At 45.9% G+C, this 57,671-nt stretch carries 51 protein-coding genes and 1 pseudogene (2 of these 52 only partly in view); 14 read left to right on the forward strand and 38 right to left on the reverse strand.

Annotated features, from left to right (window positions below; translation table 11 throughout):
• The 4 genes from DESLBE_RS13245 to DESLBE_RS13260 form a co-directional block, all read right to left on the reverse strand.
• Nucleotides 1–338: the 5' portion of a hypothetical protein gene (locus DESLBE_RS13245; protein WP_144677201.1), read on the reverse strand. Its footprint begins 211 nt before the window's first position; only the first 338 of its 549 coding nucleotides appear in the window; the start codon lies at nucleotides 336–338; the stop codon falls past the left edge of the window.
• Nucleotides 339–482: 144 nt separating this feature from the next.
• Nucleotides 483–914: a flavodoxin gene (locus DESLBE_RS13250; RefSeq protein ID WP_011459277.1), complete on the reverse strand. Its 432-nt coding sequence runs from the start codon at nucleotides 912–914 to the stop codon at nucleotides 483–485.
• Between the two features lie 342 nt (nucleotides 915–1,256).
• Nucleotides 1,257–3,422 carry a M56 family metallopeptidase gene (locus DESLBE_RS13255; protein WP_144677203.1) on the reverse strand — a complete coding sequence of 722 codons (2,166 nt, stop codon included), beginning with the start codon at nucleotides 3,420–3,422 and terminating at the stop codon, nucleotides 1,257–1,259.
• 2 nt (nucleotides 3,423–3,424) lie between these two features.
• Complete coding sequence (locus DESLBE_RS13260; protein ID WP_144677205.1) at nucleotides 3,425–3,787, reverse strand: BlaI/MecI/CopY family transcriptional regulator; 363 nt, start codon at nucleotides 3,785–3,787, stop codon at nucleotides 3,425–3,427.
• Between the two features lie 319 nt (nucleotides 3,788–4,106).
• Between DESLBE_RS13260 and DESLBE_RS13265 the strand changes: the two genes are divergently transcribed.
• Nucleotides 4,107–4,994, forward strand: a complete 888-nt coding sequence (locus tag DESLBE_RS13265; protein ID WP_144677207.1) for a DMT family transporter — start codon at nucleotides 4,107–4,109, stop codon at nucleotides 4,992–4,994.
• A gap of 58 nt (nucleotides 4,995–5,052) precedes the next feature.
• On the opposite strand, the gene DESLBE_RS13270 is transcribed toward DESLBE_RS13265, so the two are convergent.
• From DESLBE_RS13270 to DESLBE_RS26575, 4 genes are all read right to left on the reverse strand, one after another.
• Nucleotides 5,053–5,670: a hypothetical protein gene (locus DESLBE_RS13270; protein WP_144677209.1), complete on the reverse strand. Its 618-nt coding sequence runs from the start codon at nucleotides 5,668–5,670 to the stop codon at nucleotides 5,053–5,055.
• A gap of 140 nt (nucleotides 5,671–5,810) precedes the next feature.
• Complete coding sequence (gene rpsI / locus DESLBE_RS13275; RefSeq protein ID WP_005814701.1) at nucleotides 5,811–6,206, reverse strand: 30S ribosomal protein S9; 396 nt, start codon at nucleotides 6,204–6,206, stop codon at nucleotides 5,811–5,813.
• A gap of 21 nt (nucleotides 6,207–6,227) precedes the next feature.
• Nucleotides 6,228–6,659 carry a 50S ribosomal protein L13 gene (gene rplM / locus DESLBE_RS13280; RefSeq protein ID WP_015942984.1) on the reverse strand — a complete coding sequence of 144 codons (432 nt, stop codon included), beginning with the start codon at nucleotides 6,657–6,659 and terminating at the stop codon, nucleotides 6,228–6,230.
• A gap of 189 nt (nucleotides 6,660–6,848) precedes the next feature.
• Entirely contained in the window at nucleotides 6,849–7,019 is a 171-nt protein-coding gene (locus DESLBE_RS26575) for a hypothetical protein (protein WP_005814704.1), read from the reverse strand.
• A gap of 245 nt (nucleotides 7,020–7,264) precedes the next feature.
• Between DESLBE_RS26575 and DESLBE_RS13285 the strand changes: the two genes are divergently transcribed.
• On the forward strand, nucleotides 7,265–8,578 hold the full coding sequence (locus DESLBE_RS13285; protein WP_144677211.1) for an Ig-like domain-containing protein: 1,314 nt from the start codon (nucleotides 7,265–7,267) through the stop codon (nucleotides 8,576–8,578).
• Between the two features lie 69 nt (nucleotides 8,579–8,647).
• Here the strand turns inward: DESLBE_RS13285 and DESLBE_RS13290 are convergent, their stop codons facing one another.
• The 3 genes from DESLBE_RS13290 to DESLBE_RS13300 all read right to left on the reverse strand — a co-directional run bounded on the left by DESLBE_RS13290 (nucleotide 8,648) and on the right by DESLBE_RS13300 (nucleotide 12,703).
• Nucleotides 8,648–9,679, reverse strand: coding sequence for a U32 family peptidase (locus tag DESLBE_RS13290; protein ID WP_144677213.1), 1,032 nt, complete (start codon nucleotides 9,677–9,679; stop codon nucleotides 8,648–8,650).
• A gap of 32 nt (nucleotides 9,680–9,711) precedes the next feature.
• Nucleotides 9,712–10,623: a hypothetical protein gene (locus DESLBE_RS13295; protein ID WP_144677215.1), complete on the reverse strand. Its 912-nt coding sequence runs from the start codon at nucleotides 10,621–10,623 to the stop codon at nucleotides 9,712–9,714.
• Between the two features lie 157 nt (nucleotides 10,624–10,780).
• Entirely contained in the window at nucleotides 10,781–12,703 is a 1,923-nt protein-coding gene (locus tag DESLBE_RS13300; protein ID WP_144677217.1) for an FAD-binding protein, read from the reverse strand.
• Nucleotides 12,704–12,829: 126 nt separating this feature from the next.
• Between DESLBE_RS13300 and DESLBE_RS13305 the strand changes: the two genes are divergently transcribed.
• The gene (locus DESLBE_RS13305) at nucleotides 12,830–13,705 is read left to right on the forward strand and encodes a LysR family transcriptional regulator (RefSeq protein ID WP_144677219.1); all 876 of its coding nucleotides are present in this window, start codon (nucleotides 12,830–12,832) and stop codon (nucleotides 13,703–13,705) included.
• 169 nt (nucleotides 13,706–13,874) lie between these two features.
• Here the strand turns inward: DESLBE_RS13305 and DESLBE_RS13310 are convergent, their stop codons facing one another.
• Together DESLBE_RS13310 and DESLBE_RS13315 are read right to left on the reverse strand one after the other, a co-directional pair.
• Nucleotides 13,875–14,156: a hypothetical protein gene (locus DESLBE_RS13310; RefSeq protein WP_005814718.1), complete on the reverse strand. Its 282-nt coding sequence runs from the start codon at nucleotides 14,154–14,156 to the stop codon at nucleotides 13,875–13,877.
• A 423-nt stretch (nucleotides 14,157–14,579) separates the two neighbouring features.
• Nucleotides 14,580–15,020 (reverse strand): UvrD-helicase domain-containing protein, encoded by a 441-nt coding sequence (locus DESLBE_RS13315; RefSeq protein WP_243131313.1) that lies wholly within the window; start codon nucleotides 15,018–15,020, stop codon nucleotides 14,580–14,582.
• A 232-nt stretch (nucleotides 15,021–15,252) separates the two neighbouring features.
• Between DESLBE_RS13315 and DESLBE_RS13320 the strand changes: the two genes are divergently transcribed.
• Nucleotides 15,253–15,594 (forward strand): nucleotidyltransferase domain-containing protein, encoded by a 342-nt coding sequence (locus DESLBE_RS13320; protein ID WP_144677221.1) that lies wholly within the window; start codon nucleotides 15,253–15,255, stop codon nucleotides 15,592–15,594.
• Nucleotides 15,582–15,992: a HEPN domain-containing protein gene (locus DESLBE_RS13325; RefSeq protein WP_172625430.1), complete on the forward strand. Its 411-nt coding sequence runs from the start codon at nucleotides 15,582–15,584 to the stop codon at nucleotides 15,990–15,992. The genes DESLBE_RS13320 and DESLBE_RS13325 overlap by 13 nt, the downstream gene beginning before the upstream one ends.
• A gap of 41 nt (nucleotides 15,993–16,033) precedes the next feature.
• On the opposite strand, the gene DESLBE_RS13330 is transcribed toward DESLBE_RS13325, so the two are convergent.
• Complete coding sequence (locus tag DESLBE_RS13330) at nucleotides 16,034–16,615, reverse strand: DUF3841 domain-containing protein (protein ID WP_144677223.1); 582 nt, start codon at nucleotides 16,613–16,615, stop codon at nucleotides 16,034–16,036.
• Nucleotides 16,616–16,663: 48 nt separating this feature from the next.
• Entirely contained in the window at nucleotides 16,664–17,281 is a 618-nt protein-coding gene (locus tag DESLBE_RS13335) for a DUF3137 domain-containing protein (RefSeq protein ID WP_144677225.1), read from the reverse strand.
• 233 nt (nucleotides 17,282–17,514) lie between these two features.
• On the opposite strand from DESLBE_RS13335, the gene DESLBE_RS13340 reads away from it, so the two are divergent.
• Nucleotides 17,515–18,252, forward strand: a complete 738-nt coding sequence (locus DESLBE_RS13340) for a 4Fe-4S dicluster domain-containing protein (protein ID WP_026184195.1) — start codon at nucleotides 17,515–17,517, stop codon at nucleotides 18,250–18,252.
• Between the two features lie 161 nt (nucleotides 18,253–18,413).
• Here DESLBE_RS13340 and DESLBE_RS13345 read toward each other — a convergent pair whose 3' ends face one another.
• Together DESLBE_RS13345 and DESLBE_RS13350 are read right to left on the reverse strand one after the other, a co-directional pair.
• Complete coding sequence (locus DESLBE_RS13345; protein ID WP_144677227.1) at nucleotides 18,414–19,367, reverse strand: Fic family protein; 954 nt, start codon at nucleotides 19,365–19,367, stop codon at nucleotides 18,414–18,416.
• Between the two features lie 137 nt (nucleotides 19,368–19,504).
• Nucleotides 19,505–20,368: a DUF3102 domain-containing protein gene (locus tag DESLBE_RS13350; protein ID WP_144677229.1), complete on the reverse strand. Its 864-nt coding sequence runs from the start codon at nucleotides 20,366–20,368 to the stop codon at nucleotides 19,505–19,507.
• A 359-nt stretch (nucleotides 20,369–20,727) separates the two neighbouring features.
• Here DESLBE_RS13350 and DESLBE_RS13360 point away from each other — a divergent pair, with 359 nt between their 5' ends.
• From DESLBE_RS13360 to DESLBE_RS13385, 6 genes are all read left to right on the forward strand, one after another.
• Complete coding sequence (locus DESLBE_RS13360) at nucleotides 20,728–21,819, forward strand: GerAB/ArcD/ProY family transporter (protein WP_243131314.1); 1,092 nt, start codon at nucleotides 20,728–20,730, stop codon at nucleotides 21,817–21,819.
• A gap of 30 nt (nucleotides 21,820–21,849) precedes the next feature.
• Complete coding sequence (locus DESLBE_RS13365; RefSeq protein WP_144677233.1) at nucleotides 21,850–22,950, forward strand: Ger(x)C family spore germination C-terminal domain-containing protein; 1,101 nt, start codon at nucleotides 21,850–21,852, stop codon at nucleotides 22,948–22,950.
• A 3-nt stretch (nucleotides 22,951–22,953) separates the two neighbouring features.
• Entirely contained in the window at nucleotides 22,954–24,414 is a 1,461-nt protein-coding gene (locus DESLBE_RS13370; RefSeq protein WP_144677235.1) for a spore germination protein, read from the forward strand.
• On the forward strand, nucleotides 24,411–25,529 hold the full coding sequence (locus DESLBE_RS13375; protein ID WP_144677237.1) for an NAD(P)/FAD-dependent oxidoreductase: 1,119 nt from the start codon (nucleotides 24,411–24,413) through the stop codon (nucleotides 25,527–25,529). The genes DESLBE_RS13370 and DESLBE_RS13375 overlap by 4 nt, the downstream gene beginning before the upstream one ends.
• 177 nt (nucleotides 25,530–25,706) lie before the next feature.
• Nucleotides 25,707–25,931, forward strand: coding sequence for a DUF1659 domain-containing protein (locus DESLBE_RS13380; protein WP_015942926.1), 225 nt, complete (start codon nucleotides 25,707–25,709; stop codon nucleotides 25,929–25,931).
• 36 nt (nucleotides 25,932–25,967) lie between these two features.
• On the forward strand, nucleotides 25,968–26,207 hold the full coding sequence (locus DESLBE_RS13385) for a DUF2922 domain-containing protein (protein ID WP_144677239.1): 240 nt from the start codon (nucleotides 25,968–25,970) through the stop codon (nucleotides 26,205–26,207).
• A gap of 202 nt (nucleotides 26,208–26,409) precedes the next feature.
• Here the strand turns inward: DESLBE_RS13385 and DESLBE_RS13390 are convergent, their stop codons facing one another.
• The 5 genes from DESLBE_RS13390 to DESLBE_RS13420 form a co-directional block, all read right to left on the reverse strand.
• Nucleotides 26,410–26,793, reverse strand: coding sequence for a hypothetical protein (locus DESLBE_RS13390; protein WP_243131315.1), 384 nt, complete (start codon nucleotides 26,791–26,793; stop codon nucleotides 26,410–26,412).
• Between the two features lie 613 nt (nucleotides 26,794–27,406).
• Nucleotides 27,407–28,849: a Na+/H+ antiporter NhaC family protein gene (locus DESLBE_RS13400; RefSeq protein WP_144677241.1), complete on the reverse strand. Its 1,443-nt coding sequence runs from the start codon at nucleotides 28,847–28,849 to the stop codon at nucleotides 27,407–27,409.
• 287 nt (nucleotides 28,850–29,136) lie between these two features.
• Nucleotides 29,137–30,354, reverse strand: a complete 1,218-nt coding sequence (locus tag DESLBE_RS13410) for a dicarboxylate/amino acid:cation symporter (protein WP_144677243.1) — start codon at nucleotides 30,352–30,354, stop codon at nucleotides 29,137–29,139.
• A 50-nt stretch (nucleotides 30,355–30,404) separates the two neighbouring features.
• Entirely contained in the window at nucleotides 30,405–31,115 is a 711-nt protein-coding gene (locus tag DESLBE_RS13415) for an amino acid racemase (protein ID WP_018306588.1), read from the reverse strand.
• 114 nt (nucleotides 31,116–31,229) lie between these two features.
• On the reverse strand, nucleotides 31,230–32,237 hold the full coding sequence (locus DESLBE_RS13420; protein WP_144677245.1) for a D-cysteine desulfhydrase: 1,008 nt from the start codon (nucleotides 32,235–32,237) through the stop codon (nucleotides 31,230–31,232).
• Between the two features lie 529 nt (nucleotides 32,238–32,766).
• Here DESLBE_RS13420 and DESLBE_RS13425 point away from each other — a divergent pair.
• Together DESLBE_RS13425 and DESLBE_RS27035 are read left to right on the forward strand one after the other, a co-directional pair.
• Complete coding sequence (locus tag DESLBE_RS13425; RefSeq protein WP_144677247.1) at nucleotides 32,767–33,423, forward strand: PAS domain-containing protein; 657 nt, start codon at nucleotides 32,767–32,769, stop codon at nucleotides 33,421–33,423.
• A 151-nt stretch (nucleotides 33,424–33,574) separates the two neighbouring features.
• A pseudogene (locus DESLBE_RS27035) lies at nucleotides 33,575–33,694 on the forward strand (XRE family transcriptional regulator); the annotation flags it as partial.
• Nucleotides 33,695–34,036: 342 nt separating this feature from the next.
• Here DESLBE_RS27035 and DESLBE_RS26580 read toward each other — a convergent pair.
• The 16 genes from DESLBE_RS26580 to DESLBE_RS13520 form a co-directional block, all read right to left on the reverse strand.
• The gene (locus DESLBE_RS26580) at nucleotides 34,037–34,204 is read right to left on the reverse strand and encodes a hypothetical protein (protein WP_015942922.1); all 168 of its coding nucleotides are present in this window, start codon (nucleotides 34,202–34,204) and stop codon (nucleotides 34,037–34,039) included.
• 662 nt (nucleotides 34,205–34,866) lie between these two features.
• Nucleotides 34,867–36,540, reverse strand: a complete 1,674-nt coding sequence (locus tag DESLBE_RS13440) for a hypothetical protein (protein ID WP_144677249.1) — start codon at nucleotides 36,538–36,540, stop codon at nucleotides 34,867–34,869.
• A 132-nt stretch (nucleotides 36,541–36,672) separates the two neighbouring features.
• The gene (locus tag DESLBE_RS13445; RefSeq protein WP_282433886.1) at nucleotides 36,673–37,299 is read right to left on the reverse strand and encodes a DUF5677 domain-containing protein; all 627 of its coding nucleotides are present in this window, start codon (nucleotides 37,297–37,299) and stop codon (nucleotides 36,673–36,675) included.
• A gap of 196 nt (nucleotides 37,300–37,495) precedes the next feature.
• Nucleotides 37,496–38,482 carry a very short patch repair endonuclease gene (locus DESLBE_RS27450; RefSeq protein ID WP_348981639.1) on the reverse strand — a complete coding sequence of 329 codons (987 nt, stop codon included), beginning with the start codon at nucleotides 38,480–38,482 and terminating at the stop codon, nucleotides 37,496–37,498.
• A complete protein-coding gene (locus tag DESLBE_RS13455; RefSeq protein WP_172625431.1) occupies nucleotides 38,445–40,127 on the reverse strand; it encodes a DNA cytosine methyltransferase in 1,683 nt (560 codons plus the stop codon). The genes DESLBE_RS27450 and DESLBE_RS13455 overlap by 38 nt, the downstream gene beginning before the upstream one ends.
• On the reverse strand, nucleotides 40,105–41,883 hold the full coding sequence (locus tag DESLBE_RS13460) for an AIPR family protein (RefSeq protein WP_144677255.1): 1,779 nt from the start codon (nucleotides 41,881–41,883) through the stop codon (nucleotides 40,105–40,107). Before DESLBE_RS13460 ends, DESLBE_RS13455 begins: the two co-directional genes overlap by 23 nt.
• A complete protein-coding gene (locus DESLBE_RS13465; protein ID WP_144677257.1) occupies nucleotides 41,880–42,923 on the reverse strand; it encodes a PD-(D/E)XK motif protein in 1,044 nt (347 codons plus the stop codon). The genes DESLBE_RS13460 and DESLBE_RS13465 overlap by 4 nt, the downstream gene beginning before the upstream one ends.
• Nucleotides 42,920–45,769 carry a Z1 domain-containing protein gene (locus tag DESLBE_RS13470; RefSeq protein WP_144677259.1) on the reverse strand — a complete coding sequence of 950 codons (2,850 nt, stop codon included), beginning with the start codon at nucleotides 45,767–45,769 and terminating at the stop codon, nucleotides 42,920–42,922. Before DESLBE_RS13470 ends, DESLBE_RS13465 begins: the two co-directional genes overlap by 4 nt.
• A gap of 12 nt (nucleotides 45,770–45,781) precedes the next feature.
• A complete protein-coding gene (locus DESLBE_RS13475) occupies nucleotides 45,782–47,275 on the reverse strand; it encodes an ATP-binding protein (protein ID WP_144677261.1) in 1,494 nt (497 codons plus the stop codon).
• A gap of 134 nt (nucleotides 47,276–47,409) precedes the next feature.
• Nucleotides 47,410–48,387, reverse strand: coding sequence for a hypothetical protein (locus DESLBE_RS13480; protein WP_144677263.1), 978 nt, complete (start codon nucleotides 48,385–48,387; stop codon nucleotides 47,410–47,412).
• Between the two features lie 23 nt (nucleotides 48,388–48,410).
• Complete coding sequence (locus DESLBE_RS13485) at nucleotides 48,411–49,598, reverse strand: hypothetical protein (RefSeq protein WP_144677265.1); 1,188 nt, start codon at nucleotides 49,596–49,598, stop codon at nucleotides 48,411–48,413.
• 343 nt (nucleotides 49,599–49,941) lie between these two features.
• Nucleotides 49,942–50,268 (reverse strand): thioredoxin family protein, encoded by a 327-nt coding sequence (locus DESLBE_RS13490; RefSeq protein WP_144677267.1) that lies wholly within the window; start codon nucleotides 50,266–50,268, stop codon nucleotides 49,942–49,944.
• Nucleotides 50,269–50,388: 120 nt separating this feature from the next.
• Entirely contained in the window at nucleotides 50,389–52,434 is a 2,046-nt protein-coding gene (locus DESLBE_RS13495) for an alkaline phosphatase family protein (protein WP_144677269.1), read from the reverse strand.
• Nucleotides 52,435–52,707: 273 nt separating this feature from the next.
• Nucleotides 52,708–54,441, reverse strand: a complete 1,734-nt coding sequence (locus tag DESLBE_RS13500) for a methyl-accepting chemotaxis protein (RefSeq protein WP_144677271.1) — start codon at nucleotides 54,439–54,441, stop codon at nucleotides 52,708–52,710.
• A gap of 334 nt (nucleotides 54,442–54,775) precedes the next feature.
• Nucleotides 54,776–56,185, reverse strand: a complete 1,410-nt coding sequence (gene ltrA / locus DESLBE_RS13505; RefSeq protein WP_144677272.1) for a group II intron reverse transcriptase/maturase — start codon at nucleotides 56,183–56,185, stop codon at nucleotides 54,776–54,778.
• 709 nt (nucleotides 56,186–56,894) lie between these two features.
• Nucleotides 56,895–57,671, reverse strand: the 3' portion of a protein-coding gene (locus DESLBE_RS13520) for a tripartite tricarboxylate transporter substrate binding protein (RefSeq protein WP_243131316.1). The gene runs 243 nt beyond the window's last position; 777 of the gene's 1,020 nt are visible here — the last part of the coding sequence; the start codon falls outside the window, past its right edge — the gene reads right to left on this strand; its stop codon occupies nucleotides 56,895–56,897.

Below are 57,671 nucleotides of genomic sequence, written 5' to 3' on the forward strand. Positions count from 1 at the left end.
TTCAGCCCTTTTAAAGCTGCACCTTTTTCTTTCACGATTTCCATACCGTCACTGGGATCATTCATATAGACCGGAGCAAGCATCTCGAACCGGACTTCTTTTTCCGAGCTGCTGCTGAGAATGTAACGGCTGACCGGCAGGCAGCCCCGCTGCGCCAGCTCCTGTATAAATACTGTTTCCTGAGGGTCGAGGACCGGCGGTTTGTGGGAACAACAACAGGCTGTTTCCTGCTCTGCAGTCTGGCTGCTGCAGCCGCAACCACCTGAGCTGCAGCCATGGGTATGGATATGCCCGTGGTGTTTATGGGCGGATTTCGTTACCTGATCATTATTATGCATAAATAAACGTTTCTCCTGTTCTTTCTGTACTCATTGTTTTCTTGTTTTATTCTCATCTTATTAAAGATTGATCTTTCTTGCAAGAAGTCCCCGGCCTATAACCAGGGACTTTCGTTAATATCTAATGTATCCGGCGGTGCCAGGCTATGCATCGGCCAGGGTTTTCCCCAGTTTCCGGCATTGTTCCATCCCATCGTTATCCGGTTCCAACTGCAGAATCAACCCATCCCCCGCTAAATTGGCACCGGCTTTTTTCATCCGCTCTTCCCAGTCCCGCATCCATTCTCCGTCACCCCAGTCATAAGAGCCGAAAAGGACAACCGGCACAGCGGACAGATTTTCTTGCTCTAATGAAGAAATGAATGGTTCCATTTCATCTTCTTCCAAAACCTCGGACCCCATGGCCGGGCAGCCCAGTGCCACCCCATCTGCAGATAGAACATCGGTGACAGAAGCCTCACCGACCGGGATAATCCGGACTTCCGCTTCCGCAGCCCGGGCACCTTCAGCCACTCCTGCGGCCATTTTCTCTGTATTGCCTGTTCCACTCCAATAGATGACGACAATTTTCTTCATGCAGCATGATCCCCTCTTCCTAATATGAATAGCTTGGTATTATTGATATTGATTATCAAAATCAATATCAATAATACCAAGCTAGCTTTTGTCTTGTCAAGGCTAATTTATATATTTCATACAAGTTTTGTGCATCAGAACTTGACAGCAGGCCAGTGTGCCTCCCTTCATGAACTCAAATCCATGGCTAGGCCCTGCAATCCCTGTGGTGATGCATAAGAGCGAACCTTCATCCAAGCTAATAAAAAGAGCCGGGGTTCTCCTGGAAGAACTCAGCTCTTTTCCGGCGGCGATAACTGCTTGGTTATATAGTGTTCTGCCTCATTGATACAGTCTATTGCTTTATGAAGGAACCGCCCAGTCCTTGATGCTGTCATACCAATCCTGGCCGGTGTTGTAGAGCATATCGTCAAAGGATGCACCCTTGGCCATCATAATATCCCGGCAGGCGGCGGCCATGATGTGACCCTCCAGTCCCCTCTGCCCGCCTTGGGCAAAGAGGTCAAAGCAATACTCCAGGGTATAGCTGCCATAGTAGACCAGAGTGCGGTACTCAAGGGGATGAGCATCTATATAGGCTCCGGGATTGGACATATGAGCCGGGGAGGAACAGATGGTCTCGATCAGTCCGGCGATCTCGCCGCCAACATCCACCTGGCCGTAGGCTATGGCCTGCTCATAACAGGCCATGGCGTGAGCCTGGATATATTTTTGGGTGTCCAGAGCGCCTCCGGCGATCTTCTCCGGAAACTTTTCACGGATGGAAGGCCCATAACCGGCGCCGTCCTGAGGCGTCCAGTATTCCATCAGCCTATAAGTATTCTTGTCTTCCACTTCAAAAGTAAGGGCAACCGGCATGTGGCTGCCTCCCGTTTCAGAGAGTCCACCTCCACGGTATCCAAACTCCATATAAAGGGCCATAGCATATACCGTGACCGTGCCGATGCCGCTGCCTGTCGCCGACTCCCCAGTCTCAGTAGCTAAAGTAGTGTGGGCTTGAGCGGAAAAATCTCCTCCTGTATACTCACTCCTATTATGCTGGAGAATCGCAGCGGAGACAGCCTTTTCCAGAGGGTCCTGCTCCTTCGCCATAGGCTCCGCCTCTGTGGTGCCGGCAGCCCTATCATCCTGGGGCTTCACCTGGCCGGCCTGCCCATTGGCATCAGGCTCAACCACCTTATCCAAATGAAACAGCCAGCGGACGCGGGGATTTCCGGGATGATCATAACCGTGAGCCAAGAGGACATGGCCGTTTTTTTGCTCCATCACCAGGATAAGGGTCTGGTTTTCATCCTTAAGATCCGCCCGGTAGATGGTTTTCACTTTGTCCAGATTTTCGTGGGCTTTGTTGTTGAGCGGATCAAAGAGTCCGTACTGCTCCTGACGGCTGAGGGGGTATTCATAGAGACTGCCCAGCATGACCCAGTCCTGATCGGAGACTTCCTTGCGAAACAGCACATAGTCGGAAGAAATATTGTACTGAGGGGCGCTGTCCGTTGTGTAAGCAAAAGAATACTGAGGGGCACTGTAGAGAATCTCATCCACACGGTAAACGGCAGCGGTGAAGTTCTCCCCCGCTTTGGGATTAGCCATCAGCCCCATACCCAGAATGAGCACAGCCAAAAAAGCGATCAGCAGGGCCCGGAAGCCAGGCTTTTTATAGTTGAGCACATTCGTAATCCTCCCTCTGGTCTCCCCTTCGCCAAAGGCCAGGGGGGTGCCGCCCACAATACGTCTGCCCGTGGCCAGGGAAAGGAGGGATGAGGAATAGTCCTTTTTCACCTCATGACCCAGCTTCCTGATCACTGCCTCGTCGCAGGACATTTCCATATCTCTGCCGGAAAGGAAAAAAGCCGCCCACACCAGGGGATTGAACCAATGGATGCAAAGCACAAAAAAGCTCAGGATCTTGACCACATGATCAAACCGGCGGATATGGGTTTGCTCATGGAGCAGAATATACTCCTTCTCTGCGCCGGAAAGGGAGGCAGGCAAGTAAATCCGGGGACGAAGCACCCCCATGACAAAGGGAGTATCCAGGCTATCACAGAGGTAGATGTTCTCCTTATCATGGACGGCATCCTTCAGCCGCCTTTTTAAACTCAGCAGTGAAAAAACGCTGTAGAGCAAAAGAACGGCAATACCCATTATCCACAGCAAGGACCCCAAAAAGACCCAGATCTGCAAAGGATTAACGCTGGCATAAGGCGTCGCTCCGGGCAGGGACGAGCTGACGACCCGATCCACCGCAGTGATCCCTGTCTGAATCTGAGGTACGGCGGCATAAACAATGCGGTCCGGAATCGGTTCAGGGTTCACCGGCAGCAGGCTTAAGGCACTCTCGAAAGAAAAAGGGCAAACCAGGCGAAACAGCACCACGCTCCAAAGGGCGTAGGAAAAAACCTTCGGTGCCCTTCTGAGCAGGAACCGCATGAGCACTACACACAGGATGACAGCGCTTCCAGTAATACTCATATTAAGTACCTTTAAGAATAGTTCCTCCTGCATGGTTATTCCTCCTTATGCTGGTCAATGAGCTGCTGCAGCTCACTAATTTCTTTGGCACTTAACTTGTTTCTACGGGTGAATGCCGCAAAAAACCGGGGCAGAGAACCGCCGAAGGTTTCACTCAAAAACTGCTCTCCCTGTGCCGCTGTGAAGTCCTCCCTGCTCATCAGAGCTATGACCCGGCCTTTTTGATTTTCAAATATCCCCCGGTCGCAGAGCCGCTTGAGCATGGTATAGGTGGTGGACTTCTTCCAGCTCAGTTCCTTTTCGCACAGCTTGACAAGCTCCCCGGAGGGAATCGGGGCATGATGCCAAATCAGGTCGGCAAATTTTTGCTCCATTTCCCCAAGTTTATATTGTTCCATAGACTGATCCTCCTTTGCCAACGGTCGAATATCATTAGACTAAGCAAAGTCTAACACGATTAGACCTTCAAGTCAATGTGTTATCTATGGGGTTAACTGACTTGACGTACGATCATAAAACAAAAACCCCAACCATGCTTGGTTGAGGCAACCATTCTTCAAAGTACAGGTTTTGGCTGAACTATTCTATAGAGCGAGATTATATCCAGTATAGGCAATAGGTATTATATGTACAGATTGGTTTTCTTTTATAATTAAGAAAAGCACAAGGTTTTATCTATCGAAAAGCCTATTTCAGACTAGTTGGAGGATAAAAATAATGAAAAATGGTTATGTACTCATTGTATTAGCAGCTTTAGGCTTTGCGGCCTTACCCATATTCATAAAATATGGGTATAATGTAGGTTTAACTACAGAGGTCATGTTGTTTTTGCGGTTTTTAATCGCCAGTGTCCTACTGAGTTTTATAATGCTCGTAAACAAAAAAGGACTCCATATGAATAAATCTGATCTGCCTAAACTAGTCGTTCAAGGGTTAGTGTTTTTTGGAAGTTCCTATTGCTATACACTGGCTATAAAGCATATGTCTGCCTCAGTTACAAATATATTGCTTTATACATACCCATTAATGGTTGTGCTTATGGCCACCATGATTTTTAAAGAAAAAGTATCGCTGGTTAAGGCGTTAACGTTACTCCTTTCGTTTTTAGGTTGCTTAATGGTTATAGATGTCATACATACATCTACGCATCAAATCAGTATGTTAGGTATTTTATATGGTATCGGATCAGCGATATTTTATGCAATATATAATATAAACGGGCAGTATCTTTCTAAAACCCTGGAACCGGTGACCATTTCAACCTATACATCGGTTGTTTGCTTATTTGCTACAATGGTAATTTATCCACCGGTTAATATATTCGCGGGTCATTCATTCCAGGCTATGTGGATAGTTGGTCTTGGAACAGCTATATTAAGTACAATCATACCTCTTTTTTGCTATCAAAAAGGGCTATCACTTTTAGGGGCAAGCCAGGCTTCAATTTTAAGCAACATAGAACCCGTCATAGCAACAGTCTTGGCTTTTTTAATTTTAGGAGAAACACTATCAATCATACAATTATCCGGTGCATTTCTTATTATTTCGGGAGGGTTGCTGCTTAAATTAGATAAGGGTAAACAACCAAGCACTCTGAGCAGTTAAGTGAAGATTTCGCATTGTTCACTTATCTCCATAGCTGTCTTAGCCGCGGCATGGCCCGCTAAAAAACAGATAGTTCTGTATACAAAATAATCGAACTGATGATAAAACCCCAAACATATATATTCTTCATAAGCTTAACCCAATTTAATTCACAATGGTGGTCCTTGTATTTAGCAAGGGAGTAAAATATGCCAATGAAGCTCGCAACGAATAAACATAGTACAAAGAGCACTGACATAAAATATACATAAACCGCTCCCTGGCCATCCTTGAATGCCTGAAAAATTTTAAATACAATAACCCCTAAGCAGATGATCACTCCCCAGGCATAACCGTTCAAAGGTTTATATTTTTCTATACACGTATCTGCAGGGATATCAGACTCTACGGTATAAAAGCCGGCGGGCAGTGATTCAGCCTCTGTTTCATAATTCAGCAGTGAGTCGCAAAAATCACACTTGCCGACAGAATGGGCGACTAAATTCTTGGCCCCGCAACCGGGGCATTCAATTGCTTTCGGTTCTCTAGTCAGGTTTTGTCTGGTCTGTCCTTGATATTCCGGCCTTTCCTTTCCATAATAGTTGATATGCTTCCTGCGTGTTTCTATCCATGCCATACTCAATATAAAACACATAAGAATCAAAAATACAAGTAGGCCTACATCATCCTCTTTCACTCTGCATCCCCCCGCTTTTCTAAACCTACACCAGCATAGATAAATACCTTCATCAAAATAATCTTATCAGGCTTCCTGCAATTGTAAAGCAGAAAAAAATCCCCAAACCACACTGGTTTGAGGATTTTTGTACTTCGCGATTAACGCTTGGAGAATTGGGGAGCTTTACGGGCTTTCTTCAAGCCGTATTTACGACGCTCTTTCATACGTGGGTCACGGGTGAGGAACCCTGCACGCTTGAGAGCTGGACGCAAGCTGGGATCCGCTTTCAGAAGTGCACGGGCAATTCCGAGGCGGAGAGCTCCGGCCTGTCCTGTAGTACCGCCGCCATGAGCGAGAGCAACTACATCATATTTGCCAGCAGTATCGGTTACCCCGAACGGTTGTTGAACGATCATTTCCAGAGTTTTCTTGCCGAAGTACTCAGCAAGCTCTCTCTTGTTGATTGTAACTTTTCCTTCTCCAGGAATTAAACGTACACGAGCCACCGCGTTTTTACGGCGTCCGGTACCTTGGTATTGTAATTGTGCAGCCATGTTTTACTTCCTCCTTCCCGTTTATTGAATGGTCCAAACTTCGGGTTGTTGCGCTTGATGCGGATGATTTTCGTCACGATATACTTTCAGCTTCGTATACATCTGAGCACCCAGCTTGTTATGAGGAAGCATTCCTTTTACGGCATGCTCAACAGCTCTTTCAGGCATGTTTTGCATCAGCTTTCTGTAAGGGGTTTCTTTCAAACCACCAGGATAGCCGGAGTGACGGCGATACATTTTTTGATCCAATTTATTACCGGTTAAAACAACTTTCTCTGCATTAATGATGATCACATGATCTCCTGTGTCAACATTAGGAGTAAAAGTTGGTTTATGTTTACCTCTAAGGATGCGAGCAGCTTCAGTAGCTAAACGACCCAAAGGAAGGCCTGCAGCGTCAATGACATACCATTTACGCTCCACCGCATTCGCTTTCGCAAAGAACGTGGACATAAGTTTCCCTCCATCAATTATCCGTATTTCAGTCCGATCTGCTTTGTGGGGCTCAGACACTGGCAGTTATGCAGCTTTATGGGGCTCAGGCATAAATAACAGCATAAAGACTCATATTGGTATTTTATAAAACGTGTCAGTAAATGTCAAGAAGATCAAAAGAAATAGATGAAATAAATGCAAGTTCTCTTACTCATCTTCGTCTTTTCCTTTTTTGATATCGAAAAGTTTGACTATTGTATTCTCTTTTTCATCACTCATGAAATCATCTTCCCCCTGCTCCAGGGCTTCCTGAAGCAAATCAATCGCATCGGCGACTTTAGCCGCCAATTGAAAATACATCTTCATATAGTCGGGCATGGTAAAGCACTCCTTTGCACCATCAGTGTTATACCACAATAATAACCAGAAAAAAGGCGTTTTGTTAGTGATATTTAACTAATAAGGTGAAAGAAGTTGTAATGGAGCGGATTATTGGAGGCAGCGGCTTGGGATTCACCATTAGACGAATAAGGGTTTGAATAAAAAATATGGAAGCCTCCCCACAAAATACCGTTGAATTTTCGTATTAAAACAGTGAATACGATTAAGGGAGGTACAATCTAGTGAAACGAAAGTTTAAAGCTCTATTCGCAACGGTCTGTATAGTGGGTTTATTCCTGTCTTCCTCATTACCTGTGCTGGCGGCACCCCCATCCTGGGCTCAGTCCCATGAAAAATCCATCCAAAGCAGCTCCCAAGATTGCAAAACTCATAAAGCATCCGCAATAATTTTGAAGAAACGAATGTTCCTTAGGGTCGGAGATAGTGCCACTCTGGCCGTGAAAATCGCTCCCTCCAAAGCGAATCAAAAGGTCACCTGGAAATCCAGCAACACAGACGTGGCAACAGTGGACACCAACGGAAAGGTCACCGGTGTCAAGGCAGGAAAAGCCTATGTGACTGTGACAACGGAGGATGGACGCAAGTCGGCAAAATGTAAGGTGACTGTAGCTGATCCCCGGGGAACCGGGAAAATCAGTGTAACGGGCATCACCTTGAATCAATCCGCCATGAATCTGTCGGCAGGGGGAGCAACAGGGACTTTAAAAGCCACTATATCCCCCAGCAACGCCACGAACAAGAAGGTAACCTGGACATCCAGCAACTCAAACGTAGCCACGGTTAACAGCAAGGGTGTGGTGACTCCCTTGACCCCAGGTGTGACAACGATTACGGTCACAACAGCGGAGGGCTCAAAGACCGCTCACTGTACGGTCAATGTCACAGCCCAACCCATCATCAGCAATGTAAAGATTTCCTCCAATAACGCAGATACGACAAAAGCCATGCATGGCGATACCATTGTTCTGACCTTTACTGCCAGTGTGCCTGTGACACAATTAAACAACTTCAAGATCAATGGAAGCAACCCGGATCGGTTCACACATACCGGCAATGTCTATACCGCAACCCATTTAGTGGATTCCGGCGATCCGATTACAGGTGTCCCGGCAACCTTCCAAATCAATGTCAGGGACGCCGCAGGGATCTACTCTCAGACTATTGAAGCCACATCTGACGGAAGTACAGTCACGATCATTCCTAAGTACGCCAGAATCTCCAAGGTAGCGATTTCTTCTGATAATACAGATCCCACCAAAGCTACTATCGGCGATGTCATTACTCTAAAATTCACTACGGATGAAGCTGTGGCCAAACTCAGCAACTTCAAGATTAACGGCAGCAATCCTGATAGTTTTGTGGAAGTCAATAATAACGACGGAACCTACACTTATATTGCCAAGCATTTAGTTGATTCCGGAGATCAGGTGACCGGTGACCCTGCAACCTTCCAAATCAATATCAAAAACTCTGCCGGGATTTACTCGCCAACGATTGAAAAAACATCGGATGGCAGCCGGGTGACGATTCGGTAGTTTCTCAGCAAGACCGCAAACAAGACCCCGGAGAGAGCAAACATCTCTCCGGGGTCTTGTGGTCCGCAGTCAGCGTTCATAACACATATACCCGCTCCCGCAAAGCAGCCTGGCTCCCTTAGTCCTCCTGGCATAATCCCGCACTTCATCGGGCAGATGCTCTTCCCTTTGATAGTCCAAGACCTTCTTTAGCAGTTGGACGCTCTTGATTTTCTTGCTCAGAGGGGCCTCTCTGCCCACAATTTTCAAGGAGGTTATCCCCATATCCCGATATTCGGGCAAGGTGCACAGACCGCACATGCCCAGCGGATATTTTGCGCCGATATAGCCGCCGCCGTTCTTAATTCCGAGCCATTGCCACCTTTTCAATTCCTCCACATTGTCCTCAAAGGTCTCCCAGGCAATTTTTAAGTTTCTTAACTTCCAGGTCTCCAGAATCCCGCCCTCTTCCGGCGGGATCAGCTTATACCGCCAGGCCGGATTATGACAGAAGGCACCGCCGAACTGATGACTGACATGGCAGTGGGATTCCTCAAACATACACCCGTCGTTAAGGATAAAGACTTCATATTCCAGATCCTCCCCCGCCCTGTCCATGATCTTCTTAAGGGTCTCCGCCTCCAGATAACGGGGAAAAACGATGCGTTTGACGCCCAGCTTCTTAAAAAACAGGACGGCGGAGCTGTTTAAAACCCCGGCCAGGCTGCTGACATGAATCACCATATCCGGTTCCTTCCCGATCAGCATCCGGATCAGCCCCGGATCGGCAACGATAAAAGCATCCACCTGGCAGCTCTTTTTGACCTCTCTGACAAAAGCCAGAATCTCCCCATAGAGATCCTGAGCATAGCCCGGTTGATTCAAGGTCAGGTAGACCTTTTTCCCTTGGGCATGGGCGTGATCAACCAGCAGCGACAAGCTTTCCAGGTCGGGGATGTTGGCGTTGCCTGATTCACGGCGGTTGATCCAGATTTCCCGGTCCGTGTTCCCCGGCCTATTCTTCAATGCCCCCAGCCCTATTCCGCAATAAAGTTCGTCGGCGCCATGGGCGATTAATTGTTCCGCTTCCTTTACGGAACTTACCGGTGCCAGGATGTTCATGGTACACCTCCCTGAGCGATTAACGGCTCCGTTTAGATTGGCTCCGGCTGGAAGATCATCCGGCTGACCCCGGTTTTTTCCGCCTCGGTCAAAATCTCAGCCAGGAATTCTTTGTTCTGGCGATAAAAGACGGTATTTCCCTTCTGGATGATCTGCCAATCCTTATCTTTCTTAACCCGGCCACTGGGGTCGGACAGTTCCAGCCAGCCTAACCGGCATCTCCGGGGGCACGGCCCGGTGGTTCTGAACTTTTCCCCGGCAGCCAATCCCCAGGATTGCATCAGACAAATCCGGCCTGTCATAATCACGCCATAAGGGATAGATAAGGAGATGTCATAACCCCAGGCGGGCAGATTCGGGTCCAGTCCCTGAGGGGGATAATCCAGTTCCATCCGTTTTACCTGATACTGGTCAAGCAGGTCCTTCATCTCTCCCCCGGCCAGATTGCAGGTCCGGAACTTGTGCATCACCGCTTGGTCCGGCGAATTCCGCAGGGAATCCGGCATCCGGGGGTCCCGGATAATTTTATTCATCAGCCGGCCCAGAACAGGGGTAAAGGTGGGGTGATGCTCCGTCACCCAATCCAGCACACCCCAGTCATTGATCACCACCTCAGCCTCAGGGTTTATCTGGGCCAGGATGTCCAGCAGCCGCTGGACTTTAGTCAGCCCGGTCTCAGTCAGATAGGGGGTGACGTAAGTAAATCCCCAGCCACGTTCTTCGGCCGCAGCAACTGCCTCTTCCAAAGCTTTTCCCGTGGATAACGCCCTTTCGCAGAATTCCTCGCCAAAATAAAGCCTCGTAAAATGTATCGGGCCGTAGTTTGCTTCCAGAGTCTCTTTGATCCCTGTCAGGTAACTTGTTTTTGCCCCGCCCCAAGGTTCCTCCATTCTTTTGAACGCCTGTTCATGGGGAATAGCCAGGACCCATTCCAGATCACTCACCTCCGGTAGAGTTACTTGATTGATACCCTACTATAGTATGATTTTCGGCAGTAATCTGAGCCCATTCGTCTTGAGAATTGTTTCTTAAACAGGCATGAGCAGAGGAGAAAACTTCTCGGAGAGCATCGCTCTCCGGGAAGCTTTTGTTGTTCTATGCTTACCGCGCCGCCAGGGTTTTGGCCACATTATAGCCGAAGGTAACGCAGCGGCTGTGGCTGAGGCAATTCTGATTGTGGGGATAGGTCCCGGAAAACATACTGCCCGAAACATTGCCGATGGCATAGAGGCCGGGGATGGCTTGACCGTCGGTAGCCATCACTTCGCTCCGGGGAGTGATCTGCAGGCCGCCGGCGGTGCACAGGGCCTCCGCCATTTCCTTGGTTGCGTAGAAGGGGGCCGTATCTATTTTATGCATCATCTTGCCGGGGAAGTGGAAGTCGGTGTCTTCGCCGGCCTCGCACATGGTGTTCCAACGCTTGATGGTGGCTACAAAAGCATCCGCGTCCACGCCCATTTTCCCGGCCAGCTCTTCCAGGGTATTGGCCACCAAAGCTTTGTCGCTGGTAGCGGCGGCGATCCAGACTTCTTTGGGAGCGTAGCAGCCGGAGGACGGGGTCCAGATTTTGTCAACTATGGCTGAACAATTGGCGTCCACAATATAGTAGTCGTAGGCTCCCGGCTGGGATTGGATGGCATTGGACAGATGGTTGTAGGCTTCATATTCGGCGGTAAAGCGTTTGCCTGACCTGTTGACGCGCAGAAAGGGCATCAGCTGTTGGGGGTCCAGCATCAGAGGATGGGGGTATTCATCCTCCATGGCCCCAACGGCTTTGGCCATTTCATGACCGTCACCGGTATTGGTCTTGGTGCCGTTCATCCAACCGCTGAGGGCAAGGTCCCGGGGACGGCAGCAGGCATTCAGCTTCACCGGGTTGAACTCGTAACCGCCTGTGGCCAGGACGACTCCTTTGGCGGTCTGATACTTGACATAGCCCTGCTCGGTCTTGACCACAGCGCCGGTAACCTTGCCTCCTTCCCTGACCAGCTGAACCACCGGTGTATTGAAGAGAACTTCCACTCCCGCATCAGCAATTCGCTGCTGCATGGTGGCGATGATTTCAGGAGCGGGGATGGGGATGTTGATGGAGGTATTCCAGCTGCGGCTCAGGCTCAGCTCATCATAAGCGGCGTTGAAATCCCGGAAATCCCCGGCATTGAAGGTCAGGAAGTAATCTTCATCCTTAAGGGCCAGTTTGTCCAGAAACCAGTTTACAGCCTCGTCGCAGGTATTAATATACTGCTGGTAGATTTCCTGGCTGCCCCGGTAAGAACAATTGATCATGGCGTCATCCAGCCATTGTTTCATATCGAAAGTGACGCCAAACTTCTTATGGATGCGGTCGTTAAAGGCGCCCATGGTGGCGCTGCGCCAGGTGGGATTCTTGCCCTTCTCCACAGCGGCCACCTTCAGGCCTTTTTCGGCGCAGGCCAGAGCGGAAGCCATGCCTGCCGGACCTTGTCCGCACACCAACACGTCCACGTTCACCGTCCTGACAAAGTCGGTAATGGGAGCGGAAACGAAAGCCACTTCCCCGCTGTTGGTGGCCGCGTTGACAGCGCTGAGATCTTCGCAGGAAGGATAGGGATTATCGATATCGGCCGGTTGGGCTGCTTCCACGGCAATGCCGAGGGCTTGGTTGATGCAGCTGGCGGCAGCCTCCTTCACGGCATCGGAGGTCATGGTTGCGCCGGAAACGCCGTCGATTTCGGCGCTCTGGGCAGCCATCAAGGCCTCCTGCAACCCGTTTGCTGCCGCGCCGCCAATCTCGGCGGTCTCATTGGCACAATCCACCTTAACATCGGTGATGGCCGTTTCACTGAAGGTCATGGTAACCGTGACCTGGCCCATCCCTTTAGCTGTGCCGGTATAGGTACCGGGCTTATACACTGCTGCTCCGGGATTAGTGCTTCCCGCATCGCTGGAGCAGCCTCCCAAAAAGCCGGCAGCGGCAACTCCTACGGCGCCGATGGCCGTATTTCTCAGAAACTGACGGCGGGATACCTTTTCTTTTTCCACCATAGCTCTCCCTCTTTCTTTTATTGAACTTGGATTTTGCCCATAGTATACTAAACTAGTAAGTGAAATCACAAACAAACTTTTTGCACAGGGGAACAACTCATTGTTGTGCCCTTAAGGGAGGGTGACATGGAATACAAGCAGCTGCAGGTTTTCCTGAAAGTATGTGAGACGAAAAGCATAACGAAAGCGGCGGAACGGCTGTTTATCAGCCAGCAGGCAGTCAGCCGGATCATCGCCAATTTAGAAAATGAGCTGAATGCCCGGCTTTTTATACGTACTCCTCAGGGAGTTGAACTGACGGACTGCGGAGGAGAGCTGGAACAGCAGGCCTTTGAGTTTTTGCATCACCATGACTCGATTGTCACGCGGCTTGGCAACCTGAATCGAGAGGGCAGGAAAGAATATAAAATCGGCTTTTTTATGGGCATGCTGCAGATGCTGCCTGCCCATTTTCTTCCTGATTTAATGGATGCCCATCCCAGGCTGCAATTCCGTCTGCAAAGTTATCCGGATAATGAACGCAGCCGCTCCTTTCAGAATTATGGCTGCGATCTGGTTATGACCACATCCCCTCTGACTTCGGGAAATTTTGTGCAGATTTTTCACTACGAAAGCCCCATCGGGGTCATTCTGCAGCGCAGCCATCCCCTTGCCCAAAAGAGGGAACTGACCATGGCGGATTTAAAGGGGCAGCGGCTCATTACCCTAAACTCGGACAACCGGTCCCAGTCACGGCTGATGAACCGGCTGGGGGAATGGGGCCTGGATGCGCATTCGGTTGTGGGGGATACGGAATGGGGCCTGACCTGGGATCTGCTGCGCCGGGGCTATATTTCCTTTTATGCCGGCAAGCTCAGTGTCCTGCCCGATGACATGCTGGGCCTGCCCCTTACGGACTTGAATCTGGCTTGGGAGTTTTTCGTTTATAAGCGGCAGAGCAAAAAGCTGTCTGCTCTGGAAAAGGAGATCCTGGCCAAAATCCGCGAGAATATCTCGGATTGAGCTGTACAGATGCACAGCAGCAGACAAAAAATTGAACACAAAAAAGCTTCCCTAAGAGTGCAACCTCCTGGGAAGCCTTTGTGATGCGTAAAATGTAAAGCTCGGCGAACCGGGTTTTCTTTATAGGCAGGGAACTGTTGTATGGTTCAGATGGAGTAAGTGCAGCGTTCTAGTTGCAGCCGCCAAAAGAGAACCCACTCACTTTTTTCCTGAATCCAGGGCCATCCTCGGGAAAAGAAATATAGAGATTCTGCACCTTGGCACTTTGACAAGCGGGGCAGACAGCCTTTTCTATGTCCTCTTCAGAGGCTTCAAGCTTGAATTCATGGCGGCAGCTCTCACAGAGCATGGTATACTCCGGGAAGCGATTGGAAGGCACTTCATCCAGTTCTTCCATTTCTCTCGGCATATTGACCTCGTTGCAGCCAGTGCATCCATTACATTCTTTCATCTTCTTCCTCCCGTCAGCTTTGTTTTTCGTATAAAATGGTCTTCGCTCAGAGTTCAGTTGTTTCTGCAGTTATGTGAAGGTAACGAGCAGACCTTTGCCCTAATTCTATTTGCAAATAGTGTGCCAAGGCCATTAGAGCGCTTGATGCTCATGACTGCCGGGTTGAGCACTCAATGGGCGGCAATGTAAGGGGTCAAAATGAGATTTCTGTCGCAAAATAATCTAAACTACTGCGGGCAAATTTTTCTTTGAGCTTGCCCTTGGCCGCGGTCCAGGTCTCAGGGCTGATGGTGAATACCCCCCTCGGCCAAACCAAGGGAGCTCAGAAAAAAGCAGATTATACAGGTTAAACCCGTCATTGATTGAATAAGCTTCGCCTGGAGACCGTTCTTCACCAGCAGTCCGGTGATCCGCAAGGCTTCGTCATTCTTTTTGGTCAAGACACAGGTGGTGCCCGCCGGCCCTTCCCTGAGCATATCCTTCACCAGCGGGGTAAAAAGATGATTGATTGCTATGATAGCGTACCAGCTTGATTTTCCCCAGATCCGTTTGCTTGGGGATAATCGGCGTATCCTTCAAACGGAGAGGAATCCTGGCGGCGAATTGATTGCTGAACTGTACAAGATTGCTTTTACTACGGTAGTTTTCCACCAGCTCGTACAGGGTTGCCTGCTTCTCCAGGATCAGATTCACCATATATTCCGAACTGGCCCCTCTGAATTCATAGATATTCTGATCGTCATCCCCCACGGCAATGACCCGCATCTCCTCGTTGTGCTCCATCAAGGCCTGGATTAAGGCGTACTCATGAGCATCCATATCCTGGGCTTCATCGATAGCAACCCATCTCCTGGGCCTGTTCATTCAGCTCTTTAATATGAAAGATCCTTTCCTGATTTTCGATCACCGTTAAAAGACAGACTTGCTTTATCCGTCTCTTTTAGGTATCTTTCCGTTTTCGATAATATTCTCCTGATTTTTGTCAATTCCTGCTTGAGGAAGGGAATGAGGAATATGGGGTTTAGTAAGGAATTGAGCTAAGTGATATTGCATGATATAATTCAGATAGATTTAACTCTGAGTCGGGAGTGATTCTATGGCATCCCTAACTAAAACAGAACAAACGGCCTTAGACAAAACAATTCAACATATACGCGATGTTTGTGGAGATAATTTAATTTCTGTCATTCTATACGGTTCCAAAGCCCGAGGGGATTCTTTGCCTGAATCCGATATTGATATTATGATTCTGGTCCGCAATCGCAATAAAGTAGACAGAGATAAACTTTATGATTTTCTTTTACTTGACGATGTGGGTTATGACATAAATATTTCGCTCAATATTTATGAAGGGGAATATTTTAACCAGCTGTCAACAATGCACGTACCTTTTGTTGAAAATGTTCTTAAAGAAGGAGAAACACTGTGGACTGTGTAGAAACCAAAGATTTGGCCTTTTACCGATTGCAATCGGCTAAAGAACGGTTAGCAGTTGCCGAGGATCTTTTTAAGCTGGAACATTACCGGGATTGTTTATCCAAGGCATACTACTCCCTTTTTCAGGCGGCTAGAGCGGCTTTAGCTACATTAGGACTTGATTCGCGGAAGCATTCTGGAATTATTAGTGCGTTTAATACTAATTTTGTGAAGACCGGAATATTTCCAAAAGAATACCGAAAGATTATCGCAAGCTCTCAGGACCTGAGATTAGCCAGTGATTATGATGATTTCTATCTCGCTAGTAAACAAGACGCTGAAAAAACTCTTAAAGATGTCCAAATGGTGATAAAGGGTGTCGAAGACTATTTAAATTCTCACTACGCCGACCTTCAATGAAACAAAGGCTTCCCCGAGAGAAATAACTCTTGGGGAAGCCTTTAAAGTTCAATTGGTTTTGCCTTGCCGTAAAACTTTCTCACGCTTACAATCTGCTCTTTTCGCAGTTCCCAAAAAGTCGCTTGTACAAAAGTCCACGGACAGCAGGCTTTATCGAATACCTTCTTCCAAGATTCTCGTTTAACCTGCTCCTGCTCTCGTGATGGCAGGCCGGCAAACCATTTGTCCGCAAGTTCCTCAGCTTCATCATCATCTTCCGGCGCATCAGAAAAATAGCTGTCGTTCAGCACCAAGTGCCAGTATTCCTCATCACTCAGCAAGATCTTTTCGTCGGGTATTTCGGCTTCGATGACATAGTGTTCGCCGACATAATTTCTGAACTCAACTCTCCGCAAATCGGGTTTTACATTTTTACCAAGCAGGAGATACCAAGCCCATACCGGATACTCAACGCCTTGGGGCGGCTCTCCGACACGCCCTTTCATTTCCCCAACAAGCCAGTCGTAGGATTTCCTGAACAAGTCGTCTTTCAACCACCCGGCTAATGCGGCATCGCAATGCAGAACGCCCTTTTCACAAAGGTCGTCATATGCCGCTTTATCTTGAATCGTCCATAAGCGCATATCAGCACACCTCCGCTATCAAGTTCGCCTTAGGCATGGTGTTGCCAACTATAGCTGAGCCGTTACATCCGGACTATCTTCATAAGCCGAATCGATAAGGCATAACTGATTCAACACTTCGGCAAAAAGAAAATAGAGCGTCTTCAGTCTATCCATATCTTTAATTATTCCGGGAACTTGAAAGTACAGTTCATCAACGCCCTCCGGGAATTCGCTGCCAAACCACCCCTCATCATCTTTGACTTCCAAGGAGATATCCGGCTGTATTTCGATAAGCTTGCGTATTCTTGAGTTTGAGAATAGACTCACTAACTTATCCCTATCGTTTCCCTTAATGATGAACTGATCATCAAACTCCGGGTAACCCACTTCTATATCCTGTAATCCGAGAAGCTTCCCGATATTACTGAAAATCCCCTTGCGATATATCCTGAATTTAAACCCATCTTTGTTTAGGTAAGGCGCCCTCATTCGGGTATAGGTTGTGGATGTTTTCCCGGTCGACACGGTATAGGTATCTAAAGTAATGACCCATTCTTTGATTTCAGCAACAACTTTCGTTCCTTTAAAAAAGCCTCCGTCAATAAAGTCCGCACCAATTTCCTGACATAATGCTTCCCAAACCTCATGCTGACTTGGACCAAATAATTCCCGAAGCAACCCCATATTGATTCCTCCCTCCCCTAATATAGATAGTACATGCTGATACGAATCATTCCCCCGAAATCAAACAAATGTTCTAGTGGCATTTTACACCATAGATATCCCTTTGGCAATAACGCGTTAGTCCATTGCCATCGGCAAGGGATGTATGAACTGTGACAACGTGATTTTACGCACATCGCCCCTTCCTGCATCATGTTAGAATGAAAGTAAAAATCCCCGAGGAGGAGCCAACAATGATCAGAAAAATTATTAAAATCGATGAGCAGTCGTGCGACGGCTGCGGATTATGCCTTACCGCCTGTCACGAAGGGGCGCTGGTGCTGGTAAATGGCAAAGCCAGCCTGCTTCGCGATGATTATTGCGACGGGCTTGGCAACTGTCTTCCTGCCTGCCCGCAGGATGCGATCTCTTTTGAAGAAAGAGAAGCGGTGGAATTTGATGAAGAAGCCGTCAAAAAACATCTGGAAGGCCACCACCAGCATGACGACAATGAACATCATGAACACCAAGGGCATACCCTGGCTTGCGGCTGTCCAGGCAATCATGCCGAGCTGCTGAGCCGTCCCGAATCCACCTATAAACCGGAAACCCAGCAGGAGAATAAATCTCAGCTGAAGCAATGGCCGGTGCAAATAAAGCTGGTTCCCCCAAATGCCCCTTATTTCGATAATGCCCATCTCCTGATCGCCGCCGACTGTACTGCTTACGCTTATGGGAATTTCCACAACGAGTTTATGCGTAACAGAGTCACCCTGATCGGCTGTCCGAAACTTGATTCTGTGGACTACAGCGAAAAACTGACGGCCATTCTGCAGCAAAACTCACTTAAATCCCTGACCCTTGTCCGGATGGAAGTTCCCTGCTGCGGTGGTTTGGAAAGCGCGGTGAAAACCGCCCTCAAAAGCAGCGGTCAAATCATACCCTGGCAGGTCGTCACGATCACAACCAATGGCCGGATTCTGGAAAATTAGATTCATAAGGGCAATGTCTGAGGCAAAACGTATAAGCATCTCTGCGCAGACAAATACAGCTGAGCAAAGAAAGGCTTCCTGAAGAGTGCATACTCCCGGGAAGCCTGGTTTTCTTTATGGGCAGTAGCGCTCTTTCAGCTTGTCAAAAGAACATTTTCAGGCTACTTTGTTTTCTTAATTGCCCGGTATTTCTGCCTGCTGCTGTTTGGCTTATCCGGCACAGTCATTTCGATCAACCCAAGTTCCAAGGCCGGACGCAAATAGTTCATGCTGAACGTAGGACGGTGTTTGAGCGCGAGCCGTTCTAAAAGCTCTTTTGCCGATAGGGTTTCATTTCCTAAGACCATCATCAGGCGCTCAACTTGTTCGGTTACTTGCTCGCGTACTTGTTCGGTTTGAATAAGCTCCCGCAAAGCATCGCGAATTACCCTAAGCATGAATTCAATAAAGGCAGTGGAATCCGCGGTTTTGTCGGCAAGAGCCAGTACCTTATAATATTCGTTTTGCCGTTCGCGAATCAGGGTTTCTACCGGAAGCCAATGAAACACCGGCTTCCAGCGGCTTAACAGCAAGGTTTGCCACATCCGGCCCATACGCCCGTTACCATCCGCAAAGGGATGTATGAACTCAAATTCATAATGAAATAGACAACTTTTGATGAGAGGATGTGTATCGGCATTTTTTACCCAATGAAGTAAATCACTGATCAGTTTTGGCACAAGTTCAGCCGGCGGAGCCATATGTACCAGTTCGCTCCCGGCAAAAACACCAACCCCCCCGGAACGGAAGCGACCGGATTCATGGGTCAATTCCAGCATGAGGATTTTATGTGCTTTTAAAAGATCGTCGATATGACACGGATCAAAGGATAGCAGGAGATTATATGCCTCGTAGGCATTTTTTACTTCACGAATTTCCTTTGGTGCGCCAAGAACACGTTTGCCATTGATCACATCCGTCATTTGCTCCAGGGACAGAGAATTGTTTTCAATCGCCAAGGAGGAATGAATCGTTCGTATTTGATTATCCCTGCGTAAATGGGGGTTAACAGCACTCTCATTTTTTACGGTAACAATACCCACTTGTTCGCTGATTTCGGCAACTAAGTGAATCATGGCGTCCGTGACGCTGTATGGCGGGGTGTAAGGCTTTTCGGCACAGGCTCACCACCTAATTTTATCTTATACGTTATTGTACCGTACAAGTTCTATTGACACAAGATTCTACTAAATTTTTCTACAGGCAGCACTTTTCACAGCTTCTCCCGCAAGGCATTGTGGAGGAAATCATGGATCTTCTCCTTATATATGGCATGGAGCTCCGGGTTTTTGCCGGCAAACTTGGTCATTCCATAGGCCAATTCCTTAAAGGTCTTGAAGAAGCTGTCATATAAGAAGGCGATTTTATTGGCCTCAGCCTTGCCATAGGCTTCATCCAGGGATGCCTCCATCTTTTTGATGGCTTTATAACCTGAGCGCTCTTTCAGCTTGTCATAGGAGGCCTTCTTATTCTCGATCTCCTGCTCCAGCTCACCCTTTACCCTCTCCAAATCATGGATTGCGGCTTTCAGTCCGTCCCGTTCTGCGGCCAACCGGGCATTCTTATCCTTTTCCTTGTCCAGATCATCACGAAGAGCTGCGCTCTCCTGCTTGGCCTGATCCCGCTCGGTCACGGCCTGCTCTGCTTCCTGCCGGGCCTCTTGCCGCTGCTCAACGGCCTGTTTCAGCTGCCGGGTACTCATGCCTTCCACATCCATCTCCATCAGGAACCCAGCCCGCTCTTCCTCGGGAAGCTCCAAGAGAGTCAAGGCCTGAACAAAGGTCAGATTGGGCAGCGTCCGGTTCTGAGAAGATTCCCCGGCCGGGGACAAGGGAAAATATTCACCATAAGCGTCAAAAAGGGCTATAAGACGCTGGGCGGTTCTTTGGGAGTAGTTGACGGACACCTTCAGCCACTGCCCCCATTCCCCATTGGGAAGCATGGCTCTGACTTCTTTGAGCCTGCGCCCGATTTCGATGGCATGAACAAGGAGAATTTTCTCCATCTGCCCCTTCATGGTATTGATCTCCGAGGCAATCACAACGGGGGTCCGGTTGGTCGCCAATTCATCCGTCATCTAATCCACCCTTTCCTGCACCTGGCAAAATCTACTGCATTTCTATCTATAGCATATGATCTGCCTGCTAAGAGTGACAGCCGGCATAAACTATGTCCAGGAACGCGACAACGTTGTCGCGTTCCTGGACAACTCTATTGCTGTTTTTTCTAACCGACAAATTGAACTTCGCAGGTTTCAATGTCTTTGCGATAACTATTTCCAGCCACGATGTACCAAGCGACAGTACATAAACAGCAAATTTATCCTTTACCATAGACTCTCTTCAGCTGCTAATGTGCGCTGAACTACCCCGCCTCATGAGTAGATAGCCGATAAATGGGAATGATTAATAAAAATGCGAATTGCGGGATGAGTCCTTGACAAACAGTGTGACAAACAGACAGTTGTTTTTTATTATCATTATTTCAACAGTTGGCCTGAGCGCGGTGGTCATGCCGAAAATCATGAGCGAGGCCGCCGGAACAGGGGCGTGGCTGAGCCTGCTCATCGCCGCCGTCTTTTTCGTGGCCGACGTTCTGCTGATCATCCACTTGGGCTGCCTCTACCGGGGGAAAGGGCTGGCGGAATACAGCGAGCTGCTGGTGGGGAAAGCCGTATCCCGTATTTTCTGCGGTATATATCTTATCTACTTTTTTATTTTTCTTGCCTTCTTCGTCCGGTGCGCGGCCGATATCATCCAGGCGGAGATTTTATATAAAACCCCCGTTTGGGCCACCATGCTGCTGATTATGAGCGTCTCCCTATACGCCGCGTCGAAAGGGCTTACCAATTTGGGCAGGATTCTTGAATACCTGGGCCTGATCGTGCTGATAACAGGCTTTATTTTGCAGATTATTGCCTTTACACAGGGAAACCCACTGAATAACCTGCCCCTGATCGACCCGGCGGAGATAAGCCGCTATATCCGGGCGGTTCCGTCTGCTATCTTTGTTTTTTTGGGCTTCGAGGTCATCACTGTCATCCCCCTTTCCAGACGCAACGGTTCCCAAGCGCTGCTCACGGCGGGGATTGCGGTTCTGGTGGCGTGCACTTTTTTTATTGTTCAGTTGGAAGGCTGCTATTCTATTCTGAGCATCAATGATATGGTCAATTACGATTATCCGGTTCTGACCGCGATTCGAAGACTGGACATCGCCGCCCTGCAATTTGCTAAGCGGCTGGATCTGTTTTTCATCATGGGGTGGCTCACCTCCATCTTTTGCACCACTTCCCTGATCATGTTTGCATCGGCGGCCTATGCGAAAAAGCTGATTTCTAAGCTGACCGGGATTACGCCGATGCTCGCCATCGGCGCGGCGGCTTACGCTACAGGCCTGCTGATTCCCAACGCGGAGGATGTGCTGCTGGTGTTCAACCGCTTCACGACGTATACCGGGCTGCTGCCGGCCTTTGTCATCCCCTTTGTTTTGTGGGTGGCCCATCTGTTCCGGTCCCGTGGCAGTACGTAAAGAGGGTGGTGATGAAGCCTGAATAAGCTCATAAAGTTAACCGCTCTTGCCCTCTGCCTGCCGCTGCTGTGGGGCTGCTGGGATTCGACGGATATCCAGCAGGAGAATATTCACATCGCGGAAGTGATCGATTATCAGGATGGAGAGTATCATTTCTATGGGGAAGTCGCCGATCTGGGCGGCCAGTCACGAAGAGGCGGCGCCGGCGGACAGGGCAACCTGAACTTTTCGATCATCAAGGCCAGCGGGGAAACGTATACCCAAGCCCGTGACGATCTGAACCGTAAAAGCAGCAGGCCGGTTTATCTGGGCGCCTTAAAAATGCTGATTTTTACCGACAGGCTGGCATTCCAGGGTGTGGAGGAATATCTGAACCGGAGCCGGACCCAGCGCAACACCAGAAAATCACTCAAAATCATCACCTCCGCCGAAGAGCCGGAGGATTTGCTGAACGCCGCGCTGGACAACGCGTCGTCGGTGGGGCTGGCCATTGATAACATACAGGAAAACCTGATGAGGGAGGGCTCCTCATTTTTTGTGGATATCGGCGATCTTTTGGAGGCGCTGGCGGTAAAAAAGGTGGGGTTTCTGATCCCCGCCATGGGCGTCGCGGACTCCCATATCACGCTGACCGGGTATACAGTTTTTGAAAACGCCCAAAAGGTTGGCTTTATTCCACAGGACGAACGGCGGGGCGTGGTATTTTTCCTCAATCCCCACGGCAGTTTTCATTACGAAGTCATTTTGAATTCGAACCGGTATGAGCTGGATGTTACCCTGAACAACAAAAAAATCACCACGGTGTATGCCGATGAACAGCTCATGCTCCAAGTTCAAATGGGGTTTAAGGCCGTGCTGAACTATGGGGCCACGGCGCAGCCCCTCACTATAGCGGACCGGGAGGCCTTGGAGGACCTTCTTGAGGAGGCGGTCCTTGAGGATATCCTACAGGCCCTGGATACCTCGCAAAAGGAGTACGCTTTGGATTATCTGGGGATTTACCGGCATTTTCGGGCGCAGCATAACAGCGCCTTCCAAACTATCGACTGGAAGCAGGCCTATAGTGACGCGGCGACGGAGGTCACGACCGACGTCACACTCGTCCAGAGCGAGCTTCCCCAGGAGCTATAAGCCATGACAAAATCATCAATCCATCCTATGGACATCGACAAAATCAGCGCGCGGCTCAGCGGCGTTTCGGCGCGGGTCGTTCCGTGTACGGGCGGGGATGCCATCACGGTTTTGTTTATCCGGCAGCTCACCGACCGGGCGCAGCTGTCCGAGTGTATACTCAAGCCGCTGATTGCCCGCGCCGCCGCCGGGGAAACGCCCCCGGCGGAAGAGCTCCGGGATCGCATCCTGTATGTGGATCATTGCGCCCTGGACGACAATCCGGAGGCCATAGACGCTTATCTGCTGGATGGATATACTGTGCTGCTGGGCCCCTGGGACGGGCGCTATCTGGTGTCAAACATCAAAAAGATTGAAAGCAAAAGCATTGACAGCCCGGAACTGCAATACACCCTGCGCGGGGCGCGGGATTGCTTCATTGAGAATCTCGACACCAATCTGTCCCTGATCCGGTACAGAATCAAAGATCCCCGGCTGAAAATCGCCATGCTGGAAACGGGAAAACGAACCAGAACATCGGTTGCCGTGGTCTATATTGAAGATATAGCCAATCCCGGCCTTGTGAAGGATATCCTACAGAGGATTGCCAGGATAAGGGTAGACGGCATCGTCGAATCCGGCGCGCTGCAAAAGCGGATCCTCAACAGTAAATGGAGCCTCTTCCCGCAAACGGGCATTGTGGAACGGTCGGACATGGCCTGCAACGCGCTGCTGGAGGGAAAGGCCATTATCCTGGTGGAGGGCAGCGGGCTGGGGCTGATCGCCCCCAAGGTTTTCCATGAGTTTCTCGTCTCCTGCGACGACATCTACGACAACAAATACCTGGCCCTGCTCACCAAGGGCCTGCGGTTTATCGCCCTGTTTACTTCCATCACTCTGGGTGCCCTGTATATCGCCATCATTTCCTTTCACCATGACACCCTTCCCTCGGAATATATCCTGACTCTGGCGGCTATGCGGGCCAACGTGCCCTTTAACGCGTTTACAGGCATCGTTCAGCTGGAAGTCATCGTGGAAATCATCCGGGAGTCCTTGCTGCGCATTCCCAAGAAGATCGGCGGGGCCATCGGCATTCTGGGGGCGATTATCATCGGACAGGCCGCCATCGCCTCCGGCATGTACAGTCCACTGCTGCTGATCATTGTTTCCACCGAATTGCTCGCCTCGTTCATGATCCCGGATTATACTCTGATGAATCCCTTCCGGATCTTGAAGGTTCTCATGATTCTGCTTTCTGCGGTCTTCGGCTTGATCGGCTTTACCCTGGGCCTGTGCCTGATCGTGACCATCATCGTTTCGTCCAACAGCTTTGGCGTTGCCTACGCCGCACCCAGCGCGCCTTTCAACCGCGAAGATTTTTTGGGAAAGCTTTTTCCGGACAAAAGTATTTCACCTAAGCGCCCTAATTTTCTAAAAACCACCGATCAAACCCGCACTGAATCGGATGAAAGGAAACCATCATGAAAGTTGCTATCATCGGAGCGGGAATGGCGGGGTTATCCTGCGCCATCACCCTGGAAAAGCACGGCATTACGCCGTTCATCTTTGAGAAAAGAGCCAGCGTCGGAGATCGCTTTGTCAACGCGGAGAGCATGTTCCACATTCTCAACCGGCCGGTAAGAAACTGCCTCCCCTATCTGCGGGAAAAATTCGGCATCCGGCTGGACCCACTGACAAAGGTCTCCCGAATCGAGATCCACTCCCAACACGAGACAGGCGTCATCAGCGGGGATATCGGCTACCTGAACATACGGGGAAGGCACGAGGATTCCTACGACAGGCAACTCAGGGACCAGGTCTCAGCCCCCATCGCATACCATTCGCAGCAGGAATATGAGACGCTGTGCAAGGATTTCGACGCGGTGGTGCTGGCGACGGGGGATGCCGAATATGCCTGCCGCCTGGGCAATTTTCGGGCCGACTTCACCGGCTCCGTCCGGGGCGCTACCGTAACGGGCAGTTTCCAGGCGGATACGCCCCATGTCTGGTTTGACTGCGATGTGCTCCCCAAGGGCTACGGCTGGGTCATCCCCTATTCGGATCAGGAAGCCAATGTGGTGATGTTCAGTCCGGATTATCCCAGCAATATCAAGCGGGATGACGAGGAGATGTGGAATCAATTCTACGGCATGGTCAGCCAGGATTTGCATCAGCAATTCCGCATGACCGATCAATTCTCATTCAAACACTATATCGTCGGCATCTGCAATCAAGCGAAGCTGGAAAACACTTATTTCACAGGCAATTGCTTCGGCGCGGTATCCCCTGGATTCGGCTTCGGGCAATTCACTTCCATTCTGAGCGGGGTTTACAGCGCTTATGACATCTGCGGTCGCGGGGACTACGCCGAGCTTACCAAGCCGCTGCGGGCTAATTATGAGAATTCACTGATTCTCAGGCGGTTTTTGGAGAATATGACTAACGAGGATTTTGATTTTGTGGCCAAAAATATGAATATGAAGCTGATCAGCCGTTTTGTGAACAACCTCTGCGACACCGAGGGACGTATGGACCTGCTCAAGGACGTGACGCCGCTCATGAAGCTGCTCAACCGGCTGCAGGAGGGCAAGAACAGGTAGCCGGAGTGGCCGCCGCCTAAACAATGTCCAGGAACACGACAACGTTGTCGCGGTCCTGGACAAGCTTTTTTTCCATATTTTTTTACTCCGGCTGTAACCTCCGGGGGAACCAGAGCATAGAGTATAGAGACAGGCCGGATATCCGGTCTGCCAATGAAAAAAGAGGAGTTGAATTGAATGGCCATTGTATCGGAACCACTCAATTCCGCACTGGTAGTGGTCTATCAGGACGGCTACACACCTGCCGGAGCGCCGGTGAGCCGTCAGAAGAGTATAAGCTATGTACGTCCCGATGCTTCCGAGGAAGCACTTTATGAGATCGCACAGGCCCTGTTCAGCCTCTCCCTTCATCCGGTTCTGGATGTGCAGTTGAAAAAGAATTTCCGGCTGAAGGAAGAATAATGGGCGGAAAAATCAAAAACGAAAGGATGGAGCTTAATGGCGATTTCAACGAATAAAATCCTCCGGCTCAGTTTCAGTACTGCCGGGGGAAAGACATTCACCCTGTCGATTCTCAATCCCCGGGAGGATCTGAGCCAGGCTGAAATTCTGGCCGTCATGGATCGGATGATAGAGGAAGATATTTTAATGACGACCAGCGGCGCCCTCACGGGAGTCAAGGACATCAAGGTCGTCAACACCGTCGTCAATGATTTGTTCGATCCAGTTCAGCCTTAGAGAGGGCTGCGTGGAGTCTGAGCCTTAAATAAATGCCTTGAGATTGCCGGCTAAGGTCACTTGGCCGGCGGTCCATTGTCTTTTTCTTATTCAGAATCAGGTCAGGGTTCCTTGTTCATAAGAAGCCCGCTCAGAGTAACGGCCGGCACGAAACATGTCCAGGAACGCGACAACGTTGTCGCGTTCCTGGATAAGCCTCTTGTCAAATGGTCACCGCAATTTCTTTAAGCAGAACCCTCTGAAATTCCGGCTCCGGCAAGGGGGGTGTCACCACGAAGGAATGCTGCCTTGTTTTACCTGAACCGCCCCCTCCATTTGGGGTGCACAGGTATTCCGGTGCAATAGACAGTTCAAACATGGCATGCCCCAGATGGACAAAGGGTTCAGAGGTGATCATTTCAGTTTCGATATGCACAATACTGGCATTGCTGTATTGTTTTAGATAGGTTACAGTATGAGACAATTTGTCAACGGTCACTGATCTTAACACAGGAATAAATTTCAGAAACCCGGTCGGCTCTACGAGTGCGTGGATACGCTCTTCACTCAGCAAATCAGCAAAAACAATGCGCAACCCTTCCACCATGATCTGCTTTTTCCTGCCTGCCCATGGGGGCTTACAGCCGGCATAAATTTGTCCCCAAACACGACAACGTTGTCGCGTTTGGGGACAAACCCGATTTTCGTTAGTTTTTCCAACCCAAAATCGTTTTGACGCCGTCTTGCAGGTTCATGAACAGAGGCAGACAGAACCACTTGAGTCGAGAACCGGCCAGAATACCGATTGCACCGAACAAATGGACGAAGATGTACTCGCCTTTGGACGAATTCTCGGATTCCTGGGTGCAGCTTCTTCACCCCCGGCATGCGCCGCCCTTCCTTGGCCTGTTTCATACCGTCGCCGACAAGGACCACCTGTCCGCGTACGTAGAGTAGTGGAGCCAGGCGGCCAACGATGGTGACCGAAGGCAAGCCGAAGGGAGTCCACAGACCAAGCGGAGGAACGAAAGAAATGAATCATCGACTCGAACCATGAGGCCGACGACGATGACAACGAACCATTCATAAACGAGTTTTCTGACTGTACAAAAATCATATCACTCCAACTCAAAACTTTGAAATTGACCATAATGACAAACGAGTTTCGATAATCAAAACTCGTTTGTCGATTAGAGTGTTCCTTCTGTGCTGAAGCGGGATTAAGCTTGAACAGAATTCTTGGAAGCGGCTGGGGTTTCGTATTTACGATTCCATCCAGTAAATACTGAGAAAAACAGAACCGCTAATAAAGTCCAGTTATATGGATTCATTAAAGCCGTCCAAATCGATGGCAATGGAAGATTAAATGCCTGAGCAGCGGAAGACATAGCCCCATACCAAACAATAACACAAATATGCCAGGGCAAGGTAAAGAACATCGAACATACTGCGCAATCCATGAGATTAGCCCGCCTTGCAGGGGCTAGGTTAAATTTTTTGCCAATTGGTTTTACGAAACTTGGACCAACGAGTAATTCTGCTGGTGCATTTGCTGCAATTGGAATCGATGCTATGATTGTTACAAAAATAATTGATAATTCCGCTTGCCTAACGGTTTTAGCGATTGTCTTTTCAGCCCATTTTAATATGCTATTCATAACTCCACTTTCTACTAATATCTGAGTTACGGCTAACACGAGAAGGGCAAATATTATCGCTCCGGTTACACCAGAAATCCCTTTTTCAATTAATCCTGTTGATTCCCCTCTTTGAGCGGGAATGTGAAATAATACTGAAGGTACCATTTTGCCCGTTAACATGGCTATAATTGCTGCGCAAATGTTTCCCCAAATCAAAGACTCTACAATATGCCTTCCTTTTAGAGCCAAGACGACAACGACTGCAAAGCTAGCCAACATAAGGAGTCCACGTGGGTCAACCGTTGCTGTTATTTCAGGTAAATTCGATACTGTGCCGCCACCGCCAAGTATCATTATTGGTATTACGGCCAATGCGGCAGCTGTCAATGAGAGAGGGGCACGACTACGAACAACATCCTTCATTGTTGCTTCTTGGGTGAACGCCGATACAATCGTAGTATCAGATACTGGTGCTAAATTATCGCCAAAGGCGGCACCTGCTAAAATCGTGGCACCTAACATAGCTGGATTAGCGCCAAGAAATATACCGGCTGGGTATAATACTGGCATAATGGCAAGTACTGTTCCCGTGCTCGTACCCGTTCCCAGTGAAAACATCATTGCAGCTAAGAAGGAAACCAAGACAAAAATTGCACCTGTTGCTCCGGCTTCCATTCCAAACCATAGCAAACCTTCAACTAGACCTCCCGCAACCATTAACTGGCCAAAAACACCAGCAAACAACCAAGCCGTAACAATTACTATACCATTCTTATCACCTAGTCCTCGGAGAACCGCTTGACAATATTCAAATTTATTTTTAGCAAATAACAATCCTGCCACGATAGCAAGCCAACCGCCCGCCCAAAAAGCCTGTGTTCCTCCACGCTCAGCAACCGAAAGCCAGACTAATATCCCAATTAGTACAAACAATGGAATTAGTCCACCTAATATTCCGCCATACATATCAAGTTTTTTACTCGCATCGAATTCATAGCTGTTCTCTACTTCTTGATTAGCCATCTTGCTACCTCCTAATAAAAATTATTAAATTTTAAATTCATATTAAGCCAACGATGTTTTGTTTCCACCTGACATAAGTCTCAAAAGCTCATCTCTTTTAATGTAAATATTGGGACCGCCCCAGTGCTTTGCTGAAGTTGGGCAGGAATTCCAAGGAGGTTTTACCCTTCCGTGTAATGTCTGCGCTTAAATTGTGCTAGATTCATAATAATAGCCCCCACCTTGTAATAATTATTTCTTGCACAAGCCTTACTAAGTCTTCGCCCTAATTGGCTGTGTTAAAATACTCAGACTGAAAAATTAGCAGAAGGCACAGGGTCATTTTCAGAATTGCCAACAATCATGGCAGCGGAAGCATCGCCGGCAACATTTAAAGTGGTACGCGCCATATCTAAAATACGGTCAACACCTGCTACCAGAGCTATACCTTCTAAAGGTAGACCAACTGAGGAGAGAACCATTGTCAGCATGATTAAGGCTGCACCAGGAACGCCGGCAGCTCCAAGGGAGGCCAGTGTGCCTGTTAATACGATGGTGAATTGTTGGGCTATTGTCAAATCCAACCCATATACTTGTGCTACAAATAGGGCTGCCACACCTTGATAAATTGCTGCGCCATCGCTGTTAATGGTTGATCCTAGAGAAAGCACGAAACTGGATACATCTTTAGAAACACCCAGGCCGTCTTCCACAGATCTAAAAGTAGAAGGTAAAGCTGCTGCACTTGAGCAGGTAGAAAAGGCTACTAAAAGCGCTGGGAACATAGCTTTATAAAACTTGATAGGACTAGCTTTTCCTATAAATTTAATAGCTGCCGAATAAATAAATGCTGCGTGGATGAAGCAGGCCAAAAATACAACGAGGATGATCTTAGCCATGGGCGCTAAAACAGCAAGACCATGAACAGCAACAACTGGGACCATTAAACCAAAGACACCAATAGGAGCTAATGCCATGACAAAATTGGTAATTACAAACACTATTTCGGAGAATCCTTCAAAGAAATTGCGTACCGGTTCCGCCTTTTTGCCAACAAAGGTGATCGCGACACCTACAAAAAGAGCAAAGACAACGATCTGTAACATGTTTCCTTTTACTAAATCCTCTAAAGGATTAGCAGGAATAATTTGCAAAATCATAGCTATGATCCCTGGAGATTCAGTTGCTTGATAGTTTGTATCAACTGGTATTTGAATGCCAGCACCAGGCTGAATCATATTAGCTAGTGTCATACCGATAGCAATGGCGATAGCCGTCGTACTAATATAATAGGCTACAGTTTTTCCGCCCATTCGGCCAAGCTTTTTTACATCACCAACACTTGAAGCTCCTACAACAAGGGTAGAAAAGATCAAAGGAACAATAACCATTTTAATTAAGCGCATAAACAATTCACCAAGGGGCTGAATATAACTCTTCGCGAAGTCAGCAGGAACAACAAGACCGACGAGGACTCCTAGGATTAAACCGATGAAAATTTTTGTGGCCAAATTTATTCTTTTCATTAGTTTCCCTCCATCATCATTTTTAGTTGTCAATAAGAACAAGCGCAAAGCTAGTTTGAGGATTCGCGCACTTTTCCTCCGGCGTATCGAATCGCGGAGCAAGCGAGTACCCTTGTCGGATCGATATACTTTTCATTGATATTAAACTTCTCAAAGGCAATAGGTAATTCAGTGCAGCCCAAAACCAGAATTTCGGCATTTTTCTTTTTTAATTGAGCTATTACGCGATAGATACTTGTCAAGTCAAAGGTGTCTTGGCCTACTTTGATGGCTAGAATCAAATCCGCTATAGCTTGCCGTCCCTCTTCATCGGGTTTAATAACCTCCATATCATAGGAAGCAAATGTCTTATCATAGACTCCTGTATTATAAGTCCCTCTTGTAGCAAGCAGCCCTATTTTCTTACAGCGAGTGCTCTCTTTTTTAATCTCTTTCGCTGTTTCTTCAATCATATTAATAAAATCAATACGGAGATGCTTTTCTATAGCATCATAAAAGTAATGGGCAGTATTGCAGGGCATTATAATTGCATCAGCGCCCATGCTTTGAAGTTTAAGAGCTGATTCAACCATTGCTTTCTCCGGACTTTCCCCGTCACCTAAGAGGAAGTCAAGACGATTCGGAATTCCTGGATAATTATCAATAATAAGATGAATATGGTCTTGATCTCGAGTAGCCTCTGTTAACGTGACAATTTTATTAAACATGTCCACCGTAGCTAAAGGGCCCATTCCGCCTAAAATTCCAATAACCTTATTCATAAATTACACTCTTCACTCCTGTTAAGGAACTGTGCAAGATCCCCTAATTTGATTTGAGTGAGATGACCATACCCTGATGGTCATCTCAATTAGTTGCTTATTATTTTTCTTAAATTATTTATCCTTACCAAGAATTGTTGGCATATAAGCATACAATGCCGGAGATCCGCCGGTATGTACAAACACCACATTCTCACCTTTTTTCAATTGGCCTTGACGAATCAATCCGATAAGCCCTGCCATTGTCTTACCAGTATAAACTGGGTCAAGCAAGATTCCTTCAGTTCTTGCAAGTAGTTGTACTGCTTCTACCATCGTTTCGGTAGGAAGAGAATATCCCGGTCCGACATATTCATCAACAACTTTTACTGCTTCACGGGAAATTGCTATTTTAAGTCCTATTTTCTCTGCAGTTTTATTGGCAAGATCGAAAATTAGGTTTTCCTGAGCTTTAGTTGAACGGTTAACACTGATGCCTGTAACAGGAATATTCATGTTGTTGCCTTGGAATCCAACAAGTAATCCACTGTGTGTTCCGCCACTGCCGCTGGCACAGACAAGATGGTCAAAATTGATGCCTTTTTCAAACATTTGCTCAGAAATTTCTTGAGCACATGCGACATAGCCCAGGGTGCCAATAGGGTTGGAACCGCCGCCGGGAACTATATATCCTTTTCTGCCTTCAGCAGCAAGTTCATTAGCTACCTTTTGCATAGCTTCCAGCATATTGGAACCGCCTGCAACAACAGAAACCTTTTCTACACCCAGTACATGGAAGAGGAAGTTGTTACCGCTGGCCTCAGGGTTGTAGCTGTCTTTTACTCTTTCTTCAAGGACAAGTCTGCATTTTAACCCTTCTTTCACTGCAGCGGCTAACGTAAGACGGCAGTGGTTGGATTGGACTGCTCCACAAGTAATAATGGTATCGGCACCTTGATCCAGAGCATCCTGCATCAAAAATTCCAATTTTCTCGTTTTGTTGCCACCTGATGTAAGCCCCAAAAGATCATCTCTTTTAATGTAAATATTAGGGCCACCCAGTGCTTTGCTGAAGTTGGGCAGGAATTCCAAGGGAGTTTTACCTTCTGTGTAACGTCTGCGCTTAAATTGTGCTAGATTCATAATAATGTCCTCCATCTTGTTATAATTATTTTTTGCACAAGCTTGCTGGAAGCTTGTGCCTCTACGATGTTCCCATGGGTACGCAGGCATCTGTTTGAATAATCTCCTTTCAAAGTTATCACCTCCTTCATTTGATCATCTTATTTTTTTCACAAGATTAAGCAAAAAAATGATCCCTTCACTATTCTTTAAAGCATTCGCTTCCATAATTGCCCGATATTCAGGCAGGTAGTTGTATACCGTATATAAGATGACCTTTATGTTGTTTTCAAATTTATCTTACAATATTTTTTAGGACCTTACAACAATTTTTTTATATTTATTAAAAAATTTTAGTAAAATCGAAGAAGGATGACTCCTGTGTAGGTTGAATCTCAAAGCAAATTCCCCTTTCCTAAGTGAAGAGGTGGAATTGAGTTTGAAAATTAAGTGCATTGATCAAACTATAATTATGGATCCAGATAGCGCTTGTTAAAATCATCAACTTATCTTAAACTATTTGAAGAACTAATTTTATTGAGGTGATCCAATGAGTCAAGCTCTTAACTCCATCCATCCCAAACTTGCACAATATGTTCCTTTTGCTGATGCTTTGGCGGAAACACTTGGTGCCAGTTGCGAAATAGCTATCCATGAATTCTCTCACCCTGAAAGTTCGGTCGTATATTTGGCGGGCAATGTGGTTGGCCGTCAGATTGGCTCTTCCATTACTGAACCATTGCAATTGCAACTTCAGTTATATGGTGATAATGTTCCCAATATATGCAACTTTACGCGCAGGTTAAAAGATGGCCGAAATACGAAATGTTCCAACATATTTATTCGGGATGAACAAGGTAAAGTAATTGGCTGCTTTTGCATCAATTATGATCTATCATTAATAGAGGCAATGAAAAAGTTTACGGAGGAGTGGCTACCTCACGAGGATAAAACCGAAAATGTATCCGAAGAAAAGTATGGTGGCATTTCCCATATCCTGGAGCAAATCATCAGCGATACATTATCCAGGTATTCCAAACCTGTTTCACTAATGCAAAAGGAGGATAAACTGAAAATCGTTGAGGCTTTAGATGAAAAGGGTGTTTTCTTAATTAAAGGAGCTGTCGATGATGTGGCCAATGCGATTGGGGTGTCCCGTTATTCTGTCTATAACTATTTGGATGAAATTCGCGCCGCCAAAAAGTAGATTTTCGAAAGACCAAACCGCTTCCAAGTCTTATTTGAAAACGGTTTGGTCTTTCTTTGTTTATTACTTTTAGTTCACGGCATTCTTAATGGCTGCGCAAGTGACGGCTGGACCTACCGACGCGCGGCGTTGCGGCCTGCCAGCCAGTCAAAGGTATGAAAGCGGGGCACTCGATATTCCCAGCACTTCGCTGATAAAGCTTGCGCGGTTTTATAAAACCAGTGTTGATTATTTGCTGGGGTTGACGAATGATAGGAAGCCCTCCCGTTGAATTGGATCTTGCTTCGTTTCATAATAATGTTCATTACAGATGGCGGCAGACTTAAACGATAAGCCTCAATACTATAAATAATACATTAGGGGCCAAAGGCACGGTTTAATAGGGAAACTTATTGAACTATACCCCAAACTGGTACGGAAAGGCAAGAGATAGGCGTTGTCCCAAAAGGGATGACGCCTATCTCTTTTATGTTGATGACCGCTCGAGCAATGCTGCATAGGTATTCCGGTGCAATAGACAGTTCAAACATGACATGTCCCCAAACACGACAACGTTGTCGCGTTTGGGGACAAACCCGATTTCCGCGGTTTTCTAATTAAGTCCATAACTTTCTTAGTCATAATCACAGCCTTCATCTTGAATGACTACGGCTTTGCTCTCCGGAAACGGCTCTCCATCCATGAATTCGGTTTCGCCCTCCTGCTGTGCCTTTAAAAGGAGATCCATGGCATCAGCAACTTTAGCCGCCAGTTGAAAATACATTTTTTTGTAATCCGTCATTCCAGTCTCTACCCCCTATTTCAAGCAGCGGCAAGGCTCCGGGCCTTGACCCGGTCCTGCCGTCTGCTTTGATAGGGGAAATTAAAAAGCACATGCGAGGTTTTTTTCACCCTACACATGTGCCATGCTTCGTTATCTGCTGAATCCTAACACCCAACCCCACTCAACCGGAAATAAACCGGCTGTGAACAGAAAAGCGGTCCGCATAACCGGTATGCGAACAATTCCTTTCCGCTGCCTGGGTCAGGAATAGGCTGAATCTCCTGCTGCGTGAAGCCGCACAGTCTGCTCTGTTCCTTGCCGACACCTTACCTTATTACAGTCGCTTCACCCGGAGCACAGGCGCTTTGCTTGTGCGGAAAGGGGCGGCATTGTATAATAAGGATGTCGTCGTGGACAGCTGGACTGTTACGTGTAGGTGCGGATACCACCTGCTCGTGCCTGAGGGTGCTGCAACACTCTTAGGTCACGGCGACTTTTTAATTTCCACCTAATGTTAATTATAGCTTTTTTGGGGGGAAATGCAAGGTGCGGAGAGCGGGGAATTTGGGGTGGGAGAGTAGAAATCTATAGCAAACATTTTTTAAGCGTATCTAATTCAAATTGCTTAAGTTGTGATTTAATATGGTAAAAGTCCTAAGTCTGATACAATAAGTTTTAAATTACCCAAATTTCAGAGTACGGTCCCCAATCCTATAAATAACAGGTTGCGTTACTATAGGTATGTTGTATGGATTACTTTTTTTCAAATACTCATATAAAGTTGTTATATTGCGATCCTTATTTCTCAATTGCCCCATAAAAAGCAAAACCTGATACCACTGCCCCCAGACTACATTATTATCTGGGATATCGTTACCTGAAAAATTTCCATTGAAACGCCCTATTACAAATAATTTGATTTTACTCTTATCAATCATCTTAGCACTTACTCCCAAATAATCTGCAATTCTCTTTTCAGAGGCATAATTCAGCCAATCTTTTATCGCGAGTATCCATTCCTTTGTCTTCTTTTCATAGTTGCGTTTTTTACTCAATAAGATTTTATTATTGTTATATACAAGGTCTTGCCACTTAAGCTGTATAAATGCAATTTCTCCTGTAATTTTATCAATAATGCACGCATCAATATCCGTGATCATTTTACCATTTTCACTTATTACAATCTCCCGGTCAATTTTTATACTTGTTCCATCCTCGAAAAGACTGTAGAGATCTTTTCGAAATTCCTCTTCGCGTAATTTGGTATTGGAGTCCCATTCCTTTGGGTATTTATGCCTTAATGTATCCAACATAAATTCAAAAGGTCTGTCTAAACAACCGCAAATTGATCGGATAAACTGGTGCTTTGACAACTGAATAAGCGGAGGCGGTGCAGACCTTAGATATATGTGTTGATAAAGATTATTATTATCAAGAATAATTGTATCAAATATTTTTTTTGCATCCTCCAATGTTACATTATTTAAACCTTTAATCAGACTTATGGTTTCTGATTGTACATTAATTGTACATAATAAGTTATGAATTTTTAGATGAGGATATTTTTGCAATAGGATATGACAATATTGCATATGTTTAAGCGCAAATGACATAAAATATACAACAGTATCTACATAAGCTCTATAGGGAACACCACCAAATGTACAGCGTTCGGGGAAAACATCCCATTCTGTGGCTTCTACAGCATCAAAAGATGCATTGTAATGATAAAAATTATCAATTTCAGGAGTCGTTTTATATCCAATAAAATTGCTCTTCCATAAATAAACTAATGAAGCCATTTTATTTATAACTTTTTCATGATTTTTTACTAATATCTCGTATTTTTCCATCTGTGATTTCTGTATCAAGCTTGAATATTTTAGGACGTTTTCTTTTTCTATAAATTCAATCCAAGGATATTTTTCTATGAAGCTTAAATGAATACGTCTAGAAGTATTTTCTTTAATCTCCAGAACATTTAACCCGACTAATTCTCTGAAATTGGATATCCTTCCCAATAATTCACAGGCATAGACAGCTCTGTTTGATAGAACAATACTTTCTTTTGTAGAAACATGCAGAGGGATATTTTTCATAGAAGTAAAATCGTTGTAAGTTTGACTAAGAAAAGATGGATATCCGTATAATAAGGCATCAGTTAATTTCTGCCGATACTCTTGATTTATGTCATCACGGACACTTTCAGAAAATAAGAAGTCCAATGTTCTGATTCCCTGAATTAAAATCATTTGCTTTTCCTGCAAATCCGATGCCTGAAGATATTCTTCCAGGTATTCCTTGCAATCAGCCTCGATAGCGTCCAAGACATGATATTGGGGATAGTTGCTCATAAAACTCTCTCCATTATTTTGATCTCTGACTACTTCTTTGTTATCTCATCATTTAATTCCATTTGAGTCCATTCTTTTAAAGCAATCTCATGCAACCTTTTTATCACATTATGATACTCAGTGAATTCCTGGTCAAAATTGTTCGGGGTCCATCCCTTGCAAATGTAAAAACCTCAATGTACACTCCAAAACTATTGTGAGAGAATTCGCCAAGGTGCTCGCTCCCAATGAAATCGGCTTTGTATAGATGCCCTTATATATATCATTTATGAACTCTTGCTTTTGCTCCAATATATTAGCATCAATATGAGCTATTTGGCTGCTCAATTTATAGTCGTATTCAAGGCTGATATATAGGTTCGGATCAAGATCATCCTTAAGTAATTTTAGGAGTTCATTATTTTTCCATTTTCCAGGAATCTTTTTGAGTTTCTTTTCTGAATGTGTATCGTAAAATCTCTTTATTACTTCTTCATCCAACAAAGCATCCACTAATGCCTCATATTTGAATTGGTCAACTTCGACTTTGCTCAGGAATTCTTTGGCCAAATTATGAATCTTAATTCTGTTCATTGATGGGATTATAATTAGATATTCATCTAGTTTTGCCAATACTTCTCTATTTTCACCACTGAAAGCATAAAAGAATTTTAAATAGCCTTCTGCAATTATTCTGCCAAGCAGCTTTGCGTCCCAGATACGTCCAAATGAAATTAATATTATTAGGCTTTCCAAAGACTCAACTAAACTTGAATACAATTGAACAAGAGTATATTGTATTTGATCAGGAAGTGGAGAAGCATCTCTGTATAAAGGAGCAATAGCGTATAATAGTCTTTTAAGTTTTTCGCCAGAATCTATTGCGACTTTATTTAATACAGCTTCATATGTAATCGATTTTTCCAGGAAAACACCCCCTTTCAGAAACTAATGTGAGTAAATACAAATGTGGAGCTTATTTATTTAATACTCTTGAAAAAATGCATCGTCCATTATAATAATACTCAACTCTTGCACTAAATTTCTTCGGATTAATTTCAATATATACTCCAAGTGTATATCCACATACATGTTCTGGAAGCGTATGTCCGTCAAAACTCCAGACATTATCATATGATTGTTTTGTGAGTGCCTCTAACCGAATTCTGTCATCCTCTTTTTCTTTCTTTGGTTGATTTGATTTTTTCATCTCAACAGCAACTAAATTATCTTTAATTACTACTTCTCCCCTGCTGTGGACAATTACATCACAGGTAATCGGGATGACTTTCATATATTCATCCATTAACGTCTTGAGCTTTCCATTGTTACGATTATATTCGACATCAACATAGTAATCCGCAAATCTTGATTGGCGGATTGCGTCGCGTAATTCAAAGGCAAGATTTCCACAGAGATTACGTTCTGAAATATCACTTCTGATGAGATCTTCACTGTTTGTCCAAAACTTGATGAAAGCCTGGTTAAAAATCAAAAAAAGCTCATTAAATAATGATTTGTTCTTGATGCTTTCGACGAGATTAACCAGAGTTTCTTCTCGCTTGTCCTTCTTGAGCTCACATTCCCAGATCACAATGACATTCCAGCCCATAGAGCAAAGCTCTTGAACCGCACGCCTATCTCTTTCTACATTTCGCTGGATTTTAGGAATCCAATATTCAGAATTGGTTTTCGGATCGCGATAATATTTGCACCCTTGATGAGCATGCCAAAAGCATCCATGAACAAAAATCACGCATTTGTATTTGGGAAGCACAATATCCGGCTTGCCAGGAAGGTTCGAAACATGCAGGCGGAATCTAAAACCCAGCCGGTGCAAATATTTGCGCACAATTATTTCCCCTTTGGTATTTTTAGACCGAATATGCGACATGATTTCGCTCCGCTTCACGGGATCAAACATATCAGGCAATTTCATCGCCTCTATTTTGTTTTTCTCCATTTTCCACCCCAAGATCGCAAGCCAAAGAACTCTCAGACTGAACCCCCATCTGTTCAAGCAGGCACTCTGCAATAGCTTGCCCCAATAAGGGCGGCACTGCATTGCCTACTTGCTGGTATTGAGAATCTTTTGTTCCGTGAAAAACGAAACTGTTTGGAAAGGACTGAAGCCTCGCCGCTTCCCTAATGCTTAATGCTCTATTAAGGGTTGGATGTATCCACATGGATTTGCGAACATTTATTACAGTTCCAGACGGCTCATCATATTGCAACCGCAAGTAGATTGTATTCTGTGTACGCTCCGGCAAAGAGTATGTTTTTTTCAACAACGCATCAAGATTATGGAAATTTTCTCCTTGCCCAAGGGCCATAAACCTCGCCTTGGCAACAGTTCCTGTATCGGTAATCACATGATTGCTTACCGAATCTCTGTCACAAAGCAGAGCTGCAAGCTTTGACCTGCCTTTAAAGACAGAATGCGTCTCTGGAGCATCTATTTGAGTTGATGCTTCCAAGTTCTCCAAATCCTCAATCGCGTCTCTTACAGTATTATAGTCTTCCTCATGAAGAATACGAGAAGGCATCCTAACTTCTTTCTCGCCAATGATATCCTTTTTTATGCCTATCCTAATAAAGCGCTCTCGAGTTTGAGGCACGCCAAAATCAGCCGCATTCAAAACCGCTTTGTTTGTGGCATATCCCAGTGCTCTGAATTTATGTTCCAAGTAGTCCTTAACACTAAAAACATCTGCAGTTGCTGTTATGCGATAATCTAATTTCTGGATGTCAAAATCAATGTGGTTTTCCTCCAGTTCATTCAACCGCTCTATTGCCTGCTCTATCTCCACCAGAGTTTTAAGCCTCTCGTGGTACTCAGCATAACCATGCTTTTCATATATAAATCTCTTTAAAATTTCTTTGCTGCTTAGAAAAAACTTCTCCCAGTTTTCATCCCAAAAACTCCCATGCAAATGATCCCAATCCGCAAACAGCTTCTTTATTTCTTTCGCCCTCTTCTCGATATAATCTTCTGCACGTTCACTTGTTCGCGAGAATTTAAAAAGCTTGCAAAGCAGACTGATTCCTTCTTTTTTGATCCTGTACAAGCTGAAGCCGCCTTTATGCTTGAGCACATCACCTGTCAGAGCAACAGATTCTTTCCCAGCAACAAGAACTATCTTTTCCTTTCTTGTTGGGATGCTCAATTCCCGAACTTCTTCCAGATTATCACTGGCAACAAAGAAAAAGTGCTTGCTGGATTCTAATGTCTTTACATTTTCTAGAACAAATGCCTTTGGGTTCAATTCCTCAATAGCACGAACATAATGCTGCACCAACTGATTATTTCCACTGATCAAGCTGTTTTTTTGCCTATTTGCATTTGAAAACCCTTGGCATGGAGGACCTCCTATGACAACATCCACCTTGCCGTATTTGTCTTCTATCTTTTCTTTAAACGATATTTTGGATGCATCTTCCTGGAGTACATATACCCCTTTGTGATTTTCAGCATAGGTCTTAGCAGCATTTTTATCAAATTCAACTGCAGCCGCAACATTAAAACGACCAGTTCTTAAGAAACCAAGACTAAGCCCTCCAGCACCTGCGAATAAATCGATCGTATTAAGCTTCTTCATCTTCTTCATCTTCTTCATCCTCCATTTCAGCCGAAGCAGTTTCAATCCCTTGACGCCTGAGCAGGAGATTCCAGCACTCTTCACGCTTGCACCATTGGGTTATATTGGTTCCTTCAATTGATGGGTGAGTTATATGATCCCAAACCTTTTGAGCCAGCTTTTTTAGAAACGACTCAAGTTGTTCATCAATTCCCTGTTTTTTCCATATTTTATCAAGTTCAATCTTATCTTTAAAGAGGCGATAAGCCAAAGCGATGGAATACGCAACAACATTTGCCTTATAGTCTCCCAACTGCAGTTTCTTGACAATCCGATCGCATTCATCAAAAAGGATGACATTTGCAATCATATGTTTATAATATCTCTCGTCTGGAAATGGCACCTTGCCAGCTTCAATCAGCTCCATGAATTTAACAAAATTGGTTTCAGATCCTTTGCTGACGATATGCGGCTTCTGCATAGCGCACATCATGCACTTGGCTGCAAGAGTTTTAGCAACAACTCTGCTCTTGGGATTCTCTTCTCTGAAATTCTTTTTGCGAGCTGGAGTGCTTTGCCTGTTGAGCTCAACAAGATATTGGCCGCGGGCACGCTCATAGAACCAGCGCATGCGTTGCCGGGATGGGACCCATATCCTGCGCGAAAGCTTTTCCATTTCAACATGCCAAGGCGCATTAGCGCTGAAGTCAGACATTGTAATCTTGTTTTGGCTATTCGCATATTTGGATATATATGCAATAATCCGGTCTTTGTCTTTTCCTGACTTGAGAATTGTCAGCTTAATAGGAACAAACACCTGGCTTAAGTCCATTTTCGATTTATACGCATTGGCAAGAGATGCCGTAGTTTGGCCTCCATTGACAATTTGCCAGCCATGAAGCTTATGGACTGAAACAATGCCGTTGCCCAAATCATCCGATTCTATCCACGCCGCTACTGTTGAAATACCATTGTTGTACGCCATGAACATCTCCGGCTCATCGCGCACTGTATCTCGAATTCCCTTATTTACAGCATTCTTGGCCTGCAAAAAGGAACGCACGTTTCGCTCAATGAGCTGCTGTCCATGCTCATCGTATATCCTTGCCAATACAGCCCCTGGCAGCATGCCTACATAGCAGTCATATTTCTGATGATCAGCCTGCATTTTCATCATATTGATGCTGCAATCATATTGATCTCTCAAATCAATAGTATTTTCTTCTGCACTATCAGCTTGTCCGACAAGCCTAAAAATCCGATCAATATCCCATACATCATATGAGAAGACGATATCCTCTTCCACCGTGTCTGCTGGCGGATCTATATCGACAACAGCGTTTGAGACTAAAACAATGCGTGCAAAGGAGATGAAGGACTGCCTTTCATATATCATTTGCGCCAGCGTGTAGGCCGTATCTGTTTCCTCCATTTCCTTGCACATGCCTGCTTTAGCATTTCTATAAAACCTGCGCACCATTTTGAACATGCGGTTCGCATCATTCCTGCTCATCTTTGCAAGCTTGCTGCTCCGCTCCCATTTTACCACAATCAAGCTGAGAGTTGCACTTTTCTCATCAAATGCATGCGCGCTTACCATCATGGCCTGTCTGCTGGAGCTGGTTTTTTGATAGGGGCTAAGCTGAATATCGCTTATTACCTGCTCCTCTTCCAGATAGCCGCACAGAATTCCCTCCATAGCCTCCTCTGTTGTACGGTAGCGGCCAGCCTCATGCTCTGCCCTGGCATCCTCGCAAATCATTGCATGGAAGTCATCCAAAATCATGCAGTTGCCTCCTTTGAGTGCAGCTTCACAGTCTGCCAGAATTCCTGCTCGCTTATTCCATAGCTGGCGCAAGCGCTTATTTCTAGGGAATAGGATATATCCCCCAGTCCATTAGGCAAATTTCCACTTAGAATACGAGGGAATCCTTCTGCGATGTTGAAAAAAGCATGTTCCTTGACAATATATCTTGCAGTATAGTTGCCTATATATGGGCTTCCCAATCCGCACCCAAATATTTTATCCTTAAATAAGCTGCATGCAGCCTCTTCTCCTTGAATATAGTCCTCAATGCCTTTCACGATGTCCTCCAAGGTTTCCCCAGAAAAGTCGTTAGGCTGCAATGCAATAAAGCACAATGCCAGTTTGCCTCCTGCAAGCCGGTCATCAAGCTGCATTTCATTGCTGATATATACTTTGTAGGGCATTTTGGAAGCAGTTGTTTTTACTTCAATGCTCATATTGCTTAGGGAGTAATCAAATACCTCATGGTATGGCCCTTTCCAGCAGGCAATTGCCTGCTGGCCCAAACCGTTCAAAAGCATGCTGCGCAGCAGCCATAGCTCGCCAAACAAACCCAGCTGTTCTTCTCTTGTCAGCTTGATGCTGTCCCGAAGAGAGAAGAAGCGTCTCCAGCGCTCCAGCGCTGAGGAAAGCTTTTTGCGCAGGTTTTCCCTATCGGTTCCTTTCAGGCAAACGCACAAATCATCGCAAACCGCCAAATATACTTCATCAGCGCTTCCCTCACACTGTTCGATGCGGACAAAGCATCCATCCATTCCTGAATTGCCAAAGCCGGAAAATTCAATGGAAATTCCTTTCCAAGCCGGGTATTTATGGCCTTTGGCTGCATCTTCAGGATTGCATTGCAAATACAAAACATGTCTTCCATCTATTTTTCTTACAGCAAAAACAGCCAAAATCTCCTGGCTCAACTTCATTTGGCGTGATAAAAGAGGATCGTGCCCGCTCCAATTTTTCAAATGATATTCCTGATCAAGTGCAGTAAAAATTTCACGGGCCCACATCACATTTTCAGTCATTCTAGTGCGTCCTCCTCTTCCATAGTGCGGAAGACATTATTGGCCATATATGAAACTGGAGTCGATTCATGGCTTGGCGGGAAAACCAGGCCTATGCCGATAGGCACAATATCTTCCGCAAGATTGGAAAAAACACTGCCTTCCTTTTCAATGGGATATATGAGAATAAGCCCATGGTTTGGCTGGCTGCCTCTTAGTTCGCGCCGAATATATGCAGCGGCTTCCCAATCAGTCCCCACACTGTCCTTTATTATACTGGAACGCTTCTGTTTAGATGCCTTGGCTCTAAGCTCATCAACCCTATCCATCTGACTGTCATCAAAATCAAGATATTCATGGTCCTGCGTAAGCATTCGGCCAAATGCCTTGGCACCTCTGTTCTTTCCTTTGGCTCTTTTAACTCCCCGTTCAATTGGGAGGCCTCCCAATTCGAACGTCTTTCTTTCCTGCTCGTTGTCTTCAGCATTAATCAAGCACACGGTCCACTCAGTCAACCCGCCTTTTTCCATCTGCCTGCTGATATATTCCTTTAAGCGGGAGCTGTTTGCCCGCGGAGCATTGCGGGCAGTTTTATATTCGGATAAAAAGCTGCAAATGCTGAAGCCGTCAACATTCTCCCAAAAATAGTGCTTCGGCATGCTTGATGCTTGAGCATATTTGCGCGGACGTTTTTTGAGAAGATAATTTCTATCAGGCGCGCCAAGCTGTCTGATGAAATGATCCGTTGCGCTCTGATTGCTGCGGAAAAAATCCTCGTCATCAAGGTTGAATTTAGTCGTTTCACTCACAATATTGCTGTAATCGTCCTGCATTTCATAGGATGCCTGCATTTTGTTTTTCGCAGCTATATACAGTTCAGAGTGAGTTCGAACTTTCAGTCCATACTCTTTGGGCGATGCTTTCCGCTGATCCATATCAAAAAGCTCACTGCGCAATTCTTCTGTTGCCACGGCAATATGACCGAACCATTCAGCCAAAGTCTTTGTTGTGTACAGCCTGCAAACATCAAGATATCTTGGCCTATATCCAAACCATCTTCCCATTTGCATCAAGGTGTCGTAATAAGTAGAAGCCCGAAGGAAATAACTTGTGGACAGTCCCTCCAGCGTCAATCCCCGGGAGAGTTTGTCTCCCCCAACAACGATTACGATTCTTCCTTCAGGAAAATCTTTATATTTCAGTTCATCGTCGCTGACACCATTAACTGCAAGCACTTCAAGCTTCTGCAAGACGTGCTCTACTCCTTCAAGCACGGTTGGCCATTCAGGCATTTCGCATTCGCCAGCCAAATCAAGAAAGTTTTGACGCATATGCAATGAAGTTCCAAAAAAATCTTCCACCCACAGCAATTTAAGCCTGGCTGCAAAAGAAGAAGGTTCATTGGGATTCTCATACCTCAAACGATTTTTTATATCATTTATTTTTGCGGCCACCAGGTCCTTAATTTCAAAATGAATATCTGTATAGCGCGCGGCGTGGATCAGCATGGACATGTGGCTATTCTTCTGATTGCGAAAAAAGCGCACTGATGATGAGATAAGAAAAGCTCCAATCGCTTCTATAAGTGTATCCGGCAATTTTACTGGCACATGGTCCTTTTTTGCATTGGCAGGCACAAACAAAGGATCATACTGAACCTCTCTAATCAGCTGCATGTTCTCTCCGTCGTTGCGGTTGAGCCCAAAAAACTCTGCCGGGCCAATATAATTGGACGGCTTGGGAAGACAAACAATGAAGTCTTTTGGGAACAGCTCTTTGCCATATTCCTCAGTTCCCGCCTCATCATGAATAAAGATATTTGCATATGGGGTAGCTGTATATCCCACATAGGCCTTATTGGAAAACAAATTATAAATCCTTCTGATTTCTGCATTTACACGCGAAGGCTTGTACTCGGGCAGGATGCTGCCATTTTCATCGCTTATTGCTCTTGTATTGACCGAGGCTTGATCAGCCTCATCATCAATCATCAGCATCGAAATATTTGCGATTATTGCCTTCCCTTGCTTTAGCAAATGAGCTTTGGTCAGATTTCCATTTCTAAAGAACTTATATAGATTTTCTAAAATTGTTGCATTCTTTTTCACAACAAAGACTGAAGGGCGTCCACCTAGCAGTTGGATTTTATTGGCCTGGCTTCTTTTAAAATCGCCTTTTTTATCCCTGCCGGTGTACATATTCACCATAAGCTGTTCAGACAACATAAGTTTTCCAACTCCAGTAGGCTCCATAAACATGCCGTTCTTTATAGCTAGCTCAAAGCTGGAATCACATCCAAAAACTTCTTCATCCAGGCGTGTTTGCGTCTGCATTCTTAGGCTGTCATGCATTCCGGCCAATACAATAATCAGCTGAAACCCAGCATCCAGAGCCTTGTTGATCAGTCCAGCATAATTGGCCGTTTTGCCTGACTGGACATATCCTAGAACAAGTCCTCTTCGATCACCTAATATAGATGTTTCTTTTGGATCATCTATCGCATCCAATATTCGGTCAGTAATCTCATCAATGCTGTCTATAACTCCTGGACTCCAATTTTTTTCTACAGTTAAATACCTTCTCCAGCGATTCCAGTGCATTAGAGAGTTTCTGTTTTTTTGTTCTGACCACCATTTGTCCTTTATCCTTTGATCTTCTCCCTGAAGCATTAAATAATCTGATACTTCTTGTGTGATAGATAATCTTAGATGTTCTTTAAGCCATTCAATATCAACTTCTGCTCCACCCGGCAGATTGCCTTTTACAAATTCAACTGTTTTGGCAACAGCTTCTTCAAAAGAGTTCTCTTTTTCCTTCATAGACCAGCAATATTCAACTGCTATCCTGGCAATTGCCTCTCTCTCCATAAGCTTCTCCTTTCAAAGTTGCAGCTTGTTTTTTATGGCCTCAGCCAATCCTTCATAGATGCTGATTTGAAGCACCTTTCTCAAGGCCTCAGATGAACTGTAGCCTGCATCAACTAAGTCAAGGCAGAAGCGCGCCGCACTTTCTATCAACTCATTTTCTTGACCCGTCCCCCCTGAAACAGGTCCGGCCAGAGATGCGTTCATAGGCGCATACCCCTCAATCAGACTTAGGAACGTATTGAGTTTTTTTTCTGCATCAGCGCTCAATTGAGCTTTCGCATCCTTGAGCAAAGCATGGCCGCGATTTATTCTAAAAAATGTTCTTCCACGAACTGAAGCCTGCTCCCATATTGCATCATTGTCTTCCGCCTTCACTCGCTGGTTGATAACAGCCCCTCTATAGTAATAAACTTTGCGCGAAGCCTCCTGGGCTGTTTTTGCAATCCTTCGTATTCCTTCGCGCAGGATGGAAGGGGGAGCTGCAGAGGATTTTTTTACATCTATTTTCCATTCAAAATCCATATCGCCAGTCAAATCCAGCTGAATTCTGGCAAGCTGTCCCGGCTCATTTTTTCGCAGCATTTTAAACCATGTGCCCGGCACAATCAAGCGTTTGTTCCTATATACATAAAAGCCCTGCTGCTCCATCCACCCATTTACTCCGCCAGCTTCATCATATTCTTCAACTGACATTTTCGAATGGTGCGGCAAAATAAATGCATGAACGCGAACGCTTTCGCCATTGCATTCCAGAAATTCTTCTCTAAATTCCTGCGTTGCAAACGACTTCCTCATGAATGGATCCCATGGTTCAATTTTTTTCCCATTAATAAGAATAGCAATTGCTTGAGGCCCAGACAAAAATCTGTGAAAAACCATCGACAAATGCTTCTCCATATCTGCAATCCGTTGCCAAAAACGCCCTATCGCCTGATCGCTCAGATTTTCTGTTATGAGCCTGTCCAATTTTTCCAGTACGACAATAGTTCCCTGCTCGCAGTTGCCAAACCAGCTTAAGGCGTCCTTCCAATTGCGTGTCGAGCTTTCATCAAATAATTCCCAAATGTTTGATTGAGCAATATAGTCTATATCCCATACTCTCATACTCATTTCATTAGCATCTATAAGCTTGCTGCCAACAGTAAGGCGTTTGCATAATGAAAAAGCTGCCGTTTTTAATCCCATGCCAAAACGGCCTAGATCATTATTGCCTCTTGGATCAATAGGATTCTTCGAGCCGATTTTCATTGCTTGGTGCAGATCAGTTTCATTCATTCCATACCCATTATCGCGCACACTTATATAATTCAATGCTTCGTTCCATTTAATATCAATGTTTATTTCTGTTGCTTTGGCAGTGATGCTGTTATCAATAATATCAGCTAGGGCCGTTTCTAAAGTATAGCCAACTGACCGCAGTGAAAGCACGAGTGGTGCAGCATCCGGTATAGCAAGTCTTGGGTTGATCATCTCTTGCGAGTCTAACCTTGTCGTTGTGTTCTCCATGGCCCTCCCCTTGTAAACAAATATCACTCAAGAAATTCAGTAAAGGTTTTATTCATACCAATCAATACCAGGTGGCTCTGATATTGATTTTGCTCTTATGAACTTCAAAAATTAAGTTCTTATCAATTGATACTCTACTCCTCTGGTCTAATCCAGTACTCCATAGTTCCACTAGTTATATCCAAGAGTTGCTGTTGAGCGTCTCTTGGGACTTGGGAGTAATCCTTTTTTTCTTTTAAATTAACAGTATAAGATACAATTTGGTCACTTTCCTCTCTCTCTTTTAATGTTGTGAATTCTTCCCATTCATCAGATTCACCATATCGAATAAAAAATGCAAATGTATAATTATTAATATTTTCATAAAGCATCTTATTAATTTTTAAATCATCCAAAACAATCTTTTCTCTGATCATTTCTAGCGAGCTTTTTTTCTTTGATTTATAAACTATGTGAAGATAAGGCTTAAAATCTTTTGTCGCATATAGAATTATTGAATAGTTATTCATACTGATAGGAAGAGAATATGTTATTTCAACCGTTGAATCGAGCCTTGAAACATTAAATGCAAATGCAGGCTTCAAAATCTTTTGAAATATTGATGTTCCGTAAGCATATATAACATTTAACTGGCCTGCATCGAGTAATGTATTAATGTCTTGCGGTTTTTTTACACGTCCGCGAAATAAAAAATATATTCTCCAAAGTATAAATACAAATAATACATATGAACCAGCTATAATAAAACGGCTAAAACTTAATGGTTCCAATATAAAATAGACTAGCGCTCCTCCAAACCATAACACAGTTAAACACCATGACATATATTTATAGATTGAAACTGCTTTATTATAGAGATCTAAACCTTCCCAACGAAATTCATATTCATGCAAATAACTTATTAATCCTTTTAAATCCATTTCTTCATAATTTAATTTCCAGATTAACTCTTTGGACTTAAGAATATAGTCCTGGTAATGCACACTGATAAAAACAGTGAGAAGCCCTATTAATGTTATAATGCCTGCCGAAATCCAACTTAAAAATTCTACATAATTTAGAGATGATACTAAATAAGGCTTAAAATCTAATGTAAAAATTAATATCACCACCTTTCTGCAGCATCCACTTTAAGCTATACCTTTTCAACAATCTCATTAATCAAATCTCCGTGGCTATTTAATGTCGGATGTCTAAGCAAGGCTGCCAAAATTTCATTTTTTGTAATTTGTATCATGAGGCGTAGTCTGGAAACAACACATGGAAAATAATGAGCTATAATACTTTGCCCCGAAGGAACGGTGATTCCTATACTTAACAAACCGCTAACTTTTTCCCAAACATAGAGAATAAAATCTTCAGCGTAATTTTTATTGTCAATTTCTTTAATATTGATTTTGACTGCAGCTCCCGCATATATAGCTACACTTGCGTTCATTGGAACAGGGTGACCAGCGATTTCTAGGCCAAACTCTACAGATTTCAGCTTAAACCCATTTTCCACCTGATCTGCCACCGATTCAGATTCGATTAAATCCTGCCCCCCTAATTTAACGGTCTTAACCTGTTTGCTTTTTAAATTTTCAAAACCGAATTGCTTGTGATTTGTAATTCTATGGTCAGTATCTTCAAGAGTATTTGTAACTAATTCCAGCAGAAAAACAGTAACGGGGTCAAAATCTATTGGTCCATCGTACTTAAACAGATTTCTCTTGATCTTAAAAAAGCTTAATCCTACTTCATAAGATTTATAAAAATTTTTTTCAATATATACTTTAATCCATCTGGCTAGGACATAATGCCCAACATTAATCATAATTATTTGCTTCTCTTTCAGGAAGTTAATATCAACATAACCGTAACTTATTGGATTTTCTTCATTAACTCTCTTAACTCCTTCTCTTGTTCTTACTAAAGCAAACTCATTGTAATAAATTCTTAATCGTCCTTCTTGAGGAGTAGGATTTCCAACTAATTCTGCAGCGGTGAACTTATATTCGTCAGAGACATCTGCTCCTTTTTCTAATGATTTTATAATTTCGGCAACTAAGGCATCTACTCCCTCATCTGGCTTCATATGAAAATTCACAATAAAGTATGGTTCACCTAATGAATAACTCTGGTTAATGATCTTAAAGAAAATTTCTATATCTTCCTCATTAAAATCTAGATCTTTATAATTATATAAGTCGCTAGGCGTCGAAATTCTACATTTAGACTCTGGAAATCTCTCTAATATATATTCTTGGATATCTCTTATTCTTTTATCTCTGTTTACCTTTCTTAGTTCACTAATAATTTGGTCTAAAATTTCTTCGTTCAAAGTCTCCTCCCCTTTCTTTCAATATATATAAACATTTGACATATAAACCTAATTTTCCTCTTTTTATTTTCAAACTAATAAAAATCATCAAACAAATAATATGATGAAAGTTAAACATTTTGAGGGAGGGACGCAAAAGATATACGTTTGAATATGCCTTGGACATTACTCCCATGCAACGGGGATTAAGCTGAGCTAAGGCAACGAAGCCAATCCAATATCATGTGCCAGTGATATCAGATTGGCTTCGTTGTTTCAGATCCAACTTTTTTGACTATTTGACTACTTCTTAATTAATCTCCACAAAGCGGGGACAAGATAATCCAGCATGAGTGCCCCCTTCTTACCCCTCATCAACCTCCATAATCTTATCGCTCACCTTCTCATCATCCACAGCGCCCACCAGTTTTCCCTGAAACTCCCCATCTTTAAAGAAAAGAATCTGGGGAACCCCTTTGAGGGAAAATCTTTGGTATAAAGCCTGTTCATCCTCCACATCGACATAATAAAACCCGAATTTGCCCTCGTAGTCAGGCTGCATTTCTTCCAGAATCGGCACTACCCCTTTGCAGACATGGCAGGTTTTTCTTGAAAAGATCACCAGGCAGGGGCTCCCTTGATCATAAATAATCTCTTCAAAGCTCTTGGCATTTAATCGTTGTAAGGACATATCTTTCCAACCTCCTCTTGGTCTTTATGGCGGTTTGCATCGCCATTGAACTAGGATACCAAAAATTGCTGCCGGATTCACCTCCCGCTTGTCGAAGCGGGAAGTGAATCCGGCAATGTGTTAAATTTCTTCCGTAAGAATTTGATGAACAGGTGAGCCCTCGGACTGAGCCGGTAAGCGAACGCCGCTCAGGAAAGCCATGGTCGGCGCGATATCTACCTGGCGGATGACCCGTTCCGTTTTAAAGCCTTCTTTGATTCCCGGTCCGGCTGCCACAAAAATCGGGGAAAGGGAGGTGTCGGCATAGCCGTTTTGGGTGGATAAGGAGTCAGCGTGGATCACATTGAAGGTCTCTTCTTTGAAGTAGACGATATCCCCGCACTCCGGTCCGCTCAGACCGAGAATCACGGCATCCTTATTGCGCATAGCCAGGGCCACCACCCGTTTGCCGGTTTTGTGATCCCGGTATTGGTACAAATCGGAGATGATCTGGGTTTCCAAATCGTATTGGTCTTTAGGGTCAACGATTCCGTGCTCATCCCGGCCGATCAAGTTAATATAAATATGATTGCCGCGGCTGGCCACTGCTTTGGTATGGGCCCAATCAAATTCGTGAGTCCGGTTGCCGTTTTCATCCAGAAGCATTTTACTATAACCCAGTTCTTCCATGACCGGTGTGGTGATGCCGCCGGCTTCACCCAATTCCACGCCGTGATTTTCCTGGCAGCTTAGGCCGTGATCCGCGGTGACGATGATGGTCCAGCCTTCATCCAGATAAGGCAGGAATCTTCCTATATAATTATCGGTCTGAATATACATTCTCTCGATAAATACCTTGTAAGCTTCTTCGTTGTTTTTCCACATCTCCTGATGCTTGGCAAAATGCCAGAACAGATGACCGCCATTATCCACATTATGCAGATGGGAAAAGATGATATCATACTTATTGTTTTTCATAAAATAGGTCAGGCAATCGGCCTGCCACTGGGAATAGTGGTCCCAGGTGGGAATAAATACTTTGTCGACCAGGATTTCGTTAGCGCCGTTCACTACCGGTCTGTTAGGAACATAGCCGATATTCTCGATCACTTCCTTGTACAAACTCTTGGGGTGGAATAAATCATCCCGGCTTACATCCATGGCCATACCGATCAGCATGGTGACCTGAGACCCGTCGGGGCTGATGGTTAAGGCGTGGTAATTTCTGTTGCCTAAAACAGGTTCTCCGTCGTCATTGGTGATGGTATCCACCACATCATAAGCTGATTGTTCGGCTTTAAGGGTGACAAGAGGCTGGGCATCCTTCTTGGATTTATAAACCTGAATTGTATCGTAAATGCCTTGTTCGTTTTGTAAAAGCAGGACCGGACGGCGTTCCAGGCCTTTGCCCAGGATAATGGTAAACTCCTTGGCGCCGGCAGGGGCCTTAGCCCAGCCTGCAGCTTCTTTGATCGGTGACTTGACTGAATCGGCAATCATTTTGGCCAGGACATTGACCTCGTTTTCCTCTTCACAAGTAATGATATTTTTAATAACTTTGGCGCCGCTTGAGATGGCTGCTCTTAAATAACTGACTTCCCCGTCATCTTCCATTAGCTCTTCCACATTCTCAATGATGCAGCCGGCGCCGGGGGTAATCGTGGACGTATTGGGCAGGAATTGTACCTCTGTAAATTTCTCTGAAGCAACGACTATCTTCGAAATATCTATACCGGCAATGCCTGTATTGATGGTCTGGGGCTGAGTACCGTCAACAACATGAAGATTGGGGCTGTCCGAAGTGGCAGGCCATGAGCTGCCCGGCCAATGCCAGACCAAGGTTTTCTTGTTGGCCTCTTCAGCATAAATATTCCACAGGGGTTCCGCTTTACAGCGTCTGGAGTCCAGATTATAGACCAGACTATCCAACTGACCATGATTGTGCCCAAAGAAGCAGGTAATGCCGTGGGTTCCCGGATAGGCGCCGGTAGACAAGGTTGTCCAGAGAGTCGGTGTAACGGTGGGCACGGCCCCCAATAGGACCAGATCCTCCCGGCAGGAGCCTCTGTCGATGAACTTTTGCAAATTGGGCATTTTGCCTTGGTCCAGGAACTTTTTGGCGAGCCTTGGCTCAAAACCGTCCACTCCGATCACGGCGATTTTTTCTGTTAGAGCTTTCCTCTTCATTTTTCATAACATCCTTTCGTCATCTATACTATGCAAATTTTCAGCTTATCCTGAGTTCATTGGCCAATGCCCCCGGAAATCATCTCTAAAAAAATTATACTATAGTTAATCTGGGGTGATAATTAACGATTAAGGAGGATTGATAAGCTATGGCTATCAATCAAAGGAGGGGCTTTTATTGGGTTATAATAGGCATAATGGGCATAACAGACCAATGCACATCAATGAATATGACGGGCATTGGTGGATAGGATGACATTATGGATATGGTTATCAGATTTTGAACTTCTCCACCATAGCATTCAAGTCCATGGCATGTTCAGCCTGGCTCTGAGCGGCCCTGGCCACCTGCTCCATCACCCCGGCCATCCGGCTCATATTCTGGGCGATTTCCTGGGAACTGCCGGTGCTTTCCTGAACGGAAGCGGAAACGGTTTGGATGGCGTTGCTCATTTGCTCGATGGCGGCCAGCATTTGCTCTGATGTGGCGGCGAAGTCTTCCACCAGGGTTCCTACCCGGTGGGCATCCTGGGCATATTGTCCTTCTGCCTCTACGAGCAGCTCGTAATCGGGAATGACTTTTTCCTCCATGAAGGTTAACACATCGGAGGAATTGCGGGAGAGCTGGCCAAAGGCTTCGGTGACTTTGCTAATCACGTCATGTATTCCCGCTACGGTCTGGGCCGATTGTTCGGCCAGCTTCCGCACTTCTTCGGCGACTACAGCAAAGCCCCTTCCCTGCTCTCCGGCCCGGGCTGCTTCGATGGCGGCGTTCAAGGCCAGGAGATTGGTCTGCCCGGCGATGCCGTCGATGGTTTCGGCCATGATCCTGATTTCCTGAACCACTTCACCGTTTTTGATGGCGGCGAGGATCTCTCCTTGTTTGTGCTGATACATGCTCAGGGTCGCTCCCCGTGACGCTTCAGCATTGGCACGCATCAGCTGGGCTTTCTTCTCGATTTCCTGGACGATTCTGCTGCCCTCAGCGGCTTTCCCGGCCAGCCTGCCGGCCCCGTTGCTGATCTCCGTTCCGGAAGCCAGCATTTCTTCCGCCGAGGCTGCCGTCTCCTCCATGCCTGCCGCAATCTGTTCCGCTCCGGCATTGATGTTTTGTCCCTGAGTGTTCAGCTCTTCAGCCGACACCGATAATTCCGCTCCCACTGTCTTGAGATCTTCGGCAGCCGCCATCACTTGTTCCAGAAGGCGGCTCATATTGCCGTCGATCTCATCATAGGCCTGGGCTAATTGGCCGATTTCGTCCTTCCTGCCGATAAAGCTTTTTTGCTGATCCGTGGAAAAATCCCCTTGGGCAAATAATTCAGCCTGCTCAACGGCAGCCAGAATCGGGCGGCTGATCATTCTCCCCAGGAGCAGGCTGAATAACAAAGCCAAGACAAAACCGCAGGCGGTCAGGATCATAATGACCATGCCGGCTTTGGCAAAGTCCTGTTCCGAAGCGCGCTGAAGCTCCTCATTATGGGCCAGGGAACACTCAATCATCTGATCGATGATTCCTTCCACCTTAGCCTGCTGCAGACCGGCTTGCTGGTTAAAGTCACCGGCTAAGGCATAGCTTTTTAATTCAACGGCTGTCATGGCCTTTTCCCGCAAGTCGCGGTAAACGGCCTCCTCACGTTTGAATTCCCCTAACAGTTCTTTTTCTTCGTCGGTCAAGTTGAGCATTTGATACTGCTGGAGCAGCAGGTCGCCGTCTTCGATAGCCTGGGCAATCACCCGGCGGGAATCGCTGATCAGTGCAGAGTCTTCTGCAACCTGGCTTTTCCAGACCACACCGGCCAACTCCGCGGCTCCTTTGGCAAAGCTCTTATTCAAGTCTTCCAAAATGAGGATGGGCTGGATGCCGTCCCGGGTGATTTTTGTGAGGTTAGCGTTGACTTTGCCCAGGTTAAACAGCCCGGTGATGCCAACAGTCAGGATTAATAGGGCCATTAGTAAAAAGCAGATCAAGAGTTTTCTACTTGTTTTTAAATTAATAAACCATCCCATCTCTACTAATCCCACTTTCTTTTCCAAATTACAGTCGTATCAAGCCATTTTTATAGTTTGATTCCAAATAATGAAGTTTTGCAAAGCAGCCTGCCCTGTCGCAGACAATACCAGCAGAGGATGAAAAAGCTGCCCGACTCAGAGAAGCCCACCCCTCAGACCCGATAAGCTGCCCAAGGATTTTACTTTAAGGCAGAGAACGAATTTAAGCGAGCGGATAAGCAATCTTCGCGAAAGACTGCAATCGGGTAGGAGGCTGACCATTATTTGGTCAGCCGACCTCCCACAGCACCGTACGTACCGTTCGGTATACGGCGCTTCCAAAGTTTACACCTTACTTTGCAGAATAACATCCTGTGAAACTGAGATATCCAGCTTGTTCGAATCGTTTGTTAGGCAAGGCAATCCTCACTATTGGACTATGAGCTATTCGCCAATATCCTTTTCTTGTGTTTGCCCACATCCATGCCTTTTCTTTGCTTATGCCTGCTCTCTTCAGGTAGTCATAGCGGCTTCGAATTCGCTTCCACTGTTTCCAGGCCACCATTCGTATCCGGCTTCTCATCCATTCGTCTATCTCTTTCAGCTGACTCTTTGCGTCTGCCAGCTTAAAGTAATTCGTCCATCCTCTGACCACTTGGTTCAGCTTGGTTTTCCTTTCTTCGATTCCCATCCCGTTACTTCGCCCTGTGACTTCCCGGATTTTGTCCTTGAGTTTTCTGATGCTTTGGGGATGGATTCTCAGTCGGCCTTCTCCTCGAGAGATGTAAAAGCTATACCCAAGGTATTTCACATAGTTGACATGCGACACCTTGGTTTTCTCTCGGTTGACCTTCAGAAATAATTTCTTCTCGATATACGGTAAGATATGTTCCAAGCTTCGCTGGGCCGCTTTCTTACTTTTGCAGAAGATCATCAGGTCATCCGCATACCTCACAAAGCGGTGTCCTCGCTTTTCCAGCTCTTGGTCACATTCATTCAACATGATGTTACCTAGTAGCGGGCTTAAGGGGCCCCCTTGGGGCACTCCCTCTGGACTTTCTTCGAACATTCCATCGACCCTTATTCCTGCTCTGAGGAATTTGTGGATGAGCGATATGACCCGCCCATCTTTAATGCTCTCCGATAGGATTTGGATGAGCTTACTTTGGTTGACGGTGTCGAAGTATTTCTCCAAATCCATGTCCACTACGTATTTGTAGCCTGCTGTGATATGGCTTTGGCACTTCTTCAGGGCATCATGAGCACTCCGGTTGGGCCGGAAGCCGAAACTACTCTCTGAAAATTGTTTTTCGAAAATAGGGCTCAGAATTTGGGCTATGGCCTGTTGAATAAGCCGGTCGACTACAGTGGGGATTCCCAACTTTCTCGTCTTTCCGTTTTCTTTGGGTATTTCCACCCTTCTTACGGGGGTTGGACGATAGGTTCCTTCTCGAAGAGACTCTACGAGTTCTTCCTTATGGTCTCTCAGGTAGGGTAGAAGTTCCTCCACCTGCATGCCGTCGATTCCTCCAGCTCCTTTGTTCTTCTTCACCTGCCGGTAGGCTTGGTTCAAATTTTCGGAGCTCAGGATTTGCTCGAGTAGTCCTTCGTTCTGCTCTTTGGTGTTGGTGTTGTCGGTTTCAATCATCTTAAGTGGCACGCACGCGTCTGCATACTCTCTCTGTTCCGCAGATGTCCTTTGCAGCTCGCCTTCGTTTCGAAGTTGTCTGTGGTTTAAATCGCCACCTTCAGTAACTTTCATTGACCCACACCTCCTTTGGTTCAGCCCTTCCTTCGGTGTCTTTTCACCTCTGTACTATGGCTTCTGCTGACTCCTCACGATAAATCTTGTTTCAACCGGGCTTCTTTCTCTGCTTCTGCCCGTCCGTGAGGCCTCCCACGGTAAGATGATTCACTTTCATTCCATCTACCCGCACCATTTACGCTGACGTGTCCGTGTAGCTTTTGGGCTTCGACTTGTCGCGCAGTCTCACCCCACGTTTCGCGCCTGATGCTGTTTGTGTTCCTCAGGCCGGAACTTTGCCGCTGGCTTCCTTCAGATTCCATCTCGCGATGGACACCCTTGCCTTAAGCTAATGGTTGGTCGCTACATACCCCCATAGCGGACTTTCACCGCCAAGTTAATCATCATGCGTGGCGCACGCGGAGTCGGGTTGGAAACAGGACGTTTCCAACCGGCCATTGAGCAGGAGCGATTTGGCCGGGCACCCGACGGAGCGGAGGTCTTGAGCGATTAGATTGCTCCGCGCAGCTTATGGAGTGAACGCCTAAAGCAAAATCCTGGAGACTCTGCTTATAAGTCCTTTTCAGAGTAAACGTCAAAAGGAATGAGAATGGATTTTTGCCTAAAATCCATTCTCATTAACACTTTCAGTCTATATTTTCCAGTCCATATTCCAGCCCAATATCTTCCATTCCATACTCAGCTCCCTAATCAGCAAAGCAAAAAGCTACTGACGAACACCTATGGAATCAAACAATTGGGTATAGCGTTCAACCTGCTCCTTGATGGAAGCATTATAATCGGCAGTATTCAAATAGCTGATATTGGCATGAAGCTCATTCATCTTGTTGATAAAATCCTGATCTTTGACCATTTCGGCGATGGTTTCATCCCATTTTTTGACGATATAATCGGGGGTGCCTTTCGGGGCGCTGATGCCGCCGTACCAGGTCACGTCAATATCGATGCCAAGTTCCTGACAGGTAGGCACATCCGGGAATAAGGGGCTCCGCTCTTTGGCTGCGATGGCCAGCACTTTTAATTTGCCGCCGGCTGCCAGAGGATAGGTTTCCTGGACGGACTGATCACCCAAGATGGCGTGGCCGCCGGCGATCATGGTAATTCCCTCACTGCCGCTGGTGACCAGAATGGGTTGGGTTTGTTTGTAATCCACGCCAATGGCTTTACACAGCTCAGCGGCGGTAAGGGCGTTCATACTGGTGGCGCTTAAGCTGGTATGAGTCAATTTTTCCGGGTTCTGCTTCGTCCATTCCACAAACTCTTTCATATCTTTAAACTGAGAATCGGCTGCCACGGAAAAACACATGGGGTTTTCCACAAACTTGGATACGAAAATTCTGTCCTCCAGCTTGATGGGCGGGTTTTTCATGCCGGCCACCATCAATACGGATGCGGCAATATTGTCGGCCACCACGGTATATCCGTCCGGTTTGCCCTGCATCAAACCATACTGCAGTCCGGTAACGTTGCCCGCACCGGGTTT

The organism is Desulfitobacterium sp. LBE, assembly GCF_007830365.1.
GTDB lineage: Bacteria > Bacillota > Desulfitobacteriia > Desulfitobacteriales > Desulfitobacteriaceae > Desulfitobacterium > Desulfitobacterium hafniense.

What these genes read in the sequence shown, in the direction of transcription:
- DESLBE_RS13460 (WP_144677255.1), bottom strand. Translation starts at nt 41,883, where the DNA reads ATGATTTTGGATGACTTCCATGCAATGATTTGCGAGGATGCCAGGGCA.
- DESLBE_RS13495 (WP_144677269.1), bottom strand. Translation starts at nt 52,434, where the DNA reads ATGAAGAGGAAAGCTCTAACAGAAAAAATCGCCGTGATCGGAGTGGAC.
- DESLBE_RS13440 (WP_144677249.1), bottom strand. Translation starts at nt 36,540, where the DNA reads ATGAGCAACTATCCCCAATATCATGTCTTGGACGCTATCGAGGCTGAT.
- DESLBE_RS13290 (WP_144677213.1), bottom strand. Translation starts at nt 9,679, where the DNA reads ATGAACATCCTGGCACCGGTAAGTTCCGTAAAGGAAGCGGAACAATTA.
- DESLBE_RS13380 (WP_015942926.1), top strand. Translation starts at nt 25,707, where the DNA reads ATGGCCATTGTATCGGAACCACTCAATTCCGCACTGGTAGTGGTCTAT.
- DESLBE_RS13335 (WP_144677225.1), bottom strand. Translation starts at nt 17,281, where the DNA reads ATGGGGTTGCTTCGGGAATTATTTGGTCCAAGTCAGCATGAGGTTTGG.
- DESLBE_RS13390 (WP_243131315.1), bottom strand. Translation starts at nt 26,793, where the DNA reads ATGGTGGAAGGGTTGCGCATTGTTTTTGCTGATTTGCTGAGTGAAGAG.
- DESLBE_RS13425 (WP_144677247.1), top strand. Translation starts at nt 32,767, where the DNA reads ATGAGTCAAGCTCTTAACTCCATCCATCCCAAACTTGCACAATATGTT.
- rplM (WP_015942984.1), bottom strand. Translation starts at nt 6,659, where the DNA reads ATGTCCACGTTCTTTGCGAAAGCGAATGCGGTGGAGCGTAAATGGTAT.
- DESLBE_RS13305 (WP_144677219.1), top strand. Translation starts at nt 12,830, where the DNA reads ATGGAATACAAGCAGCTGCAGGTTTTCCTGAAAGTATGTGAGACGAAA.
- DESLBE_RS13490 (WP_144677267.1), bottom strand. Translation starts at nt 50,268, where the DNA reads ATGTCCTTACAACGATTAAATGCCAAGAGCTTTGAAGAGATTATTTAT.
- DESLBE_RS13370 (WP_144677235.1), top strand. Translation starts at nt 22,954, where the DNA reads ATGACAAAATCATCAATCCATCCTATGGACATCGACAAAATCAGCGCG.
- DESLBE_RS13420 (WP_144677245.1), bottom strand. Translation starts at nt 32,237, where the DNA reads ATGAATCTAGCACAATTTAAGCGCAGACGTTACACAGAAGGTAAAACT.
- DESLBE_RS13400 (WP_144677241.1), bottom strand. Translation starts at nt 28,849, where the DNA reads ATGGCTAATCAAGAAGTAGAGAACAGCTATGAATTCGATGCGAGTAAA.
- DESLBE_RS13330 (WP_144677223.1), bottom strand. Translation starts at nt 16,615, where the DNA reads ATGCGCTTATGGACGATTCAAGATAAAGCGGCATATGACGACCTTTGT.
- DESLBE_RS13465 (WP_144677257.1), bottom strand. Translation starts at nt 42,923, where the DNA reads ATGACTGAAAATGTGATGTGGGCCCGTGAAATTTTTACTGCACTTGAT.
- DESLBE_RS13300 (WP_144677217.1), bottom strand. Translation starts at nt 12,703, where the DNA reads ATGGTGGAAAAAGAAAAGGTATCCCGCCGTCAGTTTCTGAGAAATACG.
- DESLBE_RS13500 (WP_144677271.1), bottom strand. Translation starts at nt 54,441, where the DNA reads ATGGGATGGTTTATTAATTTAAAAACAAGTAGAAAACTCTTGATCTGC.
- DESLBE_RS13455 (WP_172625431.1), bottom strand. Translation starts at nt 40,127, where the DNA reads ATGAAGAAGATGAAGAAGCTTAATACGATCGATTTATTCGCAGGTGCT.
- DESLBE_RS26575 (WP_005814704.1), bottom strand. Translation starts at nt 7,019, where the DNA reads ATGCCCGACTATATGAAGATGTATTTTCAATTGGCGGCTAAAGTCGCC.
- DESLBE_RS13320 (WP_144677221.1), top strand. Translation starts at nt 15,253, where the DNA reads ATGGCATCCCTAACTAAAACAGAACAAACGGCCTTAGACAAAACAATT.
- DESLBE_RS13415 (WP_018306588.1), bottom strand. Translation starts at nt 31,115, where the DNA reads ATGAATAAGGTTATTGGAATTTTAGGCGGAATGGGCCCTTTAGCTACG.
- DESLBE_RS13345 (WP_144677227.1), bottom strand. Translation starts at nt 19,367, where the DNA reads ATGATTCACTTAGTTGCCGAAATCAGCGAACAAGTGGGTATTGTTACC.
- DESLBE_RS13470 (WP_144677259.1), bottom strand. Translation starts at nt 45,769, where the DNA reads ATGGAGAGAGAGGCAATTGCCAGGATAGCAGTTGAATATTGCTGGTCT.
- DESLBE_RS13250 (WP_011459277.1), bottom strand. Translation starts at nt 914, where the DNA reads ATGAAGAAAATTGTCGTCATCTATTGGAGTGGAACAGGCAATACAGAG.
- DESLBE_RS13315 (WP_243131313.1), bottom strand. Translation starts at nt 15,020, where the DNA reads ATGAACAGGCCCAGGAGATGGGTTGCTATCGATGAAGCCCAGGATATG.
- DESLBE_RS13475 (WP_144677261.1), bottom strand. Translation starts at nt 47,275, where the DNA reads ATGGAGAACACAACGACAAGGTTAGACTCGCAAGAGATGATCAACCCA.
- DESLBE_RS13310 (WP_005814718.1), bottom strand. Translation starts at nt 14,156, where the DNA reads ATGAAAGAATGTAATGGATGCACTGGCTGCAACGAGGTCAATATGCCG.
- DESLBE_RS13350 (WP_144677229.1), bottom strand. Translation starts at nt 20,368, where the DNA reads ATGACGGATGAATTGGCGACCAACCGGACCCCCGTTGTGATTGCCTCG.
- DESLBE_RS26580 (WP_015942922.1), bottom strand. Translation starts at nt 34,204, where the DNA reads ATGACGGATTACAAAAAAATGTATTTTCAACTGGCGGCTAAAGTTGCT.
- DESLBE_RS13255 (WP_144677203.1), bottom strand. Translation starts at nt 3,422, where the DNA reads ATGCAGGAGGAACTATTCTTAAAGGTACTTAATATGAGTATTACTGGA.
- DESLBE_RS13385 (WP_144677239.1), top strand. Translation starts at nt 25,968, where the DNA reads ATGGCGATTTCAACGAATAAAATCCTCCGGCTCAGTTTCAGTACTGCC.
- DESLBE_RS27450 (WP_348981639.1), bottom strand. Translation starts at nt 38,482, where the DNA reads ATGGAGAAAAACAAAATAGAGGCGATGAAATTGCCTGATATGTTTGAT.
- DESLBE_RS13340 (WP_026184195.1), top strand. Translation starts at nt 17,515, where the DNA reads ATGATCAGAAAAATTATTAAAATCGATGAGCAGTCGTGCGACGGCTGC.
- DESLBE_RS13265 (WP_144677207.1), top strand. Translation starts at nt 4,107, where the DNA reads ATGAAAAATGGTTATGTACTCATTGTATTAGCAGCTTTAGGCTTTGCG.
- DESLBE_RS13260 (WP_144677205.1), bottom strand. Translation starts at nt 3,787, where the DNA reads ATGGAACAATATAAACTTGGGGAAATGGAGCAAAAATTTGCCGACCTG.
- rpsI (WP_005814701.1), bottom strand. Translation starts at nt 6,206, where the DNA reads ATGGCTGCACAATTACAATACCAAGGTACCGGACGCCGTAAAAACGCG.
- DESLBE_RS13375 (WP_144677237.1), top strand. Translation starts at nt 24,411, where the DNA reads ATGAAAGTTGCTATCATCGGAGCGGGAATGGCGGGGTTATCCTGCGCC.
- ltrA (WP_144677272.1), bottom strand. Translation starts at nt 56,185, where the DNA reads ATGAAAGTTACTGAAGGTGGCGATTTAAACCACAGACAACTTCGAAAC.
- DESLBE_RS13410 (WP_144677243.1), bottom strand. Translation starts at nt 30,354, where the DNA reads ATGAAAAGAATAAATTTGGCCACAAAAATTTTCATCGGTTTAATCCTA.